The 43289-nt window shown below is 65.3% G+C and carries 45 protein-coding genes (1 of these 45 cut by a window edge); 19 read left to right on the top strand and 26 right to left on the bottom strand.

Annotated features, from left to right (window positions below):
- Positions 1-104 precede the first annotated feature (104 nt).
- Together V9L17_RS05650 and V9L17_RS05645 are read left to right on the top strand one after the other, a co-directional pair.
- Complete coding sequence (locus V9L17_RS05650) at positions 105-1199, top strand: YihY/virulence factor BrkB family protein (protein ID WP_337345604.1); 1095 nt, start codon at positions 105-107, stop codon at positions 1197-1199.
- Between the two features lie 280 nt (positions 1200-1479).
- On the top strand, positions 1480-1656 hold the full coding sequence (locus tag V9L17_RS05645; RefSeq protein ID WP_337345603.1) for a CsbD family protein: 177 nt from the start codon (positions 1480-1482) through the stop codon (positions 1654-1656).
- 77 nt (positions 1657-1733) lie between these two features.
- Here the strand turns inward: V9L17_RS05645 and V9L17_RS05640 are convergent, their stop codons facing one another.
- The 5 genes from V9L17_RS05640 to V9L17_RS05620 all read right to left on the bottom strand — a co-directional run bounded on the left by V9L17_RS05640 (position 1734) and on the right by V9L17_RS05620 (position 6411).
- Entirely contained in the window at positions 1734-2462 is a 729-nt protein-coding gene (locus V9L17_RS05640) for a glycosyltransferase (protein WP_337345602.1), read from the bottom strand.
- A 1-nt stretch (position 2463) separates the two neighbouring features.
- On the bottom strand, positions 2464-3903 hold the full coding sequence (locus V9L17_RS05635) for a bifunctional PIG-L family deacetylase/class I SAM-dependent methyltransferase (protein ID WP_337345601.1): 1440 nt from the start codon (positions 3901-3903) through the stop codon (positions 2464-2466).
- Complete coding sequence (locus V9L17_RS05630) at positions 3897-5111, bottom strand: hypothetical protein (RefSeq protein ID WP_337350764.1); 1215 nt, start codon at positions 5109-5111, stop codon at positions 3897-3899. Before V9L17_RS05630 ends, V9L17_RS05635 begins: the two co-directional genes overlap by 7 nt.
- Positions 5112-5131: 20 nt before the next feature.
- Entirely contained in the window at positions 5132-5611 is a 480-nt protein-coding gene (locus V9L17_RS05625) for a Dps family protein (protein WP_337350780.1), read from the bottom strand.
- Positions 5612-5733: 122 nt separating this feature from the next.
- A complete protein-coding gene (locus tag V9L17_RS05620; protein WP_337350763.1) occupies positions 5734-6411 on the bottom strand; it encodes an O-methyltransferase in 678 nt (225 codons plus the stop codon).
- A gap of 252 nt (positions 6412-6663) precedes the next feature.
- Here V9L17_RS05620 and V9L17_RS05615 point away from each other — a divergent pair, with 252 nt between their 5' ends.
- The 3 genes from V9L17_RS05615 (at position 6664) to V9L17_RS05605 (ending at position 8442) form a co-directional block, all read left to right on the top strand.
- Positions 6664-7392, top strand: a complete 729-nt coding sequence (locus V9L17_RS05615) for a GAF and ANTAR domain-containing protein (RefSeq protein ID WP_337350762.1) — start codon at positions 6664-6666, stop codon at positions 7390-7392.
- Positions 7393-7477: 85 nt separating this feature from the next.
- The gene (locus V9L17_RS05610; protein ID WP_337350761.1) at positions 7478-8227 is read left to right on the top strand and encodes a GAF and ANTAR domain-containing protein; all 750 of its coding nucleotides are present in this window, start codon (positions 7478-7480) and stop codon (positions 8225-8227) included.
- A complete protein-coding gene (locus tag V9L17_RS05605) occupies positions 8224-8442 on the top strand; it encodes a hypothetical protein (RefSeq protein WP_337350760.1) in 219 nt (72 codons plus the stop codon). The genes V9L17_RS05610 and V9L17_RS05605 overlap by 4 nt, the downstream gene beginning before the upstream one ends.
- A 27-nt stretch (positions 8443-8469) precedes the next feature.
- On the opposite strand, the gene V9L17_RS05600 is transcribed toward V9L17_RS05605, so the two are convergent.
- Positions 8470-8793 (bottom strand): thiamine-binding protein, encoded by a 324-nt coding sequence (locus V9L17_RS05600; protein ID WP_337345594.1) that lies wholly within the window; start codon positions 8791-8793, stop codon positions 8470-8472.
- 120 nt (positions 8794-8913) lie between these two features.
- Here V9L17_RS05600 and V9L17_RS05595 point away from each other — a divergent pair, with 120 nt between their 5' ends.
- Complete coding sequence (locus V9L17_RS05595) at positions 8914-9579, top strand: TetR/AcrR family transcriptional regulator (protein ID WP_337345593.1); 666 nt, start codon at positions 8914-8916, stop codon at positions 9577-9579.
- A gap of 177 nt (positions 9580-9756) precedes the next feature.
- A complete protein-coding gene (locus tag V9L17_RS05590) occupies positions 9757-9981 on the top strand; it encodes a hypothetical protein (RefSeq protein WP_337345592.1) in 225 nt (74 codons plus the stop codon).
- A gap of 76 nt (positions 9982-10057) precedes the next feature.
- Here V9L17_RS05590 and V9L17_RS05585 read toward each other — a convergent pair whose 3' ends face one another.
- The 5 genes from V9L17_RS05585 to V9L17_RS05565 form a co-directional block, all read right to left on the bottom strand.
- Complete coding sequence (locus V9L17_RS05585) at positions 10058-10333, bottom strand: hypothetical protein (protein WP_337345591.1); 276 nt, start codon at positions 10331-10333, stop codon at positions 10058-10060.
- A gap of 437 nt (positions 10334-10770) precedes the next feature.
- Positions 10771-11082, bottom strand: a complete 312-nt coding sequence (locus tag V9L17_RS05580) for an AzlD domain-containing protein (RefSeq protein WP_337350759.1) — start codon at positions 11080-11082, stop codon at positions 10771-10773.
- Positions 11079-11975 carry an AzlC family ABC transporter permease gene (locus V9L17_RS05575; RefSeq protein WP_337350758.1) on the bottom strand — a complete coding sequence of 299 codons (897 nt, stop codon included), beginning with the start codon at positions 11973-11975 and terminating at the stop codon, positions 11079-11081. Before V9L17_RS05575 ends, V9L17_RS05580 begins: the two co-directional genes overlap by 4 nt.
- The gene (locus V9L17_RS05570) at positions 11933-12418 is read right to left on the bottom strand and encodes a DoxX family protein (RefSeq protein ID WP_337350757.1); all 486 of its coding nucleotides are present in this window, start codon (positions 12416-12418) and stop codon (positions 11933-11935) included. Before V9L17_RS05570 ends, V9L17_RS05575 begins: the two co-directional genes overlap by 43 nt.
- 121 nt (positions 12419-12539) lie before the next feature.
- Positions 12540-13415: a glycerophosphodiester phosphodiesterase gene (locus V9L17_RS05565; RefSeq protein WP_337350756.1), complete on the bottom strand. Its 876-nt coding sequence runs from the start codon at positions 13413-13415 to the stop codon at positions 12540-12542.
- Between the two features lie 50 nt (positions 13416-13465).
- Between V9L17_RS05565 and V9L17_RS05560 the strand changes: the two genes are divergently transcribed.
- Both V9L17_RS05560 and V9L17_RS05555 read left to right on the top strand, forming a co-directional pair.
- Positions 13466-14803, top strand: coding sequence for a DUF445 domain-containing protein (locus V9L17_RS05560; protein WP_337350755.1), 1338 nt, complete (start codon positions 13466-13468; stop codon positions 14801-14803).
- Positions 14804-14919: 116 nt separating this feature from the next.
- Positions 14920-16416, top strand: coding sequence for an HNH endonuclease signature motif containing protein (locus tag V9L17_RS05555; protein ID WP_337350754.1), 1497 nt, complete (start codon positions 14920-14922; stop codon positions 16414-16416).
- Positions 16417-16651: 235 nt separating this feature from the next.
- Here the strand turns inward: V9L17_RS05555 and V9L17_RS05550 are convergent, their stop codons facing one another.
- From V9L17_RS05550 to V9L17_RS05535, 4 genes are all read right to left on the bottom strand, one after another.
- Positions 16652-17401: a LamB/YcsF family protein gene (locus V9L17_RS05550; RefSeq protein ID WP_337350753.1), complete on the bottom strand. Its 750-nt coding sequence runs from the start codon at positions 17399-17401 to the stop codon at positions 16652-16654.
- On the bottom strand, positions 17385-18197 hold the full coding sequence (locus V9L17_RS05545) for a hypothetical protein (RefSeq protein WP_337345583.1): 813 nt from the start codon (positions 18195-18197) through the stop codon (positions 17385-17387). The genes V9L17_RS05550 and V9L17_RS05545 overlap by 17 nt, the downstream gene beginning before the upstream one ends.
- A gap of 88 nt (positions 18198-18285) precedes the next feature.
- Positions 18286-18876 (bottom strand): hypothetical protein, encoded by a 591-nt coding sequence (locus V9L17_RS05540; protein WP_337345582.1) that lies wholly within the window; start codon positions 18874-18876, stop codon positions 18286-18288.
- Positions 18877-18879: 3 nt separating this feature from the next.
- The gene (locus V9L17_RS05535) at positions 18880-19629 is read right to left on the bottom strand and encodes an SDR family NAD(P)-dependent oxidoreductase (RefSeq protein ID WP_337350752.1); all 750 of its coding nucleotides are present in this window, start codon (positions 19627-19629) and stop codon (positions 18880-18882) included.
- A gap of 42 nt (positions 19630-19671) precedes the next feature.
- On the opposite strand from V9L17_RS05535, the gene V9L17_RS05530 reads away from it, so the two are divergent.
- A complete protein-coding gene (locus tag V9L17_RS05530; RefSeq protein WP_337350751.1) occupies positions 19672-20997 on the top strand; it encodes an MFS transporter in 1326 nt (441 codons plus the stop codon).
- A 136-nt stretch (positions 20998-21133) separates the two neighbouring features.
- Here the strand turns inward: V9L17_RS05530 and V9L17_RS05525 are convergent, their stop codons facing one another.
- From V9L17_RS05525 to V9L17_RS05515, 3 genes are all read right to left on the bottom strand, one after another.
- The gene (locus V9L17_RS05525; protein WP_337345579.1) at positions 21134-23476 is read right to left on the bottom strand and encodes a glycoside hydrolase family 65 protein; all 2343 of its coding nucleotides are present in this window, start codon (positions 23474-23476) and stop codon (positions 21134-21136) included.
- Between the two features lie 198 nt (positions 23477-23674).
- Positions 23675-24406, bottom strand: coding sequence for an HAD family hydrolase (locus V9L17_RS05520; protein WP_337350750.1), 732 nt, complete (start codon positions 24404-24406; stop codon positions 23675-23677).
- Positions 24407-24898: 492 nt separating this feature from the next.
- Entirely contained in the window at positions 24899-25516 is a 618-nt protein-coding gene (locus tag V9L17_RS05515) for an alpha/beta hydrolase (protein ID WP_337345577.1), read from the bottom strand.
- 224 nt (positions 25517-25740) lie between these two features.
- On the opposite strand from V9L17_RS05515, the gene V9L17_RS05510 reads away from it, so the two are divergent.
- The 5 genes from V9L17_RS05510 (at position 25741) to V9L17_RS05490 (ending at position 30526) form a co-directional block, all read left to right on the top strand.
- Positions 25741-25998 (top strand): DUF6458 family protein, encoded by a 258-nt coding sequence (locus V9L17_RS05510; protein ID WP_337345576.1) that lies wholly within the window; start codon positions 25741-25743, stop codon positions 25996-25998.
- Between the two features lie 283 nt (positions 25999-26281).
- Positions 26282-27085, top strand: coding sequence for a DeoR/GlpR family DNA-binding transcription regulator (locus tag V9L17_RS05505; RefSeq protein ID WP_337345626.1), 804 nt, complete (start codon positions 26282-26284; stop codon positions 27083-27085).
- Entirely contained in the window at positions 27082-28116 is a 1035-nt protein-coding gene (locus tag V9L17_RS05500) for a 1-phosphofructokinase family hexose kinase (protein ID WP_337350749.1), read from the top strand. The genes V9L17_RS05505 and V9L17_RS05500 overlap by 4 nt, the downstream gene beginning before the upstream one ends.
- A gap of 2 nt (positions 28117-28118) precedes the next feature.
- A complete protein-coding gene (locus V9L17_RS05495) occupies positions 28119-30182 on the top strand; it encodes a PTS fructose transporter subunit IIABC (RefSeq protein WP_337350748.1) in 2064 nt (687 codons plus the stop codon).
- Positions 30183-30250: 68 nt separating this feature from the next.
- On the top strand, positions 30251-30526 hold the full coding sequence (locus tag V9L17_RS05490; RefSeq protein WP_131133329.1) for an HPr family phosphocarrier protein: 276 nt from the start codon (positions 30251-30253) through the stop codon (positions 30524-30526).
- 192 nt (positions 30527-30718) lie between these two features.
- Here the strand turns inward: V9L17_RS05490 and V9L17_RS05485 are convergent, their stop codons facing one another.
- On the bottom strand, positions 30719-31150 hold the full coding sequence (locus V9L17_RS05485; RefSeq protein ID WP_337350747.1) for an SRPBCC family protein: 432 nt from the start codon (positions 31148-31150) through the stop codon (positions 30719-30721).
- Positions 31150-31995 (bottom strand): class I SAM-dependent methyltransferase, encoded by an 846-nt coding sequence (locus V9L17_RS05480; protein WP_337350746.1) that lies wholly within the window; start codon positions 31993-31995, stop codon positions 31150-31152. The genes V9L17_RS05485 and V9L17_RS05480 overlap by 1 nt, the downstream gene beginning before the upstream one ends.
- A 285-nt stretch (positions 31996-32280) precedes the next feature.
- On the opposite strand from V9L17_RS05480, the gene V9L17_RS05475 reads away from it, so the two are divergent.
- Positions 32281-32547 carry a DUF7218 family protein gene (locus V9L17_RS05475; RefSeq protein WP_337345571.1) on the top strand — a complete coding sequence of 89 codons (267 nt, stop codon included), beginning with the start codon at positions 32281-32283 and terminating at the stop codon, positions 32545-32547.
- 81 nt (positions 32548-32628) lie between these two features.
- On the opposite strand, the gene ku is transcribed toward V9L17_RS05475, so the two are convergent.
- On the bottom strand, positions 32629-33717 hold the full coding sequence (gene ku / locus V9L17_RS05470; RefSeq protein WP_337350745.1) for a non-homologous end joining protein Ku: 1089 nt from the start codon (positions 33715-33717) through the stop codon (positions 32629-32631).
- A gap of 40 nt (positions 33718-33757) precedes the next feature.
- On the opposite strand from ku, the gene V9L17_RS05465 reads away from it, so the two are divergent.
- Positions 33758-36232 (top strand): ATP-dependent DNA ligase, encoded by a 2475-nt coding sequence (locus tag V9L17_RS05465; RefSeq protein ID WP_337350744.1) that lies wholly within the window; start codon positions 33758-33760, stop codon positions 36230-36232.
- 117 nt (positions 36233-36349) lie between these two features.
- Here the strand turns inward: V9L17_RS05465 and V9L17_RS05460 are convergent, their stop codons facing one another.
- Positions 36350-36610 (bottom strand): hypothetical protein, encoded by a 261-nt coding sequence (locus V9L17_RS05460; protein ID WP_337350743.1) that lies wholly within the window; start codon positions 36608-36610, stop codon positions 36350-36352.
- 68 nt (positions 36611-36678) lie between these two features.
- A complete protein-coding gene (locus tag V9L17_RS05455; RefSeq protein ID WP_337345567.1) occupies positions 36679-36912 on the bottom strand; it encodes a hypothetical protein in 234 nt (77 codons plus the stop codon).
- 486 nt (positions 36913-37398) lie between these two features.
- Here V9L17_RS05455 and V9L17_RS05450 point away from each other — a divergent pair, with 486 nt between their 5' ends.
- Both V9L17_RS05450 and V9L17_RS05445 read left to right on the top strand, forming a co-directional pair.
- On the top strand, positions 37399-38994 hold the full coding sequence (locus tag V9L17_RS05450; RefSeq protein WP_337345566.1) for an MFS transporter: 1596 nt from the start codon (positions 37399-37401) through the stop codon (positions 38992-38994).
- Positions 38995-39184: 190 nt separating this feature from the next.
- Positions 39185-40273, top strand: coding sequence for an FUSC family protein (locus V9L17_RS05445; RefSeq protein ID WP_337350742.1), 1089 nt, complete (start codon positions 39185-39187; stop codon positions 40271-40273).
- On the opposite strand, the gene V9L17_RS05440 is transcribed toward V9L17_RS05445, so the two are convergent.
- The 3 genes from V9L17_RS05440 to V9L17_RS05430 form a co-directional block, all read right to left on the bottom strand.
- Positions 40241-41008 carry an SDR family NAD(P)-dependent oxidoreductase gene (locus tag V9L17_RS05440; RefSeq protein WP_337350741.1) on the bottom strand — a complete coding sequence of 256 codons (768 nt, stop codon included), beginning with the start codon at positions 41006-41008 and terminating at the stop codon, positions 40241-40243. The two genes, V9L17_RS05445 and V9L17_RS05440, sit on opposite strands and share 33 nt — an antisense overlap.
- Before the next feature lie 115 nt (positions 41009-41123).
- Positions 41124-42968 (bottom strand): IucA/IucC family protein, encoded by a 1845-nt coding sequence (locus V9L17_RS05435; protein WP_337350779.1) that lies wholly within the window; start codon positions 42966-42968, stop codon positions 41124-41126.
- Positions 42969-43057: 89 nt separating this feature from the next.
- Positions 43058-43289, bottom strand: the end of a protein-coding gene (locus V9L17_RS05430) for a GNAT family N-acetyltransferase (RefSeq protein WP_337350740.1). It continues 347 nt past the right edge of the window; only the last 232 of its 579 coding nucleotides appear in the window; the start codon falls outside the window, past its right edge — the gene reads right to left on this strand; its stop codon occupies positions 43058-43060.

The raw sequence follows: 43289 nt of genomic DNA, 5'->3' as shown, positions 1-43289 counted from the left end.
AACCCCTAACCACCACCCAGCAGACAGGCCGGCAACCCGCCTCCCCCGGCGGCGCCGGCCTGTCTGCTTTTCACCTCGAGTTTTCACCGCGAGAGAGGACTCCCATGGCAACCCATGATGCCCCCGAAACCAGCACCGCCAAAGCGTCCAAGGCCCCGGCACCGGACGATCCCCGCAAGCCGGACAGTCCCACGGACGTCAACAAGCCATCCTGGAAGTACATCGCCAAAAAGACCTTGCGGGAGTTCTCGAAGGATCAATGCCCCGACCTCGCCGCTGCCCTCACCTATTACGCCGTGTTGTCCCTGTTTCCTGCGCTCCTGGCACTCGTCTCCCTGGTGGGTATCTTCGGCGATCCGGAAAAGACGACGGCGGTGCTGTTGGAGATCGTCCGGGGCATCGCCCCCGAGGACACTGTCAACACGGTGAGCGGCCCTGTTGAGGAACTTGCAGCTTCTCCGGCGGCAGGCCTCACACTGTTCCTCGGCCTGGCAACCGCTTTATGGTCGGCTTCCGGATATGTAGGTGCGTTCGGCCGGGCCATGAACCGCGTCTACGAGGTGGACGAGGGCCGGGCCTTCCTCAAACTGCGCGGAACAATGCTGGCAGTCACCCTGCTTGCGGTAGTCATCGTCGCCCTGCTGGCCGGCATGTTGGTCCTCAGCGGACCGGTCTCGGAAGCCGTTGGAGGTGCCATCGGGCTGAGCGGCGCCTTCCTCGCGGTGTGGAACATTGCGAAGTGGCCGGTAATCGTCGCGCTTGTCATCGTGATCATCGCCGTCCTGTACTACGCCACCCCAAACGTGAAGCAGCCCAAATTCCGATGGATGAGCATCGGGTCGCTGATCGCGCTGGTAATTTTCATTCTTGCGTCATTGGGCTTCGCCTTCTACGTGGCCAATTTCGGCAACTACAACAAGACATACGGGGCGCTGGGCGGCGTGATCGTGATGCTCCTGTGGCTCTGGATTCTGAACATGTCGCTGCTGTTCGGTGCGGAGTTCGACGCCGAGATGGAACGCGGTCGCCAGCTCCAGGCCGGCATCGAGGCCGAGGAGACCATCCAGCTGCCTCCGCGCGACACGAAAAAGAGCGAAAAACTGCAGAAACAGGAGGAGGAAGACATCCAGCACGGCCGCGAACTCCGCGAGCGTCACAGTGGTGACGCCCGCGACGGGGACGCTAATCGGCAGGGCTAGGCAGGGCCCCCATCTTGGAGGAAAATCGAAGAAGCAGATCCTGCCCAGGTTTCCCAGGCCATCCCTGGCCCGGGTATAAGGCGGGGTCGGCGGTGAGTTGGCCTCTTCTGAGACCGAGGCCAGTCCCCCCAGTCGCCGTCGGCCCCCTTGATCCTTTCCGTTGGGATTGCTTCCCGACTTCCCGCCGTCGCTGGCCCTGTTGACCAATGCCATCGCTGGCTACCATTGAAGAATCACCGGCGACATTCCGCCGCCGCAACAAGCCGTAGGGAGAATCACCATGGGTTTGGATGACAAGATTGAGAACACCGCCGAGAAGATGGGCGGAAAGGCCAAAGAGGCCGCAGGCAAGGCGACAGACGACGAGCGCCTCGAGGCCGAAGGACAGATGGACCAGTCCAAGGCGGACCTGAAGCAGGCCGGCGAGAAGGTCAAGGACGCCTTCAAGAAGGACTGACTCTTTCAACACCTGACCCACGGGCCGGGGCGGCAGGCAAAAGCCTGCTGGCCCGGCCCGGCTGTTTTATGGCCCGGCTATCCTTCCGCGGCTACTGCCGGTTCCAGGCCCAGCGCCAACAGATAGGCGCCAAAACCGTGCGGCGCCCGGGCATGGAGGCGGCCCGATGTCAGCACCCGGATGCTGTCAGTTGCCCTTACCCTGAACCCGTGGCGGCGCAGCTTCTGCACCAGCCCGCGGTCCTCGTGTGATCGCTGGCGCGGAAACCCTCCCACCAGTTCGTAGGCCGAGGCCCGTACGCCGAAACTCGCCCCGTAGACGTGGGCATGGTGCTCCTCAACGGGATGCCGGGCGTGCCAGCGCCGCAGGATCTCAGGGTCCATGCCGTCCGGGTCCGGCTCCACCGAGCCGAGTACGGCATCCGTACCGGCGTCCGCCAGCTCCACTTGGCGCTGCAGCCAGTTCACCGGAACGATGGAATCGGCGTCCGTGTTGGCCAACCATAGACTTCCGGGTGACGGCCGGGTAGCCAGCAGAGCCTCAATGCCTGCCCGACGGCTTTTCCCAACGCTCCGGAAGTCCACCTCCAGCACCCTGAACCTCGAATCGGCTGCCGCGAACCGCAGGGCGATCCCGCGGGAGCCATCGGTGCAGCTGTCCAGGACCACTATGATCTCGACGCCAACGTGCGGCCTTTCCGGATTCAGCGCGTTGGCTGCCGCCCGGACCCCACTGAGAGCCCGGGCCAGGTAGTACTCCTCGTTGTGGACCGGCACCACCACCGCAACCTGCCCGATACGCTCCATCTCACTGCTCCCCGGGCAAAGCAGCGGGACGGTCAGGCGATGCCAGGGATTCGGGAGCCACCAGGATCTCCAGCACAAAGTCGGGCTCCCGGTACAGGCCGGCCGCGGGCCACGCCAATCCGTTCCGGGCCAGCGTGTGGACGGTATCGCCGTCGAGCTCCCAGCCGGAGACGGGGTGCCTCCAGTGGCACATCACGAGGGTGCCGCCCGGCGCCATGGAGGCCTCGATACGTTCCAGGAGCAGCCCGAACTCGGCCGGAGACAGATAGTATCCCACCTCCGAAACCACTATCAGGTCATAGGTGCCCTCCGGCCACTCCCGGGGAAGAGTGAGTTGCCGGGTCCTCACGCCGGGATATGGAGCCAGCCGCCCCGCGGCACGCTCCAAGGCGGTGCTGCTGGCATCAACGGCCAGGAGGCTGGCACAGCGGTCCGCGAGGTCAACGGTGAGCGTGCCGATCGAGCAGCCCACCTCCAGCCCGGACCGGTAGTGTTCCTGGGGCAGGGCAGCCAGGGTCAACGCGCGCTTCCGGCGCTCGTACCAGCTGGTGGTGTACTGCCACGGATCCTCGGAAGCCGAATGGACCTCATCGAAGATCCGTTCGGCATCGGCACTGCTGTGAGGGGTGGCCGGACGGGTTGTGGCACCACGGGTTTCGCGGATATTTGCTGCCGCCGGCGTCCACGCGAAGGCTTCAAAGGGGCGGTCAAAGTGCCGGAGGAATTCTGCGCTCAGTAACGCTTCGTCCCCCGGGAGGGGCGACAGCGGGAGGACCTGGCTTGCGTGGGCGTGCATCGCCGCAGCCTTGGCCGCGTGTGTTGCCGGGTCCAGCGGCAGGCGGAACCAGGACTCCCACGCAGGGTGCGACGGCGCCGCCCACAACCAGTACCAGATGGGGTATTCCAGCAGTCCGTGGCCGCCGTCGCGCGCCACCTCTGCCGCGGCCGTTCCCAGGGCATCGTGGTCTGCGTGGCCGTCGCCGCGATAGGGGGCCACAATCACCAGCTGGTCCGCCGGGCCGGGGTGGTCACGCGTTGCGTCCCGGATCCCCGCCGTCATCGCATCCCGATGCCGCTCCAAACCGCTGTCCGGAAGCCCCAGGAAGCGCCAGTTTCCGGCGTGGCCCAACGCCGCCAGGGCCGCGGCAAACTCGTTGACGCGGGTAGTTCCCAACTGGCCCGGGGAAACCGTTTCGGAGTCGGGATGCGAGCCCTCCCCCGCGGTGAACAACAAAACTTCGACGTCGGCCCCGAGGCTGTGCAGCTGCGCCAGCAGGCCCCCGGCCCCCAGCGTCTCGTCATCGGGATGGGCCGCCAGGACCACGAACCTCAGGCCTGCCAGTTCATCCTGCCCCAGCGGCAGCCCGGCGAGGTCCGCCAATCCGCTGGCAGCCCAGGTGGCCTCGTCCGTGCCCTTGTCGGTGTGCGAAAAGCTCACCATGGCGGCTCCCCTTTCAAGGTCAGCGCCCCGAGCTGCGCGTCGTCCCGCTGGGCGTGGTGCTGGCGCACGTAGAGGGCCAGATCGGCCATCCGCTTGGCGTAGGGTTCGTCGAAAGCAAGTGGTGCCGGTCCCCGGTCACGGCTGACAAGGGCCAGGACGCGTTCGACGGCGGCCGCCACAGTACCGCGGACGCGCAGGGCTTCGCTCCACGGGCTCCGTTCCGCGCCCGGGCGCTGATCACCGCCGGACTGGAGGTGTTCATTGGCGGAGGCGGGTGGACCGCCGCCCGCGAGTCCGCCGTCGTCAATCAATGCTGCTGTCCCCGCCAGGTACTGGAGGGCGGACGTCAGGATGCGGTCAATCTCGCCCAGGCTGGCGAAGGCAATCTGGTCCGGTTCACGTCCTCTGCCCGCGGCGGCGCGCAGGGAGTCCCGGTAATCCCTGGACACGGCTACTGCTCCGCCCAGCCAGCACGCGGCCACGCCCATGCCGCCCCAGGCAAAGCCCGGACGGCTGAAGTACCAGCCGTCGCCGCCCAACTGCTCCGCAGGCACCTGGTTGAAGTGCACTGTCCCGCTGGGGATCTCCTGAAGTCCGCGGGCTATCCACGCCGGCTCGTCACACGTCACTCCGGGATGGTGCAGGTCCACGGCAAAGGCCGCTCTGCCACCCGCGTCCGTGTGCGCGGTAATCACTGCGTGGTCCAGCAGCGGCGCCAGGGAGCACCACGGTTTTGAACCGTCCAGGAGGACGCCGGCGTCTCCTGCTTTGGCCTCCAACCTGGCGCCTGGGCCCTCGGCGGCAAACACACCCCAGGCGCCTTCCACCGGGCGCAGATCCCTGCCTGACTGGGCAAGGATGGCCAGTGCGTCGAGGTGTGGCTCGAAGATCCGGCCGGCAGCAACGTCCACTGCGGCGACGGAGGCCAGCAGTTCCCAAAGCGCCGCGGTGTTGCCCTGTCCAGGCTGGGGCCATGTCCGTCCTGCGTCCCGGGCGAGCGACAGAAGTGCCGGCACGTCCCCCACCGCAGAGGCCACGGCATCGAGCAACCGGTCCTGGCCCGGGTGCGGGCCTGCAGTTGGCGGAACCGGCCCCTGCGCTTCCGCACGGGATCCGCCCCGTCCTGGTTCGCGGGGACCCGGTGGGAACGTGACGGCCCGCGGACGGCGGGCCTCTGCGGGGTCGGTCCGCGTGCTGGATTCCTTCATGGGCGCGAGCCTGCCGAAGCCTATTTGTCGGCCGCCTCGGTGACTGCGGCTGAGGGCGTCATCGTCTCGGCGTTCACCATCCAGGCAAGCTGCTCCAGGCGTTCGATGATGGCGTGGAGCAGGTCCGCGCTGGTGGGGTCCTCCTCATCCACTTCGTCATGTACATCCCGCGCAGTCTTGACAGTCCTTTCCAGCCTGGCCGTAACCAGCTTCACGGCGTCTTTGGTGGACGTCAGCCCGGCGGGGAACTCATCCAGCCGCGTGTCAGCGGAGACTGTTTGGCTCCGCCCATCGGGAAGGGCGTGCAGGGCACGCATCCTTTCTGCTGCCTCGTCCGCGAACTGGCGGGCTGCGGCGATGATTTCGTCCAGCTGCAGGTGGAGGTCCCGGAAGTTCGTTCCCACGATGTTCCAGTGCGCCTGCTTGCCCTGCATATGCAGTTCGATCAGGTCCGTGAGAACCAACTGAAGGTTACTGGCCAGAGTGGGTGACGCTTTCATCATTTCCTCCGCTGCAAGGGTTACGTACCGGCCGGGGATCCGGACGGAAACTCATTCTAAGCATACTTAGCAATTCTTCGGACAGCGCTTTCTGCCGGACAACCCGCTTCGGAGCACGGCTGTCAGCGAACCACTGCGAGCGCGAAGCCGTCCCATCCCTTGGAGCCGACGGTCTGGATCACGGTGGCATCAAGCCGCGGGTGGTTGCCCATCAGTTCCAGCGCGCCTACGATCCCTGGCGCGTTCACCGGGTCCAGGGACGTCTCCAGCACGGCCCCTTCCCACACGGCGTTGTCCAGGACTACCGTGGTGCCCGGACGGCCCAGCCGGACTGCCCACTCAAGGTAGTTGGAATCGTTCTCCTTGTCCGCGTCAATGAAGACAAAATCGAATGGCTCCTGGCCTTCAGCCTCCAATGCGGCCAAGGAATCCAGCGCGGGGCCGATGCGGATTTCCACCTTGTGGCCCACGCCGGCGGCGTCCAGGTTCGCCCTGGCCACCTCCGCATGTTTGGTGAGGTATTCGCACGTGACCAGCCGGCCGTCGTCGGGAAGTCCCTGGGCCATCCAGATAGTGCTGAAACCTGCCAGCGTGCCGATCTCCAAAACGCGGCGCGCGCCGGACACCTGTACCAGGAGCTTAAGCAGCTTCCCGGCGTTGGGGGTTACCTCAATCGGGGGCATCCCGGCGTCGACGGCGGATTGCACCGCCCGCTGCAAGGATCCGTTGGGATGGACCACCGTGTCGGTAAGGAAATCTTCGACTGCAATCCAGCCTGGCTGGGGCTTGTGCTCGAACATGGCCACAGTCTGGCATGGGGGCGGGCGCGGGTCCAGACATGCCTCCCAGCGTCCGGGGCGGGGCTGTATCTTGTGCGGTCCATTGAGCGTAGGCTCGAAATGAGAGCGCAATCCAAGGATTCGTGCGCAAGCATCCCGTCGAAAACGGGGCTTCGGCTCCAGAACGCCAGTTCGGGAGCGCCCTAGGCTGTGGCCCACCGCAGCCACTCCCGGCACCTCAGGGTTCGGGACCACCCAGAATCGAGGCTCGGCATGGCCTCAGAACATACATCCGCATCATCGGTGGAAGATCTTCAGGACCTGCTGCTGGAAAGCCAGGACTTCGAATCGTTCCTCCTGGACCTCACGCTTTACTCAGCCACATTGCTGGGCACGGACGCACCTATCCTGTGCGCCATCTCGGTTCAGCGCAACGGGAAGCCCTTCACTGTGGCCAGCAGTGATGCGCAGGCCCGCCTTTTGGATGAGCGGCAGTACGAGCTCGACGACGGTCCTTGCCTCAGTGCCTTGCGCACCGGGCATACGGTGCAAGTGGACGATCTCCGCACGGACCACCGATGGAACCGCTACTTTGAAGCCACCACGGGTACTGGTGTCAGGTCGGTGTTGGCAGTGCCCATCGACGCCGGCGAGGAAGCTTCGGCCGCACTGAACTGCTACGCACCCCGGGCGGCTGCGTTCGGGCCCGACACACAAGCCGCCATCGAGTGGTACGCCCAGTCCCTCTCCCGTCCGCTTCGCCTCGCCCTGCTGGTTCATCCTCCGCTTCAACAGCCGACCTACCCGGAAGAATTACGGGCCGCCCTTCGTTCCCGCGCCACCATGGACGCGGCCCTCGCCCTGGTCATGGCGCACACGCGCTCAAGCCGTGAAGCCGCCATTACCCTCCTGGAGGAAGCCGCCAGGACCAGGAAGGTGAGGCTTCCGGCGCTGGCCCTGGACATCGTCAGGGGCGCGGCCATCCCGGCCGCCTCACAGTAGGCCAAGCCATGCGGTCTATGCTGGAACCAGCGGCAGCGCTCGTATTCCTCCTGCCGGACCAACGGCAACCAGGAGACCACCCGTAATGCGCAGAGAGTCCGTGACCGGCGAACTTCAGGCGGTCTTCGCGCGCGTTTCCGGCCTGTTGCTCACCGAACACGTTGCAGGGCCAGCGATCGCAAAGATTGCCCAGGCCGCGTTTGAAAGCATCCCCGGCAGCGTCGGGGCCGGAGCCACCCTCATTGATGCCCAGGGCCGTCCCACCAGCCGGGCTTCCACCAGCACACTCGTGGAAGAAGCGGACCAGTTGCAGTACGAACTCGGCCAGGGCCCATGCCTCGCGGCGTGGGCAGGAGCCCTAACCATCCGGGTGGATAACGCCGCCACGGAAACGCGCTGGCCCAGATGGAGCGAAGCGAGCGCTCAGCGTGGCCTGGTGTCCTGCCTAAGCGTCCCCCTCCTCCTCCCCGGAGGCAACGGAACGGGACCGGCCCAAGCCATCGGCGCCCTGAAGGTCTACGGCAGCCACCCCAACGCCTTCGACGCCGGCAGCGAGCACCTCCTCGAACTCCTCGCCACCCCCGCAGCCGTTTTGCTTGCCAACATCCAAGCGCATGACAGCGCCGAGCAACTCAGCGCTGACCTCAAAAAATCCCTGCACAGCCGGAGCGTGATCGACATGGCGAAGGGGGTGCTGATGGAGCGTCTGAACCTGGACGAGCGCGCCGCGCTGCGTGCCCTGACTGACCAGTCACGCCAGGAAGGAGCTCCGCTCTTCGCAGTCGCACTCAACGTGCTTGACCGCCCCGCAGAACCTGACCACGAACGGCCATGAACGTTGACGAGACTGCCGAGGAGCAGCGGGAACGGACGGCGGCGGCATACCGCCAGGCCGGCCTGACCCTTGAGTCACTGTGGTTGCATTACTTCAGCATCGGCGGCGACGCAGGTGAGCTGGAAATCGACGCCTACTTGAACAGGTCCTACATGCTCCGGCCCGTTCAACGCGACCTCCTGGACCACGCCGTCCACGAACTGGATGGCCACTGACTGACAGCCTGGTGGGGAGCCAAGGGCTCACGCGTCCTTTGCGAGCGCGCCTTCCAGCCGGTTCACCTTGGCGGTGAGTTCCCCTGAATAGCCGGGCCGGATGTCCGCCTTGATGACCAGGGAGACCCTGCTGCCGAACTGCCCAACGGCCTCGGTAGCCCTTTTCACCACGTCAAAGACTTCATCCCATTCACCCTCGATGGTGGTAAACATGGAATCCGTCTGGTTGGGAAGCCCCGACTCCCGGACGATTTTCACCGCGGCGGCAACGGCGTCGTGCACTGAGGCGTCGGTGGGGCGGGAACCGCCAACCGGCGTGCCGGACGGAGCAACAGAGAATGCAAGCAACATACAGCCAGTCTGCCACGGCAGCGGGACGCCGAGGAGGCTCCCGCGTTCCCGTCCACGTCACATAACCGCCTACCCTCCAGTAACGGTGATCGCCCCGGGCTCCGTTGCTAACCTGATCGCATGAGCATCGCAGTCGCCCGAAAACCACTCCGCGCAGACGCAGCGCGCAACGTGGACAAGATCATTACGGCGGCCCGGCAATGCTTCCAGGAATTCGGTCCGGAAGTGCCGCTGCAGACCATCGCCACCACGGCCGGCGTCGGACCGGCAACCCTCTTCCGCAACTTCGCGGACAAGGAAGAACTGGTACTGGCCGCCCTTAACCGCCAGCTCAGGCTGACAGTGGATCCCGTGATCGACGACGCCCTGGCGGACATTGATGCAGCCGCCGGACTGTTCCGGGTCATCGAGGCGATCATGGCCGCAGCCAGCACCGATGCGAACCTGCTCGGCGCCGTAGCCGGGCGGCGACAGCTCCTGACGGGCATCACCGGCTCCCTTATCGATTCCATCGGCGTCCTGCTCGGACGCGGGCAGGGACAGGGCACGCTGCGCCCTGACATCTCCATGACGGACATCTTCCGGCTGCTCGCCATGCTGATCGGCGTCGTGGACACGATGGAGCCTGGTTCCGATGCCTGGCGCCGCCCCGTGGCCCTCGTCGAGGACGCAATCCGCTCCGAACGGCCGCATCGGCCTCTTCCTGCACACGTTCCCTTGCCCGCAGCCCAACTGACCGGCGACCGGCTGTCCGGCGAATACCTCCCGGGACGCCGGTTCAGCTAGGCGGGCAGCGGGCCGTTAAGCGCGCACCGTCGGTAAAGAGCGCCGTAGGCGGCCCATTGTGGGCATCCAGTCGTTGGAATAGACTCAAGTGGGGTTACGCAGCCAGCCTCTGAATTCCCAGATGGAGCGACCCATGAACAGTTTCCTGCGTACCCGATCCGACGAAATCACGCCACGATGAACAGTTCACAGCTGTCCCATTTCATCAATGACCCCCGCGGACCGGAAGATGTACTTCCGCACCTTTCCGCCGAGGAACTGGCAAACCTCCTGGACGCACTGTTCCAGAACCTCGACACGGCCACCCCGGAATTCGGCGCCCAGGTCTGGTACGAACTCGCCGTTGAAGAATGCGGCCGCCGGGCCGGCTCGGTCGATGGCGCGGCCCACGGCGTAGCCTGACTGCACAGGAGTGCACACACTGCCGGCCCGCGGGTCAGCGCGGACACCGCGGGCACGGCGCTAATCCCCGATTCCTCTAGCTATCGTCCTTCTTGCTTTCGTCCTTCTTGCTTTCGTCTTCGGGCGAAGTCTGAGGGTGTGTGTCGGAATGGGGAGTATGTTCCTTAGCTTCACGCAGGTGCTGCTGGAGCTTTTCCTCGGCTTCCCGCCGGCGGCGCGCTTTGTCGCGAAGTTCCCGGGTGGCCTCGGAACCGCTGGAGTCAATGTAGGCCGGTCGCACCTTGGGATGGTTACCGGTGGTCGCGGCTTCGGCACCATCATCCTGGGCCGTAGCTTGCGGCTGATCGTTCATGATGTTCCTCCTTCGGGCCGCCTGGCTGGATGGCGGCCCCTCTTCAGTGGACCATACATCCATCCCGAAAGGGTCAATCGTTAAGCGCTGACTCGCGGTTGCGCAGTTCGTGGCGCAGGGCTGCACGCAGGGCCGAGATATCGGGCTCATGCCCCAAATCCAACGCCATGGTGATGCGCTCAGAGAGCATTTTCAGGTCCGAGGCAGGAACATCTGATAACGACCTGAAGCGCGAAAAGAACCTCTTCGCGGGCAAGCCCGCACGTCGTCTGGACGCCACTTTGGGTGGCGTCCCGGATCTGTTGCCGGCTATATACAGTGGATTTTCCATGGTCACCGCTTAAACAAGAAAGGTCCATGGCCAACTGCATAGCCAAGCCCATAGTACCGCCGCTGTGTTCCGCGTCACCATAGGCAGGCGCAACGCGAGGCGCGCGTCAGTTCCAGCCAATGAGCCGAAGGCCGGCGGCAGCCCCGGCACCGACCAGCACCACCAGCAGGAACGGTGCCCGGAAGGCCAGGGCAACCGCTGCCGCCACGAGCGCACCCAGCCTCGCATCGGCCGCCAGGTTTTGCCCGGACGCTACTGCATTGACCACCGTCAGTGAAGCGAGCAGGCCGATCGTCATGGTGCCTGCCACGCGCGACATGCGGGGATCTTTCAGGAGCCTCGCAGGCACAAAGTAGCCAACCAGCTTCCACGCATAGGCAAGGGCACACGCCAGCAGCAGCCAAGTCCAAAGGTTCACGCGTCCGCCTTCGTCGGGCCGGCCGGGCCAGCCGGGCCAGTAGGGCCAGCCGGGCCGGTAGGGCCGGCCAGGCCGGTAGGGCCAGTCGGGCCAGCCGGGCCGGTAGGGCCTACGGAGTGGTGACCGCCGTGGTGGCTGTGATGATGTTCCGCGTACGGATCTACGTCGGGTTCCAGGCCCTCGTCGCTGCGGCCGTGACTGAACCAGCCGATCACGGCCGCAACCACGGCAGCGACCAGGATGGGCACCCCGGCCGGCACGAACGGTACCGCGAGGACGGTCGCCAGGGCACAGACGACCGCGATGGCTACCGGCTCCCGGCCTTTCAGCCGCGGCCACAGGAGGGCCAGGAAAGCTGCGACGGCCGCTCCATCCAACCCCCATTGCTTTGGATCGCCGAGCCCCGCCCCGGCAAGGGCGCCCACGGCTGTGAAAAGATTCCACAGGACATAGATGCCGATCCCTGCCGCCCAGAAGCCCCGTAACTGCTCAGCAGGATCGGTCTGGCCGGTGCTGGTGGCTGTCGACTCGTCGATGGTGAGCTGCGCTGCCACATATTTGCGCCAGCCCGTCGGGTGGAGGAGCGCGTTGAGCTGCATACCGTAAATACCGTTGCGCATCCCCAGCAGGGTGGCTGCGCTCATAGCCGCAACGCCGGATCCGCCGCCCGCCACTACTCCTATGAACGCGAACTGGGAACCTCCGCTGAACAGCAGGAGGCTCAGCGCCATGGTCTGCCAGAAGTCCAGGCCCGAGGTGACAGACAGGGCGCCAAAGGAAACTCCGTAGAGTCCCGTAGCGATGCTGATGGACAGCCCCACCCGGACTGCCGGGGATGCCAGGAGTTTCCTCAACTGGGCCGCCGTCCGGCGTTCCGCAGGCTCCAGGCCCACAGAATCAGCGGCATCTGCAGTGGCAAACGGGCCATGTGCACTGCGCGCTGGGTTGATGAACCCTCCGGGCGGCAGGCGCGCCGGACGGCGTCCACGTGGCCTGCCACGAACATGCCGAAGAGAGCCGCGACGCCGGTGGTCGTGGTGCGTCGCGTTGCGGGGATGAGAAGGCCGACGGCGGCGCCCGCCTCCACGAGGCCGCTGAGCGCGATCCACTCCTCCCGCGTCATCACGGCGAGTGGCCGTGCGGCGGGCGGTGCGCCGGCAGCCGGGGTGTCGCCGTCGTCGCGGCAGAGATAATCCGGAACCACCTGGCGAAAGAAGCCGGGATCGCGGAAGTGTTTCATGGCGCTAGCCATGAGCAGCGCGCTCAGGGCTGCCGCAGAGAGTGCATGGGTGGCGGTGCTGGACCGATGAACGGCGCCGGGCCAGTGAAAAGGCATGGTTCCACTCAACCACAGCCCCGTCCGGCCTATGAACCGCGGCTTGGGACGCGTGGGCCGGCGACTGAACAGGTCGGCGGCCGAACCGGTTGGCAGCTTCAGCTGGCCATCACCCGCCCGCCTAAAGCTGGGCCAGCACCCGCGCGGGCATGTTCGTGGTGATCTCGTGGATGCCCAGTCCTTGGCAAAGCGCCACGTCCCGTTCGGAATCCACCGTCCATACGCGGAAGCGCCGGCCGGATTCCAGCCAGCGCTGCACGGTGCGGGCATGATGGCGGACATAATCGATGCCCGGCCCCGCCAGCCTCACTTCGCAGTCGTCCAGGATGCGTTCGCCTTCCAACTGCGCGGCCTTCATAACATTGGCGATGGCGCTGCCTGTCAGTACACCCAGGCCTAACTCCTCACGGATTTCATCAACATCAATTTCGTCCACCAACTGGCAGATGAATTCCGCGGGAACCGTGCGGAGCAGGTGCTTCACCGAATCCGGGCTGAAGCTCATGAACGTCACCCGCACGTTGTCCACCGATGAGGTCCCAGGGTCCCAGCCTTCACTCCGAAGAACGCTCAGGACGCGGTCTTCCAGCTTGAGCTGGTAAGGGCTCGGGTGCTTCAACTCTATGGCCAGGCCCACGGGCCGCCCAGCGGCGCGGAGGATACCCAATAGCTCAGCCAAGGTGAGGAACTGTTCTGACCGGGCTCCGTATTTCTCGGGAATCCGCACGCCCTTCCACGACGAGAAATCCAGGAGCCTCAGCTCCTGGAGCGTGCGGTCCGCAACCGGCCCGGTGCCGTCGGAGGTGCGGTCCAGATTCGCATCGTGGAGCAGGACCACGTGTTGGTCCCGCGTGAGGTGGACGTCGCACTCAACGCCGTCGGCGCCGTCGGCCAATGCCTGGAGGTACGCAGCGCGGGTGTGTTCGGCAAAGGCGGCACTGGCGCCCCGGTGGGCAAAGACCAGGGGCCGGTGGGGTACTGACTCGTCGGTGGCCATGCTGACACGGTAGCCGACCCGGGGATCGTATGCGGGACTAGGCTTGGCACATGCAGGTGAACTCTGAGCCAATTACCCGGCAGAACCCCACCCGGCCCGACGTGCCCGCCCCAGGGGGCGCCGCCGTCGTCGGCCATCAACTCAGCGCCGGTGACGCCGAAAAGGCGGCAGCGCTGCGGAAAATGAAGCTTCTGGCACTTGGCCTGCTCATCGCCATGGCGGTTATTTTCGTGTTCGCCTTCGCTTTGCAGAAGGAGTATCCGTGGCTGCAGTACGTCCGGGCTGCTGCCGAAGGCGGCATGGTGGGTGCGCTGGCCGACTGGTTCGCCGTTACGGCGCTGTTCAAATACCCGATGGGGATCAAGATCCCGCATACGGCCATTATTCCCCGGCGCAAGGACCAGATCGGGGCGTCGTTGGGTGAGTTCGTGGAGACCAATTTCCTCTCCGAGCAGGTGGTGCAGGAAAAGCTTGCGAGCGTGAACATTGCCAGGAGGGCCGGCGAATGGCTCGCCTCTCCCGGCGGCCCGGAGCGTGTGGCCAAGGAGGGTGCCGCTGTCATCCGCGGCGCCTTCAAGGTGTTGAACGACGACGACGTCCAGGCGGTTATCGAGGGAATGGTGCGCAAGCATTTGCTGGCACCGCCGTGGGGACCTCCCGTGGGACGGATGGCGGAGCGGATCTTCGCCGACGGCCACCACCACAAACTGGTAGACCTGCTGGTGGACCGTGCCGCCGACTGGGTGGACGACAACCACGAAACCGTCACCCGGCTCGTCTCGGACCGTTCACCCACCTGGGTTCCGCAGTTTGTGGACGGGCTCGTGGGAGACAAGGTTTATGTGGAGATCCTCAAATTCACCCGTGCCGTTCAGTCCGATCCCAACCACCAGGTGCGCCAGTCGATCGACAAGTACCTCAACGACCTCGCGCAGGACCTCCAGCATGATCCCGCAATGATCGCGCGGGCGGAGGACATTAAAGCGCAGGTCCTCGGAGATCCGGAGGTCCGCGAACTGGCCTCCCGGACCTGGGGCACAGTGAAGAACGCGCTGCTCACGGCCGTGGACGATCCGGACAGCGAACTGACGGTGAAGTTCAAGGCAGCCGTCCGTGACTTCGGCTCGCGCTTGGTCAACGACGCCGAACTGGCCGGGAAGGTCAATGCCTGGATCGGCGATGCGGCGGGCTATCTGGTCCGGACGTACCGTTCGGACATTGCGGGCGTGATCACCGATACCGTGGCGCGCTGGGATGCCGAAGAAACGTCACAGAAGATCGAGCTCCAGGTGGGCAAGGACCTGCAGTTCATCCGGATCAACGGCACCGTGGTGGGGTCCCTGGCCGGGCTCGCCATCTTCAGCGCGGCGCATTTGGTCTTCGGCTGACCCGCCCCTGGCCCAGCCGGAAACCCGTCTCGAGGTTCGAGTAGCGGGGTCGGGGGTTATCCACATAGGTCATGTGCTGGGCTGTTTTTGTTGGCGGGTCGCTGGATGATGGGGGTATGGGGATCCCGGGTGTTGACGAGGCGGTGGAGGCTTTCGAGGCTGCTGCTGCGGAGTTTGCTGCCTTTGTGCGCCGGGGGCTGGATGGCCGGGGTTCCCAGACGGATTCCGGGACGGGTTCCGGGATGGGTTCCGGGGGTGGTGATCCTTTGCGGGGGCAGGCGGATGCTTGCTTGGACGGGCTGGGCGGTTCGGTCCGGGTGGACGCGATGGTGGCGGCGTTCAGGGTGCGCCTTGCCGCCGCGTATGCGGGGAAGGCTGCGGCCCTGGACGGCCCGGTCAGGAGCCCTGGGGAACACACGGCCCAGGAGATGGGTGTGGTGTCCGAGGTCGCGTGTGCGCTGACGGTGAGTGAACGCTCGGCTTCGGCGCTGTTGGCGCAGGCCCATGAACTGACCACTGCCCTGCCGCTGACGCTGGCAGCGCTGCAGTCCGGGGACGTGTCGTGGCAGCACGCGCGGGTTATGGTCGATGAAACTACCGGCCTGGACCCCGCCGGGGCGGCGGCGTTGGAGGCCCGTTTCCTGGGCCCGGACGTTCCGGACCGGGTGCGGGAGTGCCCGGCCGGTGAGCTGGTCCCGTCCCGGTTCCGGCACAAGGCCAGGACCTGGCGGGAACGCCACCACCCGGTGAGTATCGAAAAGCGCCATGCCAGGAGTGTGTTGGACCGGCGGCTGGAGTACGTCCCGGACCGGGACGGCATGGCCTGGCTTTCGGCTTACCTGCCCGCGGACCGGGCGGCCGGGATCTGGAACGGCATCACCGCCGCCGCCCGCACCCTCCAGGGCCCGGCCGAGACCCGCACCATGACCCAGCTCCGCGCCGACATCGCCGCCAAACTGCTCCTCAGCGGCGCCGCGGGCGATGAAACAACGGCTGACGGCGGCCCCGCCGATGAGTCGACGGGCCGGGTCCCGTCGCCGGCGGCGCAGGTCCTGGTGACCGTGCCGGTGTTCGCGCTCATGGGCCTCACCGACGAACCAGCCACCCTCGATGGGTACGGGCCGATCCCCGCGTCGATGGCCCGCAACCTGGTCGCCGACGGCGCCGGCTCGTTCCACCGCGTCCTGACCGACCCCCGGAACGGGGCGCCCCTGGAGATCGGCCGCCAAAGCTACCGGGTTCCTGCCGCGATGCGCCAATGGCTCCGGATGCGGGACGGCAAATGCCCCTTTCCCGGCTGCAACAACCAGTCCCTGGACAACGAAGCAGACCACCTCCTGGCCTGGGCCGACGGCGGCACCACCGGCATCAGCAACCTCGGCCAGCCCTGCCCCAAACACCACCGGCTGAAACACACCACCGCCTGGACACCCACCGCAGCGAGCATCGACAAACCACCCGGCTGGACCTCACCCACCGGACGCCACTACCAAAGCGAACACCAAGACTGGGAACCACCCTGGCTACCTGCCCAGATCCTCGGCCCGATCCCGGACCAAGGACACAACCCCGCCGGGCCCGATGAAGCCCTGCCCGGAGAGGGCCTGCGTTGAGATGCCCTGCGTCGAGACGTCCTGCGTCGAGATGTCCTGCCCATAGGCGCCCGGCAATATGAGGTCCTGCCCGGAGAGGGCCTGCGCTGAGACGTCCTGCGTTGAGATGTCCTGCCCATTGGCGCCCGGGCACGGTGATGCCCTGCGCTGGGACGTCCCGCCCGAACATCTCTTGCCTGAGAGCTAATGCCCGAGGAAGTGCTCCGGCATGTAACTCTGTCTGAAGCTCCCCGAATTACGCGAACGACTCCAACTGCACACCAGCGGCTTCGAGGCCTGAGCGGACGCCCGCGGCCATTTCGACTGCACCTGGAGTGTCGCCATGGATGCAGAGCGAGTCGGGCCGGACCTGAACTACTGTCCCGTCCACGGCCACCACCTCGCCTTTCACGGCAAGGCGCACCGCGCGCTCAACAATCGAGTCGACGTCGTGCAGCACGGCACCAGCCTGCGAGCGCGGCACCAGCGTGCCGTCGGCCTGGTACGCGCGGTCCACAAAGGCTTCCACAAAAACGGGGTGGCCAGCGTCCTTGGCCTGGATCAGCAGTTGCGAGCCCGGCAGGCCCAGAATGGGCAGCCCGGGGTCATAGGCCTGAATGGCAGCAACCACGGCCGATGCCTGCTCTTCATCGTGTACGAGGCGGTTGTAGAGGGCGCCGTGCGGCTTCACGTAATCCACCGACGCCCCGACGGCGTGCGCAACCCCGTCCAAGGCGCCCAGTTGGTAGAGGACGTCACCGAAAAGCTCGTCAAAGGACATGTCCAGGGAGCGTCGGCCGAAGCCTGCCAGATCCCGGTAGCCAACATGGGCCCCCACGGTGACGTCCAGTTCGAAGGCGGCGCGACAGCTGTCCAGCATGGTGACAGGGTCTCCGGCGTGGAAGCCGCAGGCAACGTTGGCGCTGGTGACCAGGCGGAACATCGCGGCGTCGTCCCCCATGTTCCAGGAGCCGAATGATTCGCCAAGATCAGCGTTGAGGTCCAAGGTTGTTGCCTTCCAGAGTGAGGTTGTCCGGGCCCGCGCCGGTGGCTTTGAGCTCCCCTGGAATCGTATCCGGCATCGGCCCGAAAGCCTCCTTGGCATTCGCCACCACGGCCCGCCCCATCATCAGGTTTCCTGCTCCGCCTACCACGGCACCGATGCCGAATGGCAGCGCCCGGCCGAACAAGGCCGTGCCTTGGCGCTTCAGCAGGCTCTTCAGGAACGCCTTCTGGATCCTGCTTCGGACGGCGCCGAAACCGGAGCCCGGGATGGACTTCGAGAGCACGTTCCCCCACGCCTTGGTGGGACTCGCACCCCTGCCCATCGCCTGGCCGCTTAGCGTGCCGAGCAGTGCCGTCCCCTCCTCGCCCAGCATGATGGCCATGACCATGGTGCTGGCCTTTTCCGGGTTGGTCAGGCGGATGCCGTGAAGTTCCGCAAGCGACGTCGCGTAGAGGGCTGTGGCCTCGAGGAAACCGACAGTAGCGGCAGCAGAAAGTCCAAGCGAAGCGACGGTTCCGACTCCGGGCACAACGGCCGTCGCGCCCACGATCGCCCCGCCGCCGGTGACCGCCGCGAGGTAGTCGCGTTCAATCCGGACGGCCAACTGTGCCGCGGACGCGTGGGGCTGTTTGCGCTGCACTCGGCGGATGTAGGCCAACACCAGTGGCCGCTGGATCTCCACCGCCCTCAGAAGCACGTTGTGCACCCCTGGTTTCGGCTTTCCTTCGGCGTCGAACACCGCGTTGTGGGCGGTTTCCTGTGCGATCCGCACGGCGGGATTGCTGCGCTTGGCCATGGTCACCTCTGCTTTCGTCCGCGGCAGCCTTCGCTGCCGTACCTAAATACTAAGGTTGCTTAACACTAGGCCAACCCCTGTTGGTCCCCTACATCACCCAGGATTCGGCCACGGCCATATACCCGGACGACGACGGCCCCCGCGGTCCAGCGTAGACGCTCGGCGCGCCGGGCCACTCCACCCCGAATTCGGCCAGCCGGCCGCTGCTGCATGGCAGATAAACATTGCTGAGGGCCCCGGAGTTGGACCCCAGCTGGAAATCGGGCTGGGAAAAGTGCCTGCGGTCCAGGACCCCTGAAAGCTCCAGCTCAGCCTTGCGGCCGGTGGCGCGGAATCCGTGCTCAAGGTCCAGATCGACGTCGAACTCGTCCTGGGTGTGCGAGATCCCGCTTAGCGGGAACCTGGCTGCCTCTGGGAAGTACCGGGTCAGCTCAGTGGCGAGCGTGGCGGCGAAGTATTCGTTGCTTCCGTAACTGCGCCATCCCTGCAGAGTCGCAATGATCAGCGCCTTACCGGTGCCCCAGCGCGACCATTCCGCCATCCAGAAGGAGGCAAAACAGCTGGCTGCTTCGCCCGGAACCTGTTCGCCATTGGCATTCACCGGATGCAGGGCAAGGCCATGGTTGGCGCCTACGAATGCCAGGCTGCGCCGCCACGCCCCGCCAGGAGTGCTTTCCAACGTTCACCAGTCCAAATCGGGAGCACCGAGGGAGACGAATCTCGGCGATCGGCGTTCGTTTGACTCAAGCAGTTCCAGCAACTCCCGCGCCGCAACACGCGGGGGCTTGACGGCGTCGGCCTGGCCCATCCCGGTGGCGAGCTTGCCAGGATGGACAGCCCAGCACCGGACCCGCCCCTGAAGATCTTGCGCCAGCGACACCGTCACCATGTTCTGGGCTGCCTTGGACACCCGGTACGCGTAACTTGTGGAAAGGCCTGCGAAGTCGCCGCGTGCCTGGGCCGACACGGACCCCAGGCGGGACGTGATGTTCACAATGACCGGGTCAGCAGAGGAGAGCAGTTGCGGTAGGAGCGCCTGCACCATGCGCAGGGGCCCGGCCGCATTCACGTCGACGGCGTTCAGGACACCTGCCGCATCCACGCCACCGAGTCGCTGGTGTGCCGCCCCCTGGGCCGCGTTATTAATGAGGACGTCCACCGGCCGCCCGCGCACCGCGTCCACCACAGCGGACAGGTCATCAGACCTGACATCGTGGATCACCACCTGAACACCCGCCAGCCCGTCCAACGCTGGCGCACGGGAGGCCTGCCGCACCACGGCGAGCACAAGCCATCCCGCTACCGAAAGCTCCCGGGCGAGCGCCGCACCGAAACCCCGGCCGGCGCCGGTGACCACCGCGAGCCGCTGCCCCTGCCCGCGCTGCGGCCCGCCCCGATGAGCCGGCTGTTGATCTAACCCTCCAGGCTGCATTCCAGTACCCCCCGATATCCCGCCAAAGCCTAGACTTACCCTATGCCCACCCCCAAAGCCCTGCGGCCCTTTGCGCACCGTGAGTACCGGGTCCTGATCGCAGCCCTTGCCATCTCCATCTTCGGATCCGGGATGTGGGCTGTCGCCATGGTTTACCAGGTGATCCACCTCGGCGGCGGCCCTCTGGAGCTCTCTCTCGTTGCCACTGGCGGCAGCGTGGGCCTGGTCGCGTTTGTGCTCGCGGGAGGCATCGCGGCTGACCGTTTCCCCCAGAGGCTCCTGATTATCGCCGTGGAGGGCGCCAACCTGGCCGTTATCGCTGGCATCTCCGCCCTGTCCATCGCCGGCTGGCTGGAGATCTGGCACCTTGCAGTGGGCGCCTTTGTGCTGGGTGTCGGCGCGGCATTCTTCTTCCCCGCCTACTCGGCTATCCTGCCCCGGATCCTGCCGCCCGAGGACCTGCTCGCGGCAAATGGAATGGAGGGGACCATGCGTCCCACCCTCCAGCAGGCGGCCGGGCCCGCCCTCGCCGGCGTCCTGGTGGCCGCACTGTCGCCCACGCATGCGGTCGCGGGTGTCGCAGCCTGCCACCTGATGGCCTTCATCATCCTGAATTTCCTGGGCCAGCATGCTTTGGACGCACCCGCTAACGGAACCGAAGCCGGCCCACGCAACAGCGGAATGACCGGGAAACAGCGGGCCAAGTCATCCTTCTTCCACGACCTCCGAGAAGGCATCACCTACACCCTGCGGACCCCCTGGCTGCTCTGGACCCTGCTCTGGGCCTGCATTTCAGTACTCTTCCTCATAGGCCCCATCGAAGTGCTGCTGCCATTTGTGGTCCGCGACCAGCTGGGCGGCGACTCCAGCATGTTCGGTTTCCTGCTCGCCATCATGGGCGTCGGCGGCGCGGCGGCATCGCTGGTGACTGCGTCTCTGCGGCTGCCCCGGCGGTATCTCACGGTGATGATGGCGTCCTGGGGCGTGGGCTCGCTGCCTCTGGCCGCCGTCGGAATCATGGACAACTTCTGGGCCCTGGCCGCGGCACTGTTCGTCTTTGGTGCCACCGGCAGCGTGGGCATGGTCATTTGGGGCACGCTGCTTCAGCGGCGCGTCCCGCCCCACCTGCTCGGCAGGGTCTCCAGCCTGGACTTCTTTGTCTCGCTCGCCCTGATGCCGGTGTCGATGGCACTGGCCGGGCCCGCCGCGGAAGTCCTCCCCATCTGGCTGATCTTCCTGGTGGCGGGCGGCGTCTGCCCCATCGTGGCGGTGGTCGCGTCCATCGTCGCGAAGATGCCCCAGGATGAGCTGGACCACCCGCTGGACCGGGTCCCCGAAGTGGAACGCACGACGGCAGCAGGAGACTGACGTGCACAGTGTCAGTCTCCTGCAGGCTCTTGGCTCCTGGTTCCAGGCTCCAGGCCCTAGGCACCTAAATAGGCGCGGTCGCCTAAATACTCAATGCCGCGGCTCGGGCGGGAGCGCCGGCAAGGTGTATTGACAGCTACGCGCGGGCGCGCACCACGGGGACGCTCGCCGTCGGTGGTCCGCTGGGGAAGACCGTGGGCTCGGGAACCTGGACGGGTGCGAGCGCCACGCGGACCGGTTCCGCGCCTACGCTGAACAGTTCGCCGCGGACGTCGACGTCGAGCGGTTGGCCCTCGGACACTGTGATGGTGAGGGAGCCGGCGTCGAGCTGCACCTGCAGCAGGCGGCCCTGGAGCTTGAGGTGGAAAGCGAGGCTTTCCCATTCAGCGGGCAGGCGCGGATCAAAGTACGGCACAGGGCCCTGGTCGCGGAGGCCTGCAAAGCCGCAGACCAGCGAGCTCCATACGCCGCCGGTGGACGCGATGTGCACGCCGTCGATCGTGTTGCCGTGGGTGTCGTCCAGGTCGATGAACACCGCATTGGTGAAGTGTTCCAAGGCGGCTTTGGGGTAGCCCACCTCTGCGGCCATGATCCCCTGGACACAGGCAGAGAGGGTGGAGTCGCCGGTAGTGATGGGGTCATAGAAATCGAACGCCCGGCGCTTTTCCTCGGCCGTGAAGTCCTGCCATTGCAGGAACATTGCCAGGACGGTGTCGGCCTGTTTGAGGACCTGGTGGCGGTAGATCACCAGCGGGTGGAAGTGCAGCAGCAGCGGGTATTTGGACCGGGGCGTGGTCCAGTCCCAGGGCTCCAGGGTCATGAAGTCGTTGTCCTGGGAGTGGACTTCCATCCGCTCGTCGAACGGAAGCTGCATGCGGTCAGCCGCGGCTGCCCAGAGCTGGCGTTCGTCGTCGCTGATCTCGGTGTGGTCCAGGGCCGCGGCGGCGCGCAGGTTAAAGCGCGCCATGACGTTGGTGTAGAGGTTGTCGTTGACCACGGCCGTGTACTCGTCCGGACCGGTGACGCCATGGATGTGGAAGAGCCCGTCCTTACCGAAGAAGCCCAGGGAGATCCACATGCGGGCTGTCTCGATCAGCAGTTCGGCACCCATTCCGTCGCGGAAGGACGCATCGCCGCTGGCCCAGACGTACCGGTTGGTGGCGAACGCGATGGCCGCCGCAATGTGGAACTGCGCGGTGCCTGCCGCGTAGTAGGCGCTGGCTTCGAGCCCGTTGATGGTGCGCCACGGGAACAGTGCCCCGTCGACGCTGAGCTCCTTGGCGCGGATCCTGGCCGTGGGGAGCATCTCGTGACGGAATTCCAGGACCTGGCGGGCACCCTCGGGGTTGGTGTAGGTCAGGTAGGGCAGGAGGTAGACCTCCTGGTCCCAGAAGTAGTGGCCCTCGTAGCCGGAGCCGCTGACTCCCTTCGCGGGGATGCCCGCGACGTCGGCGCGCGCGGTGGCCTGGGCCAGCTGGAACAGGTTCCAACGGATGGCCTGCTGCAGTTCGGACTGGCCACCCACCACGATGTCGGAGGTGGCCCAGTAGTCGCTGTAGTGCTCGCGGCTTTCAGCAAAGATGTCCTCCACTGAGCGCAAGCCCTCTTCGGCGACTTCCGCCGCGTCCCGTCCGGAGTCCTGGACGCCACGGCCGGCGGCGTAGCTGACGATTTTCTCAAGCCGGAACGGCTCATCGGCGCCGACGGCCAGGACGTACCGGACGCTGCTATCGTCCTGGTCAACCAGGGTATCGAACGGCTGGTGGCCGGCGGAGGTCCAGTGGTCAACGGCGATCCCCACGCGCTGCTTGGATTCCGCCGCTTCCCAGGAGAGGCGGAGCGAGCCGTCGCCGCCCTCGAGCCGCAACGGCAGCAGGACACGGCCTGCGTGGCGGCCGGCGCGGCGCGGGTCGTGCTCGGAGTGGTCCTCCACCGGCTGGTCCTGGCGGTTGATGACCGAGGACGTGACGTCCGCGGACACGTCCCGGTCTGCCGAGACTTCCAGGGAGATGCCCAGGCTGCCGCGGGAGGCGAAGCCCACTGCCCGGCGCTCGGTGGTGGTGACCGTGGCCCCGGAGCGGCACAGCCACGTGATGCGGCATTCATAGATACCGGTGGCGAAGTCCACCGAGCGCCGGTAGTCCAGTACTGCCGACTCGGCCAGGCTAAGTGGCTCGCCGTCGATGATCACCGTGAAGTTGTTCGCATCGGGGATGTAGATGATCCGCTGCCCGGTCCGCGCGAAGCCGAAGGCGTTCTCGGCATGCTTGATGTCCCAGATTTCGTGCAGGCCGTTGATGAAGCTGCCAGGCAGGTCAGCGTCCGCCGCGGCCCAATGGGCGCCGCGAATGCCAAGGTGTCCGTTTCCCAGCGCGAAAAGGGTCTCCAGGGTACCCGCGTTGCCCGGCTCGTGGCGCGTTTCCACAAGCTGCCAGGGGGTGTTGGGGAACCGTTCGCGGTCCGCGGTGATAAGAGCCATGGTGTTGGGGTCCTTTTGGCGTTGTGCTGTGCAGCCGGGTCTCATCCGGCTTGGGGGCGCTTTGCGCATGCCCGCTGCGGGCATGCACTGAGGGTTTGGTTGTGCGGGCCGGCCTGGGGGCCGGGGTGGCGCGGGAGGACCGGCGGAGCTGGCTGTCGGGGAACAGCCGGGGCTCACCGGCTGGCTGCGTTCAGTGGGCTAGAGGAGTTCCTCGAGGTCGCTGACCACCATGGTGGCTCCGGCATCCAGCAACGTCTGCCTGCCGGCGCCGCGGTCCACCCCGATCACGGAATGGAAAGATCCTGCGTGGCCGGCCTGTACGCCGGACACTGCATCCTCCACCACAACGCATTCCTCACTGGGAAGATCCAGCAGCCGGGCCGCGTAGTCGTACGTGGCGGGGCTGGGCTTGCCGGGCAAGCCTTCGGCGGCTGCCACCACACCATCCACCACTACCCGGAAGCGGTCACTCAAGCCAGCCGCCTTAAGGACCGCCGGGGCGTTCCGGGAAGAAGAAACCACGGCGACCTTCAGACCCTGGGCGAGCACGGCTTCGATGAAACGCACTGAGCCATCGAACGGTTCCACGCCGGAGCTCACAATGTCGTTGAAGATTTGGTTCTTGCGGTTGCCGAGTCCCTGCACCGTGGCGTGCGTGGGATCGTCGTCAGTGGGACCCTCGGGAAGCACAATGCCGCGGGATGACAGGAAGTCCCGGACGCCGTCGAACCGCGGTTTGCCGTCGATGTGGTCGAAGTAGTCGCTCTCGCGGTAGCCGTCCACCTCTGGCTGGGACGCCAGGTAGCCTTCAAAGAGTTCCTGCCAGGCCTGCTCGTGAACAGTGGCCGTAGGGGTCAGCACTCCGTCCAGGTCGAAGAGAATGGCGGAGGCGCCGGTCCAACTGGTGGGCTGTGTCAGAAGATCAGTCATGCGCGGTGCGGTGTCCTTTCAGACGGCTGGCAGGCTCGGGGCGCGATGCCTGGCGTAGGCAGTGCATGGAATGGCGGTGCATGGAATGGCAGTGCTTGGGATGCGGGCGGCGACGATGTCCGCTGTGATCAGCAAGCGCGGCGCGGGGGCGTGGGCCTGAATGCCACGGCTGGCCGGAGGGGCGCTGATGAATACCTTCTTCCATCATGAACGCCGTGAGGTCCCGTGACAAACCGAGGGGCAGCCTGACGGGCAGGCCAGCAACTGGCGGGCAGCTTAGCAGCGCAAACGGGCACGTTGAACAGGTGCACGCCGCAGATCTCCTTCCGCCCAGTTCCAGGGCCGTTGAATTACGGCCGAAGTCGAGTGTAAGCGCTTACAAATTTAGCGCGCAACTGTTTTTTCCCCGCCACGGAGTGTGACGAAACTCTCGGACCCCAGCCACACCGGTGCGAGGAGGTAATCCACGGCCATGTGATGGCTTGGCAGGGCCTATTTGAGGACGTAATGGCGCAGGAAGGCGCTGACATCCACCATCTCCGCCTTGCTCATAGCATGCCCCATGCCGGGATAGGTCCTGGCTGTAAGCAGGGTGTTGGCGTTCAGCCACTCCTCGGTATGGGCGATGGCATCGTCATTGATCACCAGGTCAGCCTTGTCCCTTCCCCAGAAGAAAGGCGGCGGGGTGTCGAAGGAGTCAGTCATTGCCAAAAGGTCGTTGTCCAGTACGAAGCCGGACAACCCCACCACGGTTTCATAGCTCTTGGGGTGCAGGCGGAGCAGTGTACTGGCCATCGCCATACCCTGCGAGTACCCCATCAGGCTCACGCTGCTGTGCTGGCCCCTGACTGCATTGATCCAGTCGTGGACCTTGTTCGTGGTGCTGATGACATCGGCGAAGTCGTTGGCGAGGAAGTAGTCCAGCAGGAACCAGCCATAGTGGTCGCCGATGATCATGGGTGCCCGCAGTGCCGCGCAAGTGAACGCCGAGGGCAGGTAGTCAACCAGCCGCACCATCCGGGATTCGTCGGTGCCGTAGCCGTGCATCATCACGAGCAGTGGCGTGCCGGCCCGCTCTTCCTCCGGCTTGGACCACACAACTGTTTCCATCGGATCAGCCTAACCAGCAGGCCCGCCCTGCGGCGCAATGGCGCACGGACGCACCGGCGCCGCACCCCTGCCCGGTCATTGAATCAGCGCACACCGCGCTGTAGCCTGACGCTAGACAGTCAGCATGCTTAGCAAAAAAACCTGGCTCTGCTTGGCAAACAAACGAACACGTCCTGCAGTTCCAGAAGTACCGCCCACAATCCGCGGACAATAAGGAGCAAGTCATGAGAATCGGTTCTTCAATCTTCCTCATCGCCATCGGCGCCATCCTGGCCTGGGCCATCGCACCGGGGCTGATTCCCTTCGTGGATCAGGTACTGATCGGGTACATCCTGATGGCGGTAGGCGTTATCGGGCTCATCGCCTCGCTGATCCTGGCCTCACCCGGACGCAGCCGGAGGGTGAGCGAAACCCGCTCGGTAGTGGACCCCAACACGGGAGAACGCATCACGCGCAACGAAAGCCGCGACGGAAACCTGTAGCCTCCGGACGGCAAGCGCCACACTATGAACCCCACGAGCCGGGTCGGACCACAACGGTCCGGCCCGGCTTTTCACTGCCCCGCGACCCCAAAAAAATCTTGTCCAGGTGCGGGGACTTCCAACCCGGTTAACTCTTTGGAAGTGGACAAAAGCTCCCGCGTACTTTGTTTCATGTGGGTTTCCATTGACAAACCAACACAAACAAAGATAAAGTCAAGTAATTCCACATCATGTGATGCCAGTCACTCAGAAATCCAGCAGGACTTTACGCAACGGAGGGTATGTGTTCGCCGAGGAGCGCCAGCAGAAGATTGCCGAGCTTGTTGCCGGCAGCGGCCGGGTCAGCGTGACCCTGCTGGCTGAGCGCTTCCGCATCACCACCGAAACCGTCCGCCGGGATCTCGCGACCCTGGAAAACGCCGGGACAGTTCGCCGCGTCCACGGCGGTGCCGTCGCGGCAGACCGGTTCAGTACCACCGAAGAAAGCATCAACGAACGCTCGGTCCAGCGCCCCGACCAAAAGCGGCGCATCGCCGAAGCAGCCATGGCTTTGGTTCCGCAAACCTCCTCGGGAAGCATCCTGATCGACGCCGGCTCCACCACCGAAGTCCTGGCCGAATTGCTCTCCCGGCGCACCGCCGTCGAACCTTCCGCGGCCGGAGCTGAAGCCGAGCTCGTGGTGATCACCCACGCCGTGCCCATCGCCGCCAAGCTCTCCAGCACGCCCGGAATCGCCCTCCAGATCCTCGGCGGCCGGGTGCGCGGCCTCACCCAGGCCGCTGTAGGGCAAGCAACAGTGGATGCCGCCCACCGGCTGCGTCCGGACGTCGCCTTCATCGGCACGAACGGCATCCACCCCAGTTTTGGCCTCAGCACTCCCGATCCTGAAGAAGCCGCCGTCAAAGCAGCCTTCGTCCATTCGGCCCGCCGCATCGTGGTGCTGGCCGATTCCTCCAAGCTGGACGCAGAAACACTGGTCCAGTTCGCCTCCCTGAAAGATCTGGACACCTTGATTACAGACAGCGAGCCCAGCCCGGAACTGGCAGCAGCCCTGACAGAGGCCGGCGTTGACGTGGTGATCGCGTGATCGTCACTTTCACAGCCAACCCCAGCCTGGACCGCACAGTAGCCCTGCCCGGGCCGCTTGAACGCGGTGAGGTCCAGCGCGCCGTTTCGGTCAGCCAGGAATCCGGTGGCAAAGGCGTCAATGTTTCCCGGGCCCTGGTCGCCTCGGGCCTGCAGACCATCGCAGTACTCCCGGGCGGCGACGGCGATCCCGTCCTGGCCGGACTGCACCACGACGGCGTCCCGTTCGCCGCCCTGCCCATTGACGAGCCACTGCGCACCAACGTGGCCCTCACCGAACCGGGCGGCGTCACCACCAAGATCAACGAGCCCGGGCCGGTCCTGAGCGCAGAAGAGCAGGAAGCCCTGATCATGCTGCTCCTGGAGCGCGCCCGCGGCGCCAGCTGGGTAGTCCTGGCAGGTTCCCTGCCGCCGGGCTTCCCGGCCGACTTCTACGCCACCGTCGCGCGGCGTCTGCGTAGTTCCGCCGGCACTGGTGACGGTCCCGGGGCCGACGGCGGCGTGCCGCTCATCGCCGTCGACTCCTCTGGCGGGCCGCTCGTGGCCGCCGTTACCGGCACCTCGCCGGACGGTGTGATGCAGGACGGTGTGTCCGGGAAGCCGGACCTCCTTAAGCCCAACGCCGAGGAACTGGCGGAACTGGCTGCAGCAGCCGGCTTCGCCACGGCGTCAACCGCAGACGAACTCGAAGCGGATCCGCAGGCCGCCGCAGCGGCCGCCGCCGCCGTCGTGCGTTCCGGTGTGGGTGCTGTGCTGGCAACTCTCGGATCCAAGGGAGCTGTCCTGGTTACGGCCGACGGCGCGTGGCTGGCCACGCATCCGCCGGTCGCCGCGGTCAGTACGGTCGGCGCAGGCGATTCGTCGCTGGCCGGCTACCTGCTCGCCCACGGCCAGGGCGCCGCCCCGGCCGATTGCCTCCGTCAGGCTGTGGCACACGGTGCCGCCGCCGCCTCCCTGCCGGGTTCCACTGTCCCGGCAGTCCACCAAACCACCCCGGATGCCGTAACCATCACGGCCCTTCGAAAGGATTGACAGTGACTCAGCTCATCACCACAGAACTGGTCGAGCTCGACCAGAACCTGGGCAGCTCGCCCGAGGACGTGATCCGGCACCTGGCCAGCAAAGTAGCTGCCGCTGGCCGCGCCACCGAAGTCGAAGGCCTCTTTGCCGATGCCTTTGCCCGCGAACAAAAGACCGCCACCGGCATCCCGGGCGGCATCGCCATCCCGCACTGCCGCTCCGAGGCCGTCACCGTTCCCACCCTTGCCATGGCCCGCCTCAACCCTAAAGTGGACTTCGGCGCCAAAGATGGCCCGGCGGACCTGATTTTCTTCATCGCCGCCCCCGGGGGCGCAGACCAGGAACACCTCAAGCTGCTGTCCAAGCTTGCCCGTTCCCTGATCAAGAAGGACTTCACGGCAGCCCTGCGCAATGCATCCTCCCGTGAGGAAATCGTTGAACTCGTGGACGGCGCACTGGCGGACAAGCCGGCAGCCCACGCAGGTGCTGTTCCCGCTGACGCGCCGCCGGCAGCTGTTCCGGCAGGCTCAACCAGCACTGCTGGCACTGCAGCCGCAGGCCCCAAGCGCATCGTCGCTGTGACCGCGTGCCCCACCGGCATCGCCCACACCTACATGGCCGCCGACTCGCTGGTCGCTGCTGCCCAGGAAATGGGCGTGGACCTGCAGGTTGAGACCCAGGGCTCCTCCGGCGCCAAGCCGCTGGACCCCGCGGTCATCGCCGCCGCCGACGCCGTGATCTTCGCGGTGGACGTGGACGTCCGTGGCAAGGAGCGCTTCGCCGGCAAGCCCGTGATCAACGCACCCGTCAAGCGCGGCATCGACGAGCCCGCCAAGATGGTCCAGGAAGCACTCGCTGCAGCCGATAATCCGAATGCGCGCCGCGTCCCCCACTTCGGGGCGGAGGAACAGGCCGAGAACGAGGCCACCGAAAAGGGTGAGCACATCGGCCAGAAGCTGAAGAAAGCCCTGCTGACGGGCGTCAGCTACATGATCCCGTTCGTCGCCGGTGGCGGCCTGCTGATCGCCCTTGGCTTCCTGATGGGCGGCTACCTGATCACCGATTTCGCCGACGCGATCGTGGTGGACAACAACCTCTTCAACCTGCCCACCGAATTCCCTGATAACGCTTGGGGCCCGCTCGGCGCCTACCTCGGTGCCGTGCTCTTCAAGATCGGCGCCCTGTCCATGGGCTTCCTGGTCCCTGCGCTGGCCGGCTACATCGCGTACGCCATCGCCGACCGGCCAGGTATTGCACCCGGCTTCGTTGCCGGTGCCGTAGCCGGATTCATGGGTGCAGGCTTCCTCGGCGGCATCGTTGGCGGCCTGCTCGCCGGTTACATCGCCCACGTGATTGGAAGCTGGGCCGTGCCCCGCTGGCTCCGCGGCCTGATGCCTGTTGTCATCATTCCGTTGCTGGCCTCGATCGTTGCATCAGGCGCGATGTTCCTCTTCCTCGGTGGGCCCATCAAGTCCCTCACCGATGGACTGAACGCGTGGCTGTCCGGCCTTACCGGCGCAAGCGCCATCGTCCTGGGAGTCATCCTGGGCCTCATGATGTGCTTCGACCTCGGCGGCCCGGTCAACAAGGTCGCGTATGCGTTCGCCGTCGCCGGCCTGGGTGCCGCCACGGTAGACAACCAGGCTCCGTGGCAGATCATGGCAGCAGTCATGGCTGCAGGTATGGTGCCGCCGCTGGCTATGGCTCTGGCATCGACGGTCCTGGACAAGAAGCGCTTCAGCCTGGCTGAGCGCGAAAACGGAAAGGCCGCCTGGCTGCTGGGAGCTTCCTTCATCTCCGAAGGGGCCATCCCGTTCGCCGCTGCCGACCCGCTCCGCGTTATCCCCGCCAGCATGCTGGGTGGAGCCGTCACGGGCGCCATCTCCATGGCGGCAGCTGTTGGATCCAAGGCCCCCCATGGCGGCATCTTCGTGTTCTTCGCCATCGACAACTTCCTGATGTTCGTCGTCGCGATCGTGGCAGGAACCGTGGTGACGGCCTTGTCAGTGATTGCACTCAAGCGCTGGGCCGTCCGCGAACCCGCTGCTACCGTGGAGTCCGTTCCCGTAACGGTCTGACCCGGCTTCAACCACAACGTAACAACGGCGCCAATCCAACAGGGCGCCGAAAGACAAAAGGAGCAAAAATGCCAGAACGCACCGCAACCGTCGCCAGCCGTGTAGGCCTGCACGCCCGTCCCGCCGCGATCTTCGCAGAGGCCGCCGGCGAGTACGACCTCGACATCACCATCGCCCGTGAAGGCGAGCCGGCCGACGAAGCCATGGACGCCGCCAGCATCCTGTCCCTGATGAGCCTGGGTGCCTCCCACGGCGATGTTGTGGTGCTCCGCGCCGAGGGCACCGGCGCGGACGACGCCCTGGAGAGCCTCGTGAAGATCCTGGAAACGGATCACGACGCGTAAGTAGCAGCGTTGTTCGACTAGCAGAGTCGTTCGACTGGCAGTGTGCCGACGGCCGCCGTCGTGCCCCTCCCCTTGTGGGAACGGGCACGACGGCGGCCGCTGGCTTTTAAGCGTCCCACTTCCCAACTAGGTAGCAGCTGATGTCGTTATGAGCGCCCATAACGACATCGGCTGCTACCTAGTTGGGCGGGGTTAGCCGCGTTCGGTGATTTTCTTGACGTCGGCCACGAGCATGTCCCACATGCCCTGGGAGTGCTCGGCCGCCTCTTCGGTGGCGTTGTTGTCCTGCGAGAGCGTGAGCTGCGTCCTGCCGTCCGTCTCCTCCAGCGTCCACGTCAGGGTGTGGTAATTTTCAGGCGCGTCCTGCTCACCGCCGAGCGGGCTGAAATGCGTGTGGACCAGTTTCTGGCCAGGTTCGAATTCGAGGATGTAGCCCTTATCTTCGTAAGGCTTGCCCTCCCACTCTCCGCGCCAGAGGATGGGCCCACCGACGGTCCAGTCCGTGACCAGGTCGGCGCCGAACATAAATTCCTTCACGGCGGCCGGATCTGTGATGACGTGCCAGACGCGGCTCGCGGGCGCATCGATGGTGACTGTGGAGGTTGCCACGTGGTTTCCTGGCATTATTTGGACTTCCTTGCCGTGAGCAGCAGGTATTCCCATTCCATTTGCCACGCGGCGTCGCCATGGGCATCGCCGAAGGAGTCGGCAAGTTCCGTGAGGGCCTGGTCCAGGGCTTTGACCTTTTCTTCGTCCTCGGCGATGAACTTGTACACCGAAATGGTGGGGCCGTAGTGGGACTTGAAATACCGCAGGAAATCCTCCGGCTGGTGGAAGCTGTGGATGACCACCGTGCGCTTCTCCGCCTTGATGTCAGTGATCCTGTCCCCGAACAGCTCCCGCACGTGGTCCTCTGTCCCCCAGAGCGGCGGCGGTGATGCCCCGGGTGGCGGCGGGGGTGCGAACGGCTTCATGGTGGCGAACATCTTCCCGATGAACCCTTCAGGCGTCCAGTTCAGCAGGCCGATGGTGCCGCCGGGCTTGCATACGCGCACGATTTCATCCGCACCGGCCTGGTGGTGAGGTGCGAACATCACGCCCAGGCATGACATCACCACATCAAACTCGTTGTCCCCGAACGGCAGGGCCTCCGCGTCGGCTTCCACCCATTCAAGCTCTGCGCCGCGGTCGGCTGCCTGGTGGCGGCCGGCGTCGAACATTTCCGGTGTCAGGTCACCGGCAACCACATGGGCGCCCATCATGGCCGCGGGAATGGCAGCGTTGCCTGCCCCGGCAGCAACATCCAGGACCCGCTGCCTGGCTTTGACTCCACACGCTTCAACCAGGATGGCGCCGAGGTCCAGGATCAGTTCGCTGGCTAGTGCGGGATAGTCCCCCGAAGCCCATATGGCCCGGTGCTTCTGCTTCAATGCACGGTCGGCCTCTTTGACGTCCGTTGTGTCATTCATGTCGGTGTCCCTCTCCTGTGACAGGTTCTGAGTGACAGCACGCTGTGCAAACAGTGGAGGCTGTGATGCGACCCATTGTGGCCGCAGCCGGCCGGGGTGTAAAGCGCCGGTAGCTGCGTGCGGATCCATAAAGCAAGCAACCTTAGTGTTTCCTTGTTTTTGCGCGGGCCCGGACATAGCGTGGAAGCCTGACCAGCGAAGACAGTGGTTGCGACGTCCGATCCCAGGATGAGGGACCACCAACTGCTGGGCACGCCTTACCCACACTGCTTGAAGGAGGATGACATGCCAGGGAAGAAAAACCCGAGCCTGAAGGACCCCGAGCTGTATGAGGAACTGCGGGAGGACGGTGCGTCCAAGCAGAAGGCAGCCCGCATTTCGAACGCGGCAGCCAAGAAAGGCCGCTCTTCCGTGGGCCGCAAAGGCGGAAAGTCAGGCGACTACGAGGACTGGACCGTTCCGCAGCTCAAAGCGAAGGCCAAAGAAATAGGCCTCAAGGGCTACTCCGCCAAGAAGAAGAGCGAGCTTATCTCCGCGCTCCGGAACTCCTAGGCGGCCGCCATCTCCGCACCAGCCGTTCGACTGCCCGGAGCGTCAGGGCCCCTTGCGCGGCCGCGCCTAGGCGTTACAGGATCAGGCACCCTTACGCGCCCGCGTCGTTGTGGCCTTTGCCGCAGGCTTGGCGCTGGCAGTCTTAGTGGTGGACTTGGTGGCGCTGGTTTTAGCCGTGGTCGATTTCGCTGCAGTGGACGTGGTTCCGGCGGCCTTGGCGGCAGTGGACTTGGTCGTGCCGGATTTCGCAGTACTGGATGCACCGGAATTTGTTGCCCTCGATTTAGCGGCGGTGGACTTGGCGGCAGCACCCTTGGTTCCGGTGTCCGCCTCCTCCTCGGCCTCTTCGTCCTCGCCGGCGCTGGCAGCGGGCGCCGCAGAGCCCCCTCGCTTCCGGTCCAGGCTGCGCTTGAGGGCTTCCATCAGGTCGATGACCTCGCCCTTGCCGCCTTCGCCGGCCTCCACTCCGAAGGTCTCGTCGGTGTCCAGGGAGTCGCCCTTTTCCAACTTGGCTTCGATCAGCGTCCGGAGCTGGATCTGGTAGTCGTCGGTGAAATGGTCCGGATCGAAATCGGCGGCCATGGACTCCACCAGCGCCGCGGACATTTCGCGTTCCTGGGCGGAGATGCGGACGGATTCATCCAGGGCCGGGAAGTTTGCTTCGCGGACCTCATCGGGCCACAGGAGCGACTGCAGCACCAGTACGTCGTCCTTGATGCGCAAAGCTCCCAGCCGGGTTTTCTCGCGCAGGGCGAACTGGACAATGGCCACCCGGTCCGTGTCCTCAAGGGCCCGGCGCAACAGGACGTACGCCTTGGGCGATTTCGAGTCCGGCTCCAAGTAGTAGCTCTTCTCGAACATCATGGGTTCCAGCTGCTCCGACGGGACAAACTGGACCACCTCGATCTCGTGGCTGTTCTCCGCCGGAATGGACTTGAGCTCGTCCTTGGACAGGACAACGGTCCGGCCACCCTCCTCAAACGCCTTCTCAATGTCCGAATAATCAATGATCTTGCTGCACACCTCGCAACGCCGCTGGTACCGGATCCTGCCGCCGTCGGCGTTGTGGACCTGGTGGAGGCTGATGTCGTGGTCCTCGGTGGCGCTGTAGACCTTCACGGGCACGTTGACCAGGCCAAACGCGATGGCACCTTTCCAGATGGCTCTCATGCCTCAAGTGAACCGCACACGGGGCCGGAGGTGAAGACCCTTGGCCGGTGCTAAGGAACGTGTCAGGGTGGCGGGGCGGGAACTGACCCTGACCAACCTGGACAAAATCATCTATCCGGAGACCGGCACCACCAAGGCCGATGTCCTGGCCTACTACGCAGCCGTGGCACACGTCCTGATCCCGGCCGCAGCCAGCCGCCCGGCAACCCGCAAGCGGTGGGTCAATGGCGTGGGCACCGCGGCGGAACCCGGCGAAGTGTTCTTCCAGAAAAACCTGGAGGACTCGGCGCCAGGCTGGCTCCCCCGGGCCGCCATCACGCACAAGGACCGGACCATCTACTACCCCATGGTCAACGATCCCGCCACCCTCACGTGGTTCGGCCAGATCAACTCGTTGGAAATCCACGTGCCGCAGTGGAAGGTCGATTCCCACGGCAAGCAGCTGAATCCGGACCGCCTGGTGTTGGACCTGGATCCCGGCGAAGGTGCCGGCCTGGAGGAATGCGTTGAGGTGGCCTTCCTGGCGCGGGCCATCCTGCAGGACGTCGGACTGGACCCCATCCCTGTGACGAGTGGCAGCAAGGGCATCCACCTCTACGCCGGCCTGGACGGAACCCAGACCTCGGACCAGATTTCGGACTTTGCCCACGAACTGGCCAGGGCCCTTGAGGCCGACCATTCCGATCTCGCCGTCAGCGACATGAAGAAAACCCTCCGCAAGGGCAAGGTCCTGGTGGACTGGAGCCAGAACAGCGCGGCCAAGACCACCATCGTCCCGTACTCCCTCCGCGGCAGGCACACTCCCACGGTGGCTGCTCCGCGGACCTGGCGGGAGCTCAGCTCCCCCAACCTCCAGCACCTGGATTACAAAGCCGTGATGCGGCGGGTGAAGGCGGGCAAGGACCCCTTCGCCGCGCTCGGCACCGGAACCGGGGCCGGGCACCCGGGAAGCGCGGTAGAAGACCAGCACGACGGCGGTGCTCATCCCCGCTTGGAACGGTACCGTTCGATGCGCGATCCAAGCGCGACGCCGGAACCTTTCACAGGCGCTGAGGGAACCGGAAACACCTTTGTGATCCAAGAGCACCACGCCAGTAGGCTGCACTTCGACTTCCGACTGGAGTACGACGGTGTGCTGGTGTCCTGGGCCCTGCCCAAGGGCGTTCCGGAGACCGGCGGCAAAAACCACCTGGCGGTCCAGACCGAGGACCATCCCCTGGACTACGCCACGTTTGAGGGCACCATTCCGAAGGGACAGTACGGCGCCGGGGAAGTCACCATCTGGGACCACGGAACCTACGAACTCGAGAAATGGATCAACGGCCGGGAGGTCATCGCCACCCTGACCGGTTCCGAAGGCGGGGGCCTGGGTGGAACCAAGAAGTTCGCGTTAATCCATACCGGCCGTGGGCAGGGCAAAGATTCCGAGGGGCAGTGGCTGATCCATCTGATGGACAAGGACCACCACACTTTCCATCCGCGGAAGGCACCGGCGGAAGAGGAGGAGCCCGAAGAGTCCGCGGCGAAGGAAGACGGGGAGCATGCACCAGCGATCCGCGCTGAAGATTTCACTCCCATGATGGCCACTGCCGGTGCCCCCGCAGATCTTCAAGGCAGCGACTGGCAGTTTGAGCTCAAATGGGACGGTGTCCGCGCCGTGATCGTCGCGGACGAAAAGAAGATCCGCATTTTCAGCCGCAATGGCAACGACGTCTCCGCAACCTATCCCGAGCTCACCGACAGGACCTGTTGGCCGGACCGGCCATTCGTCGCCGATGGTGAGATCATCGCCGTCGGGCCTTCCGGCAAACCCGACTTTGGCGTGCTCCAGGGGCGCATGAAACTGACCCGGCCCGCCGACGTCGCCAGGGCGCGTATCGCAATCCCGGTCCGCTTGATGCTTTTTGACCTCCTGTTCGACGGCGGGAAGGACCTCCGCCGCCTTCCGTTCGACAAAAGGCGGCAGTGGCTGGAGGAGTTTCACGAGCCATCGGCCTGCCCCGTGGAGCTGTCCCCAGTCCTGGACGACCGGATCGAGCACATCCTCGAAAGCGCACAGGAGTTGGGGCTCGAGGGCGTCATGGCTAAGCGGACGGACAGCCGTTATGTCAGCGGCCAGCGGACCAGGACCTGGATCAAGATCAAGCTGGAGCAGACCCAGGAAGTGGTGGTGGGCGGCTGGCGGCCGGGCAAGGGCGGGCGCCGGAGTTCGGTGGGGTCACTCCTCGTCGGCATCCCTGAAGGCAACAAACTGCGATACGTGGGCCGGGTTGGCAGCGGGTTCAGCCTGCGTGAACTTGAGGAACTCCGCCGGAAAATGGACGATCTTGCCCGGAAGACGTCACCGTTCAACGACGTGCCCCGCGAGGACGCCTCGGACGCCCGCTGGGTGAGTCCACGGCTGGTCGGTGAAGTGACGTTTGGTGACTGGACGGGCTCAGGGAAGCTCAGGCACCCGGTGTGGCGCGGCTGGCGGCTGGACAAAAACGTGGACGAGGTGGTGACGGAAGTTTAGCGACGGCGCCGCTGCTGGCGAGGGGTCAATTTACCCTGGGACACGGAAAAGACCTGGGGACCCCCGAATTCGGGGGTCCCCAGGTCTTTTCCGTGTCGTCAGGTCAGATGTGCATCCCTAGGATGAGTGCGGCATCTGAGGGCGGCTGGTCCGGTGCACCGCCGTGACGGCAGCCTCGTGGCCCATCCGCCCTGGTGCTGAACCGTGTTCCTTAGGATGTCGGCGCTTGCCGTTTCCGTCAGGCCAGCGCTTCTCCCCAGCCATGGCAGTGGTCACGGCGATGGTGGCCGGACCTGGCATGGCTGGGGTGTCCATGGCCGCGCCGATATGGTCCGCGACCTCCGGTTCGATCTTGGTGCCAGCATGTTTTTCAGCCATTTTCTTCCTTTCCGCAGTGAAATGAAGTGTTACCGACAGTGGGTCTGACGCGCCTTGCCGGGCCGGGGCTACCAGCGGACTTTCTTCTGGGCCGGCCCTTGCTTACCACTTGCATGGGTCGGTTTGTGGCTCTTGCCGACGCTTTGCAGTCCGGCGTCGCCGCCGCGGGACTTACTGGCCAGCATGGCCCGTTGCGCTTCGGTGAGACCTGCACGGATGCCTTTGGCGTCGGCGTGCTCTGCCGTTTCGTCGGCGTGGGCCGCGGAAGACGCGTCGTTGCCGGGAGTGTTTTGTTCAGTCATGGGTGGAACCTTTCTGAGGAGGATTTGCTTGTCTGGCGAGTTCAGCGTGGACGGGGCCAGAGATCCGGGCCGCAGGCGTCCGCCTACTCAAAAATCAGTATTCCCATGCCACAACAATAGGCAGCATGCGCCCGGCTTGTGAACCCCCGGATTGCCGGGTCTCCCTGGATTCCAAACTTGCCCGGACCTTCCGGAATTGCCGTGGCGGGCGTCACTTTTAGTCGCGGATCGGCCATCAAAAGCAGCCGAAAACCCGCGCTGAAGAAAAAGATTGCATAACGATGGCACGCACCCGCCGGATTCCCAGTGATGGCGCGGCGAGAGCGGGGAAAAGAAATCAGATGACAAACCCCGAAAATGCCCTGAAACAGGTGATCCTACGGCATCGAACTCTGAATTGCCACAGAATTCGCGTAAAATTGAAGGCCTGCCCAGAGCGGGGCAGCTACAAGTCGCAAGCAAATGACCTCCATAGGAGTCGCCCAAATGCCCATAGACCGAAGCGTGACCGACTCTTCAGCAGGCGCTACCAGCGCCAGCGGAACCAACAATGTAATGCCACCCGCACCACCAAGTGGGCGGAAACCAAGGATTCTGACACGTCGACGGCTCAAAGAGTCCGATGTGAACGTCGTAGACCAGCCGATGCTGAAAAAGGCGCTCGGCGGAACCATCGTGGGTAACACCATGGAATGGTTCGACGTCGGCGTATTTGGCTACCTGATCACCACCATGGGGCCAGTCTTCCTCCCCGAGGCCGACAAGTCCGTCCAGACGCTGTTCCTGCTGGGAACGTTCGCCGCCACCTTCATCGCCCGTCCACTCGGCGGTGTGGTCTTCGGCTGGCTCGGCGACAAGGTGGGGCGGCAAAAAGTACTCGCCGCAACACTGATGCTCATGGCGGCGAGCACCTTCGCCGTCGGACTGCTTCCCGGCTATGCGCAGATCGGCATCTGGGCCGCTGCGCTGCTGGTGATCCTCAAGCTCGTGCAGGGCTTCTCCACCGGCGGTGAATACGCCGGTGCCACCACGTTTGTGAGCGAATACGCCCCGGATAAGCGCCGCGGGTTCTTTGCAAGCTTCCTGGACATGGGCAGCTACCTTGGCTTCGCCCTGGGTGCCGCGCTGGTGTCTGTCCTGCAGCTGACCCTTGGCCAGACCGCCATGGAGGAATGGGGCTGGCGCATTCCGTTCCTGATCGCTGGTCCGCTGGGCCTGATCGCTATCTACTTCCGGAACAAGATCGAGGAATCCCCCCAGTTCCAGGCAACCCTGGACGCCCAGGAATCCCTCGGCCAGCACGCGGCCGCAGCTGACGTCGACGCCGCTAAGGGTCCTGTTGGGATCGTGAAGGCCTACTGGCGTTCGCTTATCGTGGCCATGATCCTTGTGGCCGCCGCCAACACCGCCGGCTACGCCCTGACGTCCTACATGCCGACGTACCTCACTGAATCCAAGGGCTACGACCCCGTCCACGGAACGCTGCTGACCATCCCCGTGCTGGTCATCATGAGCCTCTGCATTCCCCTGACAGGAAAGCTGTCTGACCGGATCGGCCGCCGCCCTGTGCTGTGGATCGGTGCCATCAGCACCGTGGTGCTGGCAACCCCGGCGTTCCTGCTGATCGGCATCGGCGAGGTCTGGTCGACACTGGCCGGCCTTTCCCTGATCGCCTTCCCGGTGACGTTCTATGTTGCGAACCTTGCCTCGGCGCTGCCGGCGCAGTTCCCGACAGCCAACAGGTACGGCGCGATGGGCATTGCCTACAACTTCGCCGTGGCCATCTTCGGGGGCACCACCCCGTTCATCGTGGCAGCTCTGATCACCGCGACCGGTGACGACATGATGCCCGCCTACTACCTGATGGGCACCTCCCTGATTGGCGCCGTCGCGATTTACTTCCTGAAGGAATCAGCCCAGCGTCCGCTGCCCGGCTCCATGCCCAGCGTGGACACCCAGGCTGAGGCCAGGGAACTGGTGGCCACCCAGGACGATAACCCGCTGATCGACCTGGACGACATGCCATTCGAAACCCAGGACATTACCGATGCCTCGGCGGACAAGGTTACGGCCGGAGTCTAGGCAACAGTCTCAGCACAGCAACACTAACCGGCCTTTCCTGGCCGTCTTGTAGCCGCCGTCTTTGCAGCCCGCTCAAAGGCCCGTCCCGCGCGCTTTCCTTGGGGGAAGCACGCGGGGCGGGCCTTAGCCGTGCCCCGGGAGATAATTCTGAGATGCCGCCGGTCCAAGGCAAACAACAGAGGAGGGTGCCGTGAAGTCCGTAGTCCGGCAGGTTCGCGCCCTCCACCGGCTGGAACCCGCGAACAACGACCACCTGGCCGCGCTCCGCGTTGCCCTGAGCGTCGCCGTCCCATCCCTCTTCCTCCTGGCCCTGGGCCGTGCGGACCTGATCATCTACGCGGTTTTCGGCGCCTTGACGGGAATGTATGGACGGTCCGAATCGCACCAACTGCGCCTTCGGCACCAGTCTCAGGCGGCCCTGGTACTCCTCAGCGGCGTAGCCGTAGGCGTTTTCCTGTCCGTCAACCAGCTCCAGTCCTGGTGGTTGGTGGCTGTCGAGGCGGTGCTCGCGGGAGTCGGATCAGTGTATTCGGACCGCGTGAAGCTCAAACCCAACGGCCCATTCTTTGGCATCCTGGCCCTGGGCGCCTGCGCGTCGGTCCCCCTGGCGGTCCCCTGGTATGCCCCCCTGCTGATTGCGGCAGGAGCAGCAGCTTTCTCCATGATGGTGGGCTTCGCCGGGTGGGTCCGCGGCCGGGCCTGGCAGGCGGGCGCCGCACGGGACGTCCTCTCCCTCCGCGGTGCTGCCGGCCGTGCGGCTGCCGTTCATGCGGCCAGGTACACGCTGGCAGTCGGGCTGGCCGGAACCCTCGGGGTGATGAGTGGCAGCGGGCACCCGCATTGGGCCATGGCGGCTGCTGCCGTCCCATTGGCCGGTGCCGACCTCCCGAGCCGGGTCCGGCGCGGCATCCACCGCATTGTGGGGACATTCCTCGGGCTGGCCGTCACCGCCGTCGTCCTTGTTCCGGCGCCTTGGTCCTTCGCACCGCTTTTCGTTGCCCACCAAGTGGCTGTCCTGGCCATCCTGGTGATCGTATTCCAGTTCAGTACTGAGCTTTTTATGGCGCGGCACTACGGCCTGGCCATGGTCTCCTTCACGCCGGTGATCCTCCTGATGACGCAGCTGGCAGCGCCTATCGACCCCTCCCTGCTCATCCTGGAGCGCGGAGTGGAAACGTTCGTGGGCGCGCTTGTAGGCATTCTGGTGGTGGTGGCGGTGAGGACCCGACCAGCCGGAGTTGCTCCGCTATTTAGCCTTGCGCGCCGGGCCCGTGAGTAGCCTGTCCGGCAGCACCCGCGCCGCCACGGCCACAGCCTTATAGCGTTTCGACGGGATGGACACAGCCTTGCCGCGGAGGTTGTCCGCCAATCCTTCACGCACTACCCGCTCGGCTGTCAGCCAGGTCCAGGCCGGCGTCACCGATTTGTCCGCCCCCATCCGGTCGTGGAACTCGGTGTGCGTGAAGCCCGGGCACACCGCCGTGACCTTCACACCGCGCGGTCCGTAGGCCACGTTTGCCGAGCGGCTGAAACTGAGCAGCCACGCCTTCGCCGCCGCGTAGGTTCCGCGCGGGAGGAATGCGGCAATACTGGATACGTTGATGATCCGGCCGGAACCGCGTTCGAGCATGCCCTGAAGCGCGGCGTGGGTCAGTTCCATGGCGGACTCCACATGCAGTTTCAGGTGCTGCTTCTCCGCCGAGATGTGGCTCTCCTCGAACTTGTCCAGCAGGCCGGTTCCCGCGTTGTTAACCAGGACGCCCACCGGGCTTTCCACGGCGGTGAGGCGTCCGACGACGGCGGCCACACCGGCGTCGTCCGTCAGGTCCGCGGGCAACACCTCAGCCCTGATCCCGTACCGCCGTTCCAGGTCTGCCGCTGTTTCCTGGAGCCGGGCCCTATCCCGGGCCACCAGCACGAGGTTGTGGCCTTGGGCCGCCAACTGCCGGGCGAATTCGGCGCCCAGGCCTGCGCTGGCTCCGGTGATCAGGGCCGTGGTGGTTTTCGTCGCCATCCTTTGAGACTATCCCGACGGATTTTGCACCATCATTCCCGCCTGGCCCCGGACACCGCCCGGAAATGCTGGGCGGGCCGGCCGAAGCCCTCGAATGATGGTGCAGAATCCGACGCTATGCGAACCGAGCCAGCGGGTTGGCGAGCCGGCCTGCCATCTGGAGCCCGCCGGACGGGTCGGCCAGGTCAAGCATCTGCTGGTTGTTCCGCAGCTGCAGCCGGTTCAGGCATGACAGTTCAAAGTCGGCGGCGAACAGGTCGTGGCGGGCGAATTGGTCCGCGAGTTCGGGGTGTTCGGCCTGATAGTCCTGAATGACGCGGGCGGCCGTGCCCCAGAACTCCTCCTCGTTGAGCTTCCCGTCCTCCACCAGCAGTGCACTGAGGAACCGGAAGATGCAGTCGAAGACGTCGGTGAAGATGGCCAGGACTTTTTCTCCGTCGGGGATATCCGCGCGGATCCGCGACACTTCCTCGGGGAGGTCCAGCCGGTCGCCCATCACCACGATTTCCTCGGCGATGTCCTTCATAACTGCCCGGATGGGCACACCGTCCTCAAGCACCAGGATCACATTCTCGCCATGCGGCATAAAGGCGAGTTCGTACTGATAGAGGCAGTGGACCAGCGGGACGAGGTAGGCCTCGAAGTAACGGCGCAGCCATTCGACGGGTTCCAGGCCGGAGCGTTCGATCAGGGCAGACACCATGGGCCGGCCGCCGGAGTCGACGTGCAGGAGCGAGGCCATGGTGGCGAGCTGCTGGCCGTCGTCGAGCAGCGGGAGCGGACTTTCCCTCCACAGCGCGGACAACATCTTCCGGTAAGGCGAGCCCTTGGCGGACGCGGCCTCGTAGTAGCTGTTGTGGTAACCAATGGCAGCGATCTCGCTGATCATGGCCAGGCCCCGCTTTTGCAGGGCCTCGTCTGAACGGATCAGGTCCTGCAACCAGTCGTTGATGGCGGGGGTGGCCTTCATGTACTGCGGTGAGAGCCCGCGCATGAAGCCCATATTCAGCACGGACATCGCGGTCTTGACGTAACTCTTTTCCGGGGCGCTCGTGTTGAAAAACGTGCGGATGGACTGCTGGGCCTGGTAGCTGTCAGTTCCCGTCCCCAGGTGGATGATGTGCTGCTGGGCGATCTCGGCAGCGAACGTGACGGTGAGCTTGTTCTCCCACTGCCACGGATGCACGGGCATCAGGAGATACTCGGCGGGGTCAACGCCCTGGGCACGGAATTCGGCGTCGAAGGACTGCAAGGCACCTGTGCCAAGTTCGGCCTCCAGGTGCACGCGGTAGTCCAGCCCGGCGCTGGACGTGAAGACCGCCTGGCTGCGGTGGACCCCGATCCATTCCAGCCGGACGGGCGCCCCTGTCTCAGGGGCAAAGGCCCGGTAGTCGCTGATGCCAAAGCCCAGCCGGCCATTGTTGGCCACGAAGCACGGATGGCCCTCGGTCATGCTGCGCTCGATAGCCTGGAAATCGGCTGCTGGATCGGTTCCGCCAGTGACTCCGGCAACCAGCTCCCGCGCCGAGGGCTGTCCCAGCCACTGCTTGTAGGAGTGGCCGGCGAGGGTGCTGCTGATCTCCTCCAGGTAGACCGGGAGCATCTCCTCGCGGATCCCCAGGGTGTCCTTGAACTCGGTGATGAAGCGCAGCGCATCCGGGGCAGCGTCCGCGCCACTGCGGGTGCAGCGAATAGAGGCGGCGTCCACCGACCAGTGCTCCAGCTCCAGCACGCGTGCGGTGAAAGAGTAGGAGGTTGAACCGTCGTCGCTGCGGACCACGTAGGCCGCGGGCTCAGCCGGGTCTGCAGGGCGGGCGCCGGCGCCGGAGGCGGCGCCCAGCCGCTGCGGCTCCAGGATGCGTTCGTGCAGGAATTCGGCGAGTGCCTTGCGGACAAGGTGTCGGTTGGCCACAGCCCAGCGCTGCGGAGCGAGGTGCGGCACGGTGTTGGCGGTGTTCACTGCCTCGGGCCCAAAGGCGTCCTCTCGTGCGGCGAGGCCGATATCAGCGGTTGGGCCGCTGGCAGCGGCGTTGTCCAGCTCGATGGTGGTCACAGTGTGGCTCCCTGGGGGATCGGGGCGGAAAGGTCTTGGGGGTTGTGGAGCGCTGCGCGGGCAGCGGAGTAGTCCTGGCGGGTGCAGAAGCTCAGGAGCGCTTCCTTGTCCGGCAGCGTCACTACGCCAGCCGGTTGGAAGCCCAGCCGCTCATTGAGGACGTGGATTTTGGTGTTCCGGGCATCGGGCTCCACCACCACGCGCTCCACGCCGGGCTTCTGGAACAGT

It is taken from the genome of Pseudarthrobacter sp. CCNWLW207 (assembly GCF_037203945.1).
Lineage (GTDB): Bacteria > Actinomycetota > Actinomycetes > Actinomycetales > Micrococcaceae > Arthrobacter.
The sequence above is the reverse complement of the archived record's forward strand: the minus strand, read 5'-3'. Positions and strand labels throughout refer to the sequence as shown.

Coding starts and splice junctions, on each gene's coding strand:
- V9L17_RS05650 (WP_337345604.1), top strand. CDS start 105: ATGGCAACCCATGATGCCCCCGAAACCAGCACCGCCAAAGCGTCCAAG.
- V9L17_RS05645 (WP_337345603.1), top strand. CDS start 1,480: ATGGGTTTGGATGACAAGATTGAGAACACCGCCGAGAAGATGGGCGGA.
- V9L17_RS05640 (WP_337345602.1), bottom strand. CDS start 2,462: ATGGAGCGTATCGGGCAGGTTGCGGTGGTGGTGCCGGTCCACAACGAG.
- V9L17_RS05635 (WP_337345601.1), bottom strand. CDS start 3,903: ATGGTGAGCTTTTCGCACACCGACAAGGGCACGGACGAGGCCACCTGG.
- V9L17_RS05630 (WP_337350764.1), bottom strand. CDS start 5,111: ATGAAGGAATCCAGCACGCGGACCGACCCCGCAGAGGCCCGCCGTCCG.
- V9L17_RS05625 (WP_337350780.1), bottom strand. CDS start 5,611: ATGAAAGCGTCACCCACTCTGGCCAGTAACCTTCAGTTGGTTCTCACG.
- V9L17_RS05620 (WP_337350763.1), bottom strand. CDS start 6,411: ATGTTCGAGCACAAGCCCCAGCCAGGCTGGATTGCAGTCGAAGATTTC.
- V9L17_RS05615 (WP_337350762.1), top strand. CDS start 6,664: ATGGCCTCAGAACATACATCCGCATCATCGGTGGAAGATCTTCAGGAC.
- V9L17_RS05610 (WP_337350761.1), top strand. CDS start 7,478: ATGCGCAGAGAGTCCGTGACCGGCGAACTTCAGGCGGTCTTCGCGCGC.
- V9L17_RS05605 (WP_337350760.1), top strand. CDS start 8,224: ATGAACGTTGACGAGACTGCCGAGGAGCAGCGGGAACGGACGGCGGCG.
- V9L17_RS05600 (WP_337345594.1), bottom strand. CDS start 8,793: ATGTTGCTTGCATTCTCTGTTGCTCCGTCCGGCACGCCGGTTGGCGGT.
- V9L17_RS05595 (WP_337345593.1), top strand. CDS start 8,914: ATGAGCATCGCAGTCGCCCGAAAACCACTCCGCGCAGACGCAGCGCGC.
- V9L17_RS05590 (WP_337345592.1), top strand. CDS start 9,757: ATGAACAGTTCACAGCTGTCCCATTTCATCAATGACCCCCGCGGACCG.
- V9L17_RS05585 (WP_337345591.1), bottom strand. CDS start 10,333: ATGAACGATCAGCCGCAAGCTACGGCCCAGGATGATGGTGCCGAAGCC.
- V9L17_RS05570 (WP_337350757.1), bottom strand. CDS start 12,418: ATGCCTTTTCACTGGCCCGGCGCCGTTCATCGGTCCAGCACCGCCACC.
- V9L17_RS05565 (WP_337350756.1), bottom strand. CDS start 13,415: ATGGCCACCGACGAGTCAGTACCCCACCGGCCCCTGGTCTTTGCCCAC.
- V9L17_RS05560 (WP_337350755.1), top strand. CDS start 13,466: ATGCAGGTGAACTCTGAGCCAATTACCCGGCAGAACCCCACCCGGCCC.
- V9L17_RS05555 (WP_337350754.1), top strand. CDS start 14,920: ATGGGGATCCCGGGTGTTGACGAGGCGGTGGAGGCTTTCGAGGCTGCT.
- V9L17_RS05545 (WP_337345583.1), bottom strand. CDS start 18,197: ATGGCCAAGCGCAGCAATCCCGCCGTGCGGATCGCACAGGAAACCGCC.
- V9L17_RS05535 (WP_337350752.1), bottom strand. CDS start 19,629: ATGCAGCCTGGAGGGTTAGATCAACAGCCGGCTCATCGGGGCGGGCCG.
- V9L17_RS05530 (WP_337350751.1), top strand. CDS start 19,672: ATGCCCACCCCCAAAGCCCTGCGGCCCTTTGCGCACCGTGAGTACCGG.
- V9L17_RS05525 (WP_337345579.1), bottom strand. CDS start 23,476: ATGGCTCTTATCACCGCGGACCGCGAACGGTTCCCCAACACCCCCTGG.
- V9L17_RS05520 (WP_337350750.1), bottom strand. CDS start 24,406: ATGACTGATCTTCTGACACAGCCCACCAGTTGGACCGGCGCCTCCGCC.
- V9L17_RS05515 (WP_337345577.1), bottom strand. CDS start 25,516: ATGGAAACAGTTGTGTGGTCCAAGCCGGAGGAAGAGCGGGCCGGCACG.
- V9L17_RS05510 (WP_337345576.1), top strand. CDS start 25,741: ATGAGAATCGGTTCTTCAATCTTCCTCATCGCCATCGGCGCCATCCTG.
- V9L17_RS05490 (WP_131133329.1), top strand. CDS start 30,251: ATGCCAGAACGCACCGCAACCGTCGCCAGCCGTGTAGGCCTGCACGCC.
- V9L17_RS05485 (WP_337350747.1), bottom strand. CDS start 31,150: ATGCCAGGAAACCACGTGGCAACCTCCACAGTCACCATCGATGCGCCC.
- V9L17_RS05480 (WP_337350746.1), bottom strand. CDS start 31,995: ATGAATGACACAACGGACGTCAAAGAGGCCGACCGTGCATTGAAGCAG.
- V9L17_RS05475 (WP_337345571.1), top strand. CDS start 32,281: ATGCCAGGGAAGAAAAACCCGAGCCTGAAGGACCCCGAGCTGTATGAG.
- ku (WP_337350745.1), bottom strand. CDS start 33,717: ATGAGAGCCATCTGGAAAGGTGCCATCGCGTTTGGCCTGGTCAACGTG.
- V9L17_RS05460 (WP_337350743.1), bottom strand. CDS start 36,610: ATGGCTGAAAAACATGCTGGCACCAAGATCGAACCGGAGGTCGCGGAC.
- V9L17_RS05455 (WP_337345567.1), bottom strand. CDS start 36,912: ATGACTGAACAAAACACTCCCGGCAACGACGCGTCTTCCGCGGCCCAC.
- V9L17_RS05450 (WP_337345566.1), top strand. CDS start 37,399: ATGCCCATAGACCGAAGCGTGACCGACTCTTCAGCAGGCGCTACCAGC.
- V9L17_RS05440 (WP_337350741.1), bottom strand. CDS start 41,008: ATGGCGACGAAAACCACCACGGCCCTGATCACCGGAGCCAGCGCAGGC.